Below are 57671 nucleotides of genomic sequence, written 5' to 3' on the forward strand. Positions count from 1 at the left end.
ATGACCACAGGACCATTCAAGGTTTTCAACTGCTCTACCAACCATGACTGCTGTTCCTTTCCAATATAGGATGCATACCCTCCCGTATGTATGGATGACCCTTTTTCGTTGCCATCCAAAATAATGAAATGGATGCCTTTTATTTCTTTCACATAGTACCGTCCCGGCATGCCCCAATAAGATAGGCATTGGTCCGTGGTATATCCCGCATCGGTATCGTGGTTACCAATTACATGTAAGGACTGTTCATGGGCCTCATTAAAGAGCTGTATCACTTCTTTGTTCTTTTCGCCGGGATAGGCAAAATCTCCCAATTGCATAATGGCATCGGGCTGTTGTATCCTTACTTCTTCAACAAAAGCTTGCATCCTTTGCAATCCATCGTGCATAATATCTTGATGCAAGTCGGTAATCAAACCAATTCTTATAGGGCCTGATGCATCTTTAAAAGCGGACCATGCCATGTTGGGCAAGGAAAAAGCCATGCAGGATATGGTTGTGCCCTTTATAAATTTTCTACGATCCATATATTTAAATTGTTCGTTTTTTTCATCTGGGTATCTCAACCTCCTACTCCAATTTTCACCAAAAAAAGCTTTCTTAATTTACTAACACTAGTGGGCACCAAACTTCCATTGGACTAATTTGATTGTGCCTTTGAAAATTGTTTATAAGGACACCCATCCGTAAAAGTGCCCGGCTCCGCTCTTACCATTTACTTCTTCTCATCAACTCTCGGGCCAATGGGTTTCAAGGCCCTGAGTCCTAATCCAGTCTTGGAATTCACCAAGTAGATTTCTCTGTTCGCGAACTGCTCGGGGAGGTACATTTTTCCGTTGGGCAAAGGCCATCAACATTCCAACGGCCTCTCCTATACTCCACTCCACGGGATGCAATCGAAAGCAACCATTGGTAATGTGGGTGGTACCGATATTTTTATTGGCCGGAAGCAAATTGTTCATTCGTTGGGGAAGCAATGCGCCCAGAGGAATCTGGAATGGCAATGATCCAAAGTCCACATAATTGATTCCCTGATTGCTGGGGTGCAAATCAATATGATAGTATCCGGTCCCTACGGCATCATAAAAATCTGCGGAGGTTTTTCCTGCTTCATCCCCTGCCACCATACGGCGGTTCTCAGCACCAACATGCTCCTCCAATACGGTAAACTCAGCTTTGATTCTTCTGGCTTCCCGGATGTAGGGATATTTGGCCATGCCGTCTTCGGTTCCCATTACATCCCCTCGAAGTCGCAAACCGGGCCATCCTTGTCCTCCGTCAGGTCGTGGAGCTTCTGTCTGCAACCAGTAAAACAAAGAAAGGTTCAGTTGTCTCGCTCCATCCACGTGTTTTTGAAATTCTTCCTCACTTACATCAATTAGATTACCCATAAAGTAGTCGTTTTGCGGCCAGTTGACAACCGTGATATCCCCATCATACGTACCAGATACAAAATTGGCTTTGCTAATGAGTCTGCGATACAACCAAAGGTTGAGCATTTCCCCGGTTTTCTTTCCTTCGGGATGGAACCCCAAATTTTTGGGTTTCAACGTTCTGGGATCGGAATAATTCAACTCCAGTAATTTTCCAGCCCAAGGCGTATCCATTTGAGGCTCATAGTTGCTCCAAAAATCATAATCCTTTGGCCGATCGATAATATTGTTGACTCCGGGTTGGTAATCCATCGCAAAGCACAAGGTAAATGCTTGATTGTTTTTGGGATTGGCCACTTCTGGAGCGTGCAATTCCCCAGTCTGACCTTTGGATTCCGTTCCGGTAACATACTCGGTACCCGTGAGCGGAAGCAGGTCTCCACATTCGGTGGCATCTATAAAATAAGGGGCATGAAGAACCAAAGCATCTCCATTTTTCAGATTCTTAGCCTGAATGGACTTTACCTCATCCCCAGAGACATCGGCCGCTTCTATTTTATGTTCAGTCAGAAGTGTGAGTTTACCTGTACTGATAAAAGGTAATAGCATTTCTGTTAAAACCTCTACAGTTACCCTGGGTTCATGACAAATTCGTGAGACTGAACCATCCCCCGGATTCAAATGGGGACGATTTCTTGCATCGGCCGTAAGTGGATAATTCCGTTTATAATAATCCCTAATTCGATTTCGGTATTCGCGATAAGAGGCAGGAGCTCCGTGGGTTTCTATCCAATTATGTTCGTCCGGGGGTACTCCTTGTTGGGATACTTGACCGCCTATCCAATCGGTCTCCTCGGTTAGAATAACTTTGAGCCCGTTTCTACAAGCTGCCAAAGCGGCTGCAAAGCCTCCCAATCCACCCCCGGCAATAACCACATCGGCCTTTAATTCCTTCGTAGTTGTTGTAAAAGCATAACCTTTCTTGGGTGATTTTGCATGGGAAACCATAGGTCCTGCCAGTAATATGCCGCTAGTTCCGGCAGAAACCGAGGACAAAAAATTCCGTCTCTTCATATTTCGTTTTAAGTGGGATTATATGTCCTACGAAATATACTTAAAAAATACCCTTTTGGGAAATTTGTGGTATCCCGGTTTAGGTTAAATCAATTGGATGGCGGGAGTACGGTTATGCTTGAAAAGACCCGATATTAAGACACAAAAAAGCCTGAGACTTTTATCTCAGGCTTATCAAACTCAAACTTGTAGTTAGTAGTGACCGCGGGAGGATTCGAACCCCCAACCCTCAGAGCCGAAATCTGATATTCTATCCAGTTGAACTACGCGGCCTTGGTTATTATGAACTTAATTTTGCTTTTACAATGTTTGAAATGGTCTTCCCGTCTGCCTGACCGGCCAATTCCTTGGAAACAATACCCATTACCTTGCCCATATCCTGCATTCCCGAAGCACCAATGGAATCTATGGTCTGTACCACCACTTTTTCTATTTCCTCTTCCGAAAGTTGTTCCGGCAAGAACTTTTCAATAATGGCGGCTTGTGCCAACTCGGGTTCAGCCAAATCTTCCCGACCTTTTTCCTTAAAAATGGCTGCACTGTCCTTACGTTGCTTTACCAACTTTTGGACCAACTTCACTTCTTCCTCTTCGGAAAGCTCGGAACCAGCTCCTTTATCTGTTTTTGCCAACAAAATTGCCGATTTAATGGCTCGCAATGATTCCAGGGCAACAGTGTCCTTGGCCTTCATTGCAGCCTTCATTTCTGTCATCACCTTTTCTTGCAAATCCATTTGAACTTATTTTGGGCTGCGAAGATAAAAAATAAACCCGAAAGTCTATTAACTTCCGGGTTCATGATTTCCATTAAAAATGGATTTCAATTTTAAACACTACTAATCAACATTATCGTGCAAAAATGAGTTGTTGGAACGCAATTGTAAATCATCGTTGCTATCCTCACCCAATGTAGTCCTAGATACTTTTTGTTCCTTTGGAACATCGTTCAGGTCTACCCCTTGTCTTTTATAAGCGGGCTGTTTCTCTATTTCATCTATACTGTTCCGGTTGTTTTGGAACTTATAGTTGAAATTCTTCAATTTTCTCCTACGCTCGTCCGCACGGTCTTTTAAAAGGTCACTGATAGAACTGTTAAAAGGATCTATATTACCAGAGTTGTCTTCCTCGGCCTTGGCCTCTACTTTAATGGTTTTCTTTTCAAAAACCAGTTCGTTTTCCATAAGCTTGGGCTCATGCGTTTCAGCTTTGGATTTGGCTCCGGTCAACTTGGTTTCCAATTCCATGTATTCTTCCAAATTGTACCTTGTCTCTCCTTGGTTTTTGTATTCCAGAACAGGTTTTACCTCTACATATTCATTTACGTCCATATCCTTTACATCATCACCCAAATCAAACGTAATGGTATGTTCTTTTTCGTCTTCTTCTTGAACGGGATTGTTCAGTGGCATGTCGAAACTTAGGGCAAACTGGTCTTCGCTTTCTTTTTCCTTGACTTTTGGCGACACCACTTCTGGATCTATAACCTCTATTTCGTTAATAATATTTTTTGCTTCAATGATGATAAAATCATCGTCTACATTTTCTGGGACCACTTCGTCATAGAACACATTGAAGTTTCTGATATAGCTTGTTGTTGGGATAAGGTCCATTTCCTGAGTTTTGGGCTTTACCTCCTCTTCTTCTTCAACTTCCAAAGTATGTTTCACCAATGTAGGTTCTGGTTCAATTGGTGCTTTTAGAATCTTCACCTCCTGTACCGATGTAGCCTCAGGCGTTAACTCCTGTTCTGCAATCTGTTCATCCTCCAAGGTATAGAATACTTTCTTGGACTCGGTGTTGACAATATCATCCTGTTGGTCCACATTAAATCCCGTGGCAATGACGGTAACGGCAATGGAATCACCTAAATTCTCATCTTCACCAACACCCATAATGATATTGGCTCCATGACCGGCTTCAATTTGGATATGATCATTGATTTCCCCAATTTCATCAATGGTGATTTCCTGTGAGCCGGAAACAATGAGCAACAATACATTCTTGGCCCCGGTAATCTTGTTATCGTTCAACAAGGGTGAATCCAAGGCTTTCATAATGGCCTCGCTTGCCCTACCAGACCCGGCGGCCATGGCCGACCCCATAATGGCGGTCCCACTGTTGGAAAGCACTGTCTTGGCATCCCTAAGGTCAATGTTTTGTGTATAATGGTGTGTTATAACCTCTGCAATACCCCTTGCCGCAGTGGCCAACACTTCATCCGCTTTGGAAAAACCGGCTTTAAACCCAAGATTGCCGTATACCTCACGAAGTTTGTTATTGTTGATCACAATCAACGAATCCACATTGGCCCGTAACTTTTCTATCCCCAATTGAGCTTGTTTGTTACGCATGGCTCCTTCAAACTGAAAGGGAATGGTAACAATGCCCACGGTAAGTATATCCATTTCCTTGGCCAATTTGGCAATGACGGGAGCAGCTCCAGTACCGGTTCCTCCGCCCATTCCCGCGGTGATAAAGGCCATTTTTGTGGTATGCTCCAACATACCCTTGATATCTTCCATACTCTCTAAGGCAGCCTGTTCCCCAACTTCAGGGTTGGCTCCAGCCCCAAGTCCTTCTGTAAGGGACACACCCAATTGAATTTTATTGGGCACGGAACTGTTCTGCAACGCTTGGGAATCGGTATTGCAGATTACAAAATCCACTCCGTTGATACCGGCCTGGAACATGTGGTTGATGGCATTGCTGCCTCCTCCACCAACTCCAATTACCTTGATTACGTTGCTCTTGTTCTTGGGCAAATCAAAAGCGATGTTGTCAAATTCAGTGTTCTTACTCATGACAGTTGTGTTTCTTTATGGGGTTATTATTCTGCGTTGTCCAAAAAGTCCTTTAATTTCTCGGACCATTTATCAAAAATGGATTTTCGTTCCTTGTGCGATGACACATTTCCGGTGCCCACCATTTGTTCTTGTCCAACCAAAACCTTCTCCTCTTCGTGGGCCTCTCCCATCTCAACCTCAACTGGTCTTGTCTTGGATTCCAGTGCTTTCATCAACAATCCTACCGCTGTGGCATATAGTGGACTTGCCACTTCCTCATCGGAATCTCCGGCCAAATGCTCATTGGGATATCCGATTCGGGTATCCATTCCAGTTATGTATTCCACCAATTGCTTCAAGTGCTTTAATTGGCTTCCACCACCAGTTAGCACAATACCGGCAATTAGTTTTTTCTTTTGTTCTTCGTGTCCGTAGTTTTTTATCTCCACGTACACTTGTTCTATAATCTCAACCACCCTTGCATGGATAATTTTGGAAAGGTTTTTCAGGGTGATTTCCTTTGGTTCGCGACCGCGAAGTCCTGGAATGGAAACAATTTCGTTGTCCTTGTTCTCTCCGGGCCATGCCGAACCAAACTTTATCTTTAACAGCTCGGCCTGTTTTTCTATTATGGAACAGCCTTCCTTAATGTCTTCAGTGATAACGTTCCCACCAAAAGGAATCACAGAGGTATGACGGATAATCCCATCCTTAAAAATGGCTAAATCAGTGGTTCCACCACCTATATCCAATAGTGCGACACCAGCTTCCTTTTCTTCTTGGCTCAGAACAGCTTCTGCAGAAGCCAAAGGCTCCAACGTAATATTGCCCAATTCCAATCCTGAGCTTTTAATACATCTTCCAATGTTTTTGATGGAGGACACCTGACCTACGACCACATGGAAATTAGCCTCCAAACGGCCACCATACATTCCTCGGGGTTCTTTAATTTCAGATTGCCCGTCCACTTTATACTCTTGGGGCAGTACATGAATAATTTCTTCCCCAGGAAGCATAACCAATTTGTAAACTTGGTTGCAAAGCTTGTCCAAATCATCATTATTGATGACCTCTTCGGAATTTGGTCGTGTAATGTAATCGCTATGTTGAAGGCTACGGATATGTTGCCCGGCAATTCCTGCCACAACCGAACCGATTTTAACTCCTGAATTGACTTCTGCTTGCTCCACGGCTTGTTGAATTGAGGAAATGGTCTGCGTGATGTTGTTTACCACACCCCGGTGCACTCCCAAGCTTTTGGATTTTCCCATACCCAAAACCTCAATTTTCCCATACTCATTTTCCCTTCCAATGATTGCTACGATCTTGGTAGTTCCAATGTCCAAACCAACTGAATAATTACCCTGTGCCATATCTTAAATTTTGGTACAAACCACTTGATTGCTGAATTCTAAACTCACTATTGCATAATTTTCCAAGGAATTGTCCTTGGTCGCCTTGGCATAAAAAGCCATGAAATTTTTAAACTTCTCGTTCAGATTGTCCACTCCCCCAAGGTTCACCACAAAGTTTTCCATACGAAACCTTAATTGGTATTTTCCTTCGGACTCAATATGTATTCCGATGACATTTTTCCGGAGAAAATCGTCTTCGTTGATATAGTTCAATATCACATAGGCATCCTCTAGGGTCTTTCCCGTAATCTCACCAGTGATTATGGGCACCCTTGCTGAATGATGCTTTGAGAGCGGCATGCGTTTCCCCAAATCATCCAAATAAAATTTGGAGATTCCCTCCACTCTACCAATCGGTTTACGCTGAACAATCTTAGAGATAAGCTCTCCGTTCACAGTAAGATAGACTTGGGCGTTTTTCACCATATCGTCAGATAGAATTACCTCCTCTATGGTATTCAAAACTAATTGTTCTTTAGGCCTATTTTTTACAGGACCGTAATTTTGTATTAACAATTTATTAACTGCGTCTTCCGTAAGGTATAAGTTATTGTCGCCCAAAAACTTAATGGAAATATCGCTGACCGTTCTTTTTTTGCTGCGCGCATCGGCGAAACCATAAAGGGCCACTACCGATACGGACAGGAATGCCAATTTTATGTAATTCCAATTAACTCGCATAGGCCAATTCTTTTTTGATCTTGGGCACTTCCAATCCTATATCTCCGGCTCCAATGGTAACCAAGACCCCTGTTTTACATTTTTTTATTTCATGAATCAAATTTGATTTTGAAATCAATTTTTTATTCGGATTCGCAATCTTTTCCAACAGCCAATTAGAAGTTACCCCGGGAAGAGGTTCTTCACGAGCAGGGTAGATATCCAACAACAAAATCTCATCAAATTGGGAAAGACTCGCCGCAAAATCATCCACAAAGTCCTTGGTCCTTGAGAAAAGATGGGGCTGAAATATGGCCGTTACCTTTTCTTCTGGGTGCATTTCCCGTATCGCTTGGTGAACAGCATCGATTTCTGTTGGATGGTGCGCATAATCATCTATAAAAACAAAGTCTTTTTCTTTTATCTGATAGGAAAATCTTCGTTGCACTCCCTTAAAACTTTCCAATGCCTTGGCCAACTGTTGTGGCGAACAACCTGTCTGTGCCGCCATGGCAAAAGCAGCCAAAGCATTAAGCAGATTGTGCCTTCCCGGTTTATTGAATGTTACGTTCTCAATAACTTCAGAAGGCGTCAACAAGCTGAATAAATAACTACCTTGTTCTGTCCTGATATTCTCTATACAATAATCCGACCCATCTTCAATTCCGTAGGTAGTTCCTTCCATAGGAAGTCCTTGACGGACAAAGAGCCTTCCACCCGTTTTAATTTGACCTGCGAATGTCCTAAAAGAATCTTCCAGCTGTTCCTTGGTCCCATAAATATCCAAATGATCGGCATCCATGGAAGTTATACAGGCCACATTGGGGAACAATTGTAAAAAGGAACGGTCAAATTCATCGGCTTCCACCACAGAATATTCGGTTCCGTCCAACACAAAATTGCTGTCAAAGTCTTCAGAAACACCTCCCAAAAATGCCGTAAAGGGCAAGCCACATTCCCGTAGTAAATGAGCTAAAATGCAGGATGTGGTGGTCTTTCCGTGTGTACCTGCAACCGCTAGGCAAAAAGTATCCTTGGTAATGATTCCCAATACTTCGGAGCGCTTTTTAATCTCAAAGCCATTGTTTTTGTAAAACTGCAGCTCCGAATGACTTTTGGGCACCGCAGGGGTATACACCACAAGAGTCCCTTTTTGCTTGAAGTTTTCAGGGATAACCTCTACGTTGTCCTCAAAATGCACAGGAATACCTTTTTCCACCAATCCGTCGGTAATAGGGGTGGATGTACGATCGTATCCGGCCACATCCTTTCCAATAAAGTGGAAATATCGGGCCAAGGCGGACATACCTATACCTCCGATTCCGATAAAATAGACGCTATGGATATCCTTTACATTCATTTTTCAAATTTGTCAGTTCGAGCGCAGTAGAGAACAGCAATTACCTCTCGACTCCGCTCGAGGTGACATACTTTATTTATTTGTTCTTTCAATTGCAATCTCACTTCTTCAACAACTTTTCAATTTCATCAACAATATTTTCCGTAGCCTTTGGCATGGCCAATTTTTTAATATTGATCCCCAGTTTTAGCTGCATTTCTTCTGAATCCAACAGACCCGAGAATGCGTTTTCAAATGTGCTATCCAGTTCATCCTCTTTGAGCATGATGGCCGCATCTTTTGCCGCCAACGCCTTTGCATTTTGGGTCTGATGGTCCTCAGCCACATTGGGCGATGGAATAAAGACCACCGGTTTTCCTACCAAGCATAGCTCTGATACTGAACCGGCACCCGCCCGGGAAATGATAACATCTCCCATGGTGTAGGCCAAATCCATCCGATTGACAAAAGCCAACACTTTAACTCTATCGGAATCGTACTTTTTATACTCCTCATAGTACAACTTCCCGCATTGCCAGAGTACCTGCAACCCTCTTTTTTCAAAGAAACCGAGTTCCTTTTCAATCAATTGATTGATGCGACGCGCACCTAAACTGCCCCCCAGCACCAAAACCGTTTTTTTCTGGGCGTCCAATCCAAAGAAAGTACCAGCTTCATCTTTGGTTGATTTTAAATCCACCAAATCCATTCGGATGGGGTTCCCGGTCTTCACAATCTTTTCCTTTGGAAAAAACCGCTCCATGCCATCGTAGGCAACGCATATTTTTTTGGCCTTCCCTGCCAATAGTTTGTTGGTGATCCCCGCGAAGGAATTCTGTTCTTGCAACACACAGGGAACACCTGAGCTTTCAGCCATTCTTAACAATGGTCCGCTCGCAAACCCCCCAGTACCTATGGCCACATGGGGTTTAAATTGCTTCACTATTTTGCGTGCTGTCAACAAACTACTTATCAGTTTAAAGGGAAACATGAGATTCTTCAATGTCAGTTTCCTCTGTATTCCACTTATCCACAAGCCTTTAATTTCGTATCCGGCCTGCGGCACTTTTTCCATTTCCATTTTATCCTTGGCACCCACGAACAAAAATTCCGCATTGGGATGCCTTTTTTTTAGCTCATTGGCTATGGCTATGGCCGGATAAATGTGGCCGCCCGTTCCTCCTCCAGAAAGTATAAACCTATATCTGTCCACTCAATACTTCTAAAGGGTTGGTCTCATCTATATCATAGGATTGCTCCTCTAAGTTCTCTTTCTTGTTGCTTGCACTCAACACTATGCCAATCGCCATACAGGTCATCCAAATGGACGTACCCCCCATACTAATCAGGGGCAAGGGCTGACCCGTTACCGGAAACAACTGTACCACTACGGCCATATTGATAAAGGCCTGAAAAACAATGGGCAATCCAACGCCTATCACCAGCAATTTTGAAAACACCGTCTTGGCCGAATGGGCCACCACCACTATCCTAAACAATAGCAACAAATAGAAAAACAACAAAGCTCCACCTCCCAACAGTCCATATTCTTCAATAATGATGGCAAAAATGAAATCCGAAGTACTCTGAGACAGCATGTTCTTCATAACACTTTTACCTGCGCCTTTGCCCACAACTCCACCTTCTGCAATGGCAATCTGTGCCAAGGTCAACTGATGCAAATCATCTTTATCCGCCTTTTCAGGATGCATAAAAGTCTCAATCCTGGATTTCCATGTGCCTGCCCGTTGCGGCAAGGCTTCGGGAGCCTTGAACAGCACAAAAAGGAACATTCCCGCCAGTACGATTCCAGTGCCCACCATGGCAAACAAATATTTTAGGGGATATCCGCCTAAAAAACACAGCACCAACACCAAAAAACAGATGATGGCCGCGGTTGAAAAGTTTTCGGGCAGTATCAACAATACCACCAAGGCTGTGGGCAACCACAAGGGTAGAATACTTTCCTTAAAAGTTATTTTGGTGTCCTTAATCTTAGTTAAGTATCTCGCAATCCAAATCATAAGCACCACCGACGCCAAGGTCGATGTCTGGAAATTGACCCCAACGAACGGTATCTTAATCCAGCGATTTGCGGTAACTCCTCCAATTTCAGTCTCCACTGTAAGCGTGTAGCCCAACAGAATCAATACAATAGGCATGGCGATAATGGAAAGTCCTTTGAAATAGTGTGTTGGCACGCGATGCACTCCATAAATAATACCAAATCCCAAAAACAACAACACGGCATGCTTTACCAAGTGACCAAAGGTGGTTCCATCGCCATTTACATATACCAAATTGGTACTGGCACTATAAACCGGCAAAAATGAGAAAAGGGCCAACAGGGCCACTACACCCCAAATGGCTTTATCTCCTTTCAAATTTTTGAACACGGTTTTCACGGTTTACAGGTTTTTTACGGTTTCCTTGAATTGATTTCCTCGATCTTCATAATTTTCAAACAAATCGAAACTGGCACAGGCCGGAGACAACAACACGGCATCTCCACGCTCAGCAATCTTATAGGCCACCTTTACGGCCTCTTCCATGGAGTAGGTCTCCACCATAAGATCAATGACATTGCCAAAAGCCGACTTCAGCTTGGAGTTGTCCATTCCCAAACAGACAATGGCCTTCACCTTTTCCCGGACCAAAGGCATCAATTCGGAATAATCGTTGCCCTTGTCCACTCCACCTACGATCCAAACAATGGGCCGCTTTATGCCATCAAGGGCATAGTAGGTGGCATTCACATTGGTGGCCTTGGAGTCGTTGATGTATTCCACATGATTGATCTTCAACACCTTCTCCAACCGGTGGGGCACCCCTTGGAACGACTGGATACTCTGACGTATAGTCTCCTTCCTCACTTTTACCAATAGGGCAGCCATGCTGGCGGCCATGGTGTTCTTTACATTGTGTTGCCCTTCCAAGGCCAAAATATCTGTACTCATCTCCAAGGTTTTATGTTCTAATTTTATGTGTATCGTTTTATCTTCCAACCAAGCTCCTTCCTCTACTTTCCTTTTTAAGGAAAATGGAACCAATTTGGATCGAACGGAGTTCTTTTTAAGCCAATCTCCAATCACTTCATCATCTGCATCATAAATCAGATAATCTTTTTCATCCTGATTCATGGCGATGCGGAATTTGGAGGCGATATAATTTTCAAATTGATAATCATATCGGTCCAAATGGTCGGGGGTTATATTGGTGATTACGGCAATATGGGGTTTAAAGTCCACGATTCCATCCAGTTGAAAACTGCTGATCTCCAACACATACTGACCATAATCCTTTTCGGCCACCATTTTAGCATAGCTATCCCCAATGTTTCCAGCCATGCCTACGTTCAACCCTCCTTCTTTCAAGAGATGGTAGGTCATCATGGTGGTAGTGGTCTTTCCATTGCTTCCCGTGATTCCAATTAAGGTCGCATCCGTATATTTTGAAGCGAATTCAATCTCCGAAATCACCGGAATCCCTTTTGCCACCAATTGTTTCACCAAGGGCACCTTGTCCGGAATCCCAGGGCTTTTCATGACCATATCGGCATTCAGGATTTTGGCTTCGGTATGCTGGCCCGACTCCCATTCAATCTCAAAATGTTCAAGAACTTTTTTATAGGTTTCCTTTATTTCGCCTTTATCCGAAACAAAGACTTCAAATCCTTTTTGTTTTCCCAAAATGGCGGTTCCCACACCACTTTCTCCTCCACCCAATATCACCAAACGACCCATTTATCGAATCTTTAAGGTGACAATGGTCACGATGGCGAGCAAAATCCCTATAATCCAAAACCGGGTGACTATTTTGCTCTCGTGATACATTTTTTTCTGATAGTGATGGTGCAAGGGCGCCATCAGGAATATGCGTTTTCCCTCACCATATTTCCGCTTCGTATGCTTAAAATATCCTACCTGCAACATGACCGATAGGGATTCGGCAAAGAAGATTCCGCACAAAATGGGAATCAACAGTTCTTTTCGCACTATGATGGCAATTACGGCAATGACCCCACCAATGGTGAGGCTTCCCGTATCTCCCATAAACACTTGTGCCGGATAGGCGTTGTACCATAAAAACCCGACCAAGGCCCCTACGAATGCCGCGATGAACACGACCAACTCCCCTGCCCTAGGCAAATAGAAAATATCCAAGTAGTTGGAGAATTGCACATTGCCTGAAACCCAGGCAAAAATCCCGAGGGTTAGTACAATGATGGCCGAAGACCCTGCCGCCAACCCATCTATTCCATCAGTTAGGTTGGCTCCATTGGACACTGCCGTAACGATAAGAATCACAACCGGAATAAATATGATCCAGGCATATTGCTCCATACCTTCACCCGCCCATGTAATCAAATCTGCATAATCCAATTCATTGTCTTTGAAAAAGGGGACATTGGTACGGACCGCCTTGGTTTCTTCACCAAACACCTTTTCCACTCTAAAATTCTCATTGATTTGGGTAGTGTCTTTTTCTTTAATGGTCACTCCTGGATGAAAATAAAGGACCGTACCTACAATCAATCCCAACACCACTTGGCCTATGACCTTAAATCTTCCCTTAAGTCCTTTCTTGTCTTTTTTGAATATTTTGATGTAATCATCCACAAAGCCAATAATGCCCATCCAAACGGTGGTAACAATCAATAGGATGATATAGATGTTCTTGATATCGGCAAACAGCAACACAGGAAGCAGGGTTGAAATTATGATGATAACCCCTCCCATGGTTGGTGTTCCGGCCTTTTGCTTCTGGCCTTCCAATCCTAAATCACGGACGGTCTCCCCAATTTGTTGTTTTTGAAGAAACAGAATAATGCGTTTTCCATAGACCATTGCTATCAAAAGAGAGAGCAAGACCGACATGGCCGCACGAAAAGTGTAGAACTGAAAAAGTCCTGCTCCTGGCAGTTGGTATTGTTTCTCTAAGTATTCAAACAAATAATATAGCATGGACTACAAACTAATTTTGGCTATCCAAAGCCTCTTTAACTTCTTTAAAATCATCAAAATCTACCCTGACACCATTGGTCTCCTGATAGGTTTCGTGTCCTTTTCCGGCCACAAGGATTATATCGTTGGCCACCGCAAGCTTGCAAGCCGTTCTTATGGCCTGTCTCCGGTTTTCAATGGACAGTATTTTTTTGGTGTTCTGGGCCTCAACCCCAGATTCCATATCGGCAATGATGGCCTCTGGGGATTCCGTTCTCGGATTGTCCGAGGTAAAAATGGCCTGATTGCTCATTTCGGATGCGATATGACCCATAACCGGACGCTTAGACTTATCACGGTCACCACCACACCCCACTACGGTGATGACGTTTTCATTTCCAGTCCTCAATGCATTGATCGTAATCAACACATTTTTTAGTGCGTCCGGAGTATGGGCATAATCAACAATTGCCGTTATTTTATTTTTTGATATGTAGTATTGAAACCTTCCATCCACATTTTCCAACTCGCTCATCAAGCGCAAGGTTTCTATTCTTTCCAAGCCCAAAATATCCGCAGTGGCATAAATGGCCAACAGATTGTAGGCATTGAAATCCCCTATTAATTTGGACCACAGTTCATTGTCTTCCAGTTTCAACAACTGCCCATTGAACTGTTTTTCCAAAATCTGGGCCCTATAATCTGCATAGGATTTTAAGGCGTAGGTATATTTTTTGGCCTTGGTATTCTGTAACATGACCAACCCATTCTTATCATCAATATTCACCAATGCGAAGGCACTCTTTGGAAGGCCATCGAACAATTTTTTCTTGGTATCCCGATATTCAGCAAAGGTTTTATGGTAATCCAAATGATCATGTGAAAGATTGGTGAAAATGGCACCTGCAAAATGGAGTCCTTCAGCTCTTTTTTGATGGATACCATGAGAGCTGACTTCCATAAAACAGAACTCCACACCAATACTATTCATCTGGGATAGATACTTATTAATGGTAATCACATCTGGCGTAGTGTGGCTTGTAGCATGCTCGGTATCGTCCACCATAACTTTGATAGTGGAAATAAGCCCTACCTTGAATCCCGCTTTTTTGAACAAATTATACAGCAAAGTACTTACCGTGGTCTTTCCATTGGTACCCGTTACCCCTACCAACTTTAGGTTTTTGGAAGGGTTATCAAAAAAATTGGCAGCCATGATGGCCAATGCACTATTGCAATCAGACACCTTACTATAAGTGACCCCATTGATCAATAACTCTGGAAGCTCCTCACACACGATGGCTTTTGCTCCTGAATCAACTGCTTTCTGGATATACTCATGGCCATCTGTAATGGTTCCCCTAACCGCCACAAAGACATCATCCATTTCTACCTTCCTAGAGTCAAAATGGATTTGGTTCACCAATACGTTGGTGTCGCCACTTACCGCTGAAAGGCTTACTCCATATAATATGTCCTTCAACAACTTCATGAAAGTTCGAGTACTATTTTTTTAACTTGCTTGATATCTGTGCCTTGCTCAATGGATTGCCCTTTCACCTTTCCATTGCCATGTACCTCCACTTCCAGTCCCAAATTTTCCAATAAGGAAACTGCGTCCATCCCACTCATTCCCTTCACATTGGGTATGGTGCTGTATTTTTTTTGTGCTTGGGCGTAATACTGTTGGTATTTTTCATCCAGTATTTTATGATCTGGGATATTCTCATCCACCTCATCTACCAATGGAGAAATTGCATGTATTTTTTGTGCCATCGACTTAAACACTGGTCCTGACACATCTGCACCATAATACCCAACACTCTTATCGGGCTCGTGAATGATCACAATACAGGAATATTTTGGATTTTCTGCCGGAAAATATCCTGCAAACGTTGAGATATAGGCCAGTTTATCTGGGTCTTTGGCTTCATAGTTTTTCTGACAGGTTCCCGTCTTTCCGGCCATGGAAAAGTTTTTGGAGTACAGTTTATGCCCTGTTCCATAATCTTTCTCGACCACATCCTTCATGAGTTGTTGCATTTTCACCACGGTCTCTTCGGAACAGATGGATGGATTCAACACTTGTCTATCAAACCTCTTGATTACCTTACTTCCTTCCCTTACTTCCTTGATCAGTCTTGGTTTTACCATTTCGCCGTCATTTGCAATGGCATTATAAAAGGCCAAGGTCTGTAAAGGAGTTAAGGACACTTCATATCCGTAGGACATCCATCCCAAAGAAATTCCAGACCACCCTTTATCCCCAGGGTATCTAATTACTGGCGCACCTTCTCCTTTGATGGGAACTCCCAATTTTTTATGAAGTCCCATATTCATCAGGCGGTTCACGAACTTTTCGGGCTGCTCTTTGTAATTTTCATTGATGATTTTGGCAAATGCGGTGTTTGATGAAACTGCAAAGGCTTTGGCGGTAGATATCTTACCATAACCTCCCCATTTGGAATCCCTTACCACCCCATCATAAATACGATACCTTCCTTTTTCCGTATCGATTACCGTACTGGTATCTATGACCTTGTCCTCCAAAGCTGCCACCAAGGACATCAATTTAAAAGTAGAGCCCGGTTCATGGGACTCTCCAATGGCATAATTTAGTTTTTCGTAATATTTTCCTTCGGAAGTGCGACCAAGGTTTGAAATGGCCTTAACTTCTCCCGTTTTGGTTTCCATAACCACCACACAACCGTGGTCTGCTTTATATTTTTCCAACTGGGCCAAAAGTTCATGGTGGGCAATATCCTGAATGTTGATATCAATCGTAGAAACTACATCCAATCCATCTTGAGGCTCCACTATATTGTCCAAACCAACGGGTTTCCATTGACCCTTGGCAATTTTTTGCTTCAAACGCTTGCCTTCTTTTCCTCTCAAATACGGCTCTCCAAAAGCACCATCCAGTCCCACACGGGTATAGTATCCATTTTCATCCACCCTTTCATAGCCAATACTTCTGGCCGCCATTTTGCCCAAAGGATACTCCCGAACAACTCGATGTGTCTCCACAAATCCACCTTTGTATGGCCCCAATTTGAACAAAGGGAATTGCTTTATGCGTACATAATCCAGATAATCTACATTGCGGGCCACCAATTTATAACGGTTGCCGTTGGCCCTTGCCTTCCTGAACAATTGCCTATAGTAGGAAGATGGCCTATCGAATAATTTTCCCAATGAGTCGGAGAGTGCAGCCACATTGTTCTGAAAATTTTCTTCAGAAACTGTTTTGGCATCAAACCGAATCTCATATTTAGGCACAGATGCCGCCAACAGACTCCCATCTTCTGAATATAGATTTCCTCGGTTGGGTTCTATGGTGAACATTTTTTCAGTCTTGCTCAAAGCAAGTTCTTTATACTCCTCCCCTTTCACCATTTGGATATCTACCAACTTCACCACCACGGCAATGGCCAATACACAAAGTCCCCCGGCAACGAGGTACAATCTGTTCATGATATTTTTTTCAGTAATGGCCACTGGTCTTATTCTGTTGATTTAACTTTAATCTTTCTCGGTGGGTTCTCGGAGGGCACAAGCCCTTTTTCCGCCACGGTTTTTCTTAAAGTGGACTCCAATTTTAATTGTTGTACGTGGGAGCGGCCTTCCACAAATTCACTCCGAAGTTTTCGCACTTCTTCGTTCAAAGCAGCTATTTCCAGTACCTTTTTATCAGCATTATGGCTACTTGAAATCATCAAGGCAGCCAGAAAAGATGCAAACAGTAAAAACAACCAGTTCTTGGGAGCATCACCGCTTACCAAGAACTTTCCTTTTAATATGTCCAACAAACCTTTTCTCATCGTGTCCCCTATATTCTTTCCGCTATGCGGAGTTTTGCACTTCTCGCCCTATTGTTCCTTGCTATTTCTTCTGCTGATGGCACAATGAGTCCTCCCACTTTTTTTAAGGGAACCTCTATATTCCCATAAAAATCCTTTTCAGGTTCTCCTTCAAACTTTCCCGCTCTGATGAAGCGTTTCACCAATCTATCTTCCAAGGAGTGATAACTGATCATACTCAACCTTCCTCCTTTTTCCAACATATCGGGCACTTGCAACAAAAACTCCTTGAGCACCTCTATTTCTTGATTGACTTCAATCCGGATGGCCTGATAAATTTGGGCCAGGATTTTATTTTCTTTCATCTTGGGCAGAAACCGACTCAAGACACCTTTTAATTCATCCGTGGTCTTTATCGGGGCAACAGACCGGGATACCTCAATAGTTTTTGCAATGGCCTTTGCATTTCGCAATTCGCCATATTGAAACAGTACCGATGCTAAATCTTCAGGAGAATAGGTATTGACCACCTCGTATGCCGACAACTCGCTGTTCCGGTTCATCCGCATATCCAAATCTGCATTGAAACGAATGGAGAAACCGCGTTCAGCCTCATCAAACTGATGGGAGGAAACCCCGAAGTCTGCCAAGATTCCATCAACTTTCCGAATGCCATAGAACTTTAAAAACTGCTTGAGGTACCGAAAGTTCTGATTGATCAATTGAAACCTTTCATCATCAATGGCATTCTGCAGGGCATCCTCATCTTGATCAAATGCAAACAACTTCCCTTCCTCTCCCAGTCTTTTCAATATTTCCTTGGAGTGTCCGCCACCACCAAAGGTGACATCCACATACACCCCATCATGCTTTATGTTCAATCCGTCCACCGACTCGTGCAACAGCACTGGATTATGGTACGGACTACTCATCGTCTGCAAAGATCTCTTCCGCTAGATCGGCATAATCCTTCTCACCCTCGGCCAAGACTTTTTCGTACTTGTCCTTATCCCAAATCTCTATCTTATCGAAAACCGCATTGAGCACAACTTCTTTTTCAATTCCGGCGTAGTCCACCAAGTTTTTGGGTATCTGCAACCTTCCCGAATCCCCATCAATTGCCACTTCTTTCATACCCGCCACGAAGTTCCTCACGAAGGCATCGTACTTACGGTTGATCTTGCTCTTCTTCATAACTTTCTGCATCAAAACATCAAATTCCTGCTTGGGATACAATTCCAAACATTGCTGAAAAACAGATCGCTTGATGACAAACCCATCCTTCAAAACAGGCAATAGCTGATTCTTCAAGGAAATAGGCAGTAAAACCCTTCCTTTTGAATCTGCTTTACAATCATGTTGTCCGATGATATGGGTCACTAGAAATCAATTGGTTACTTAATACAACTCAAATATATTGATTTTATTTCCACATTTCTCCACTTAAAGACACTTTTGTTAATAAATTCCCCACTTTTTGATTAAAAGCCCACAATTTGCACCCAAATGCACTCCCAATAAAAATGCACCTTAGGTCTTCAGCTAGTGCTTGAATTAAAAAAACATGATTTAGAGATAACATAACCTGGATTTTGTGTTATATGAAATGCCTATATTTGCCCCTCGACCAACTGACTATTGATGGAAGAGCATATAATCAAGGATGGCAAATACCGATACATAGAAATGGGTGAAGGCACCCCTATGATCATCCTACATGGTCTCATGGGGGGGTTGAGCAACTTCCAAGGTGTATCCGACTATTTTCCGTCAAAGGGCTATCAGGTATTGATTCCCGAACTTCCCATTTATGAAATGCCCCTGCTTAAAACCACGGTAAAGAACTTTGCCAAGTTTTTGGAGGAGTTCATCGAGTTCAAAAAGCTTAAGGATGTAATTTTATTGGGAAATTCCCTTGGGGGACATATTGGTTTATTGCACACCAAAATGTACCCTGAAATGGTCAAGGCGCTGGTCATCACAGGCAGCTCCGGTCTCTATGAGAGTGCCATGGGCGATGGTTACCCGAAACGTGGCGATTACGAGTTTATAAAAAAGAAGGCCCAAGATGTCTTCTATGACCCCGAAGTGGCCACCAAGGAAATTGTGGACGAAGTGTTCGCCACGGTGAACGACCGCATGAAATTGGTAAAGACCCTTGCCATTGCCAAAAGCGCCATTCGACATAACATGTCCAAGGACCTTCCCCATATGGACACACCCACCTGTATTATCTGGGGTGAAAACGATACGGTAACCCCTCCCAACGTAGCCAAGGAATTCCATGAGCTACTACCCGACTCCGACCTGTTTTGGATTGAAAAATGTGGGCATGCCCCCATGATGGAACATCCAGAGGACTTTAACCGCATTCTTGAGGCTTGGTTGAAAAAGCGTAACTTCTAAGCATGAAAATTACTTCTGCGGAATTTATCATGAGCAACTCCAGTGTGGCCAAGTGCCCCAATGAACCGTTGCCCGAATATGCCTTTATTGGACGGTCCAATGTTGGAAAATCGTCCTTGATCAACATGTTGGTAGACCGCAAAGGCTTGGCCAAAACTTCAGGGAAACCCGGAAAGACACAACTCATCAACCACTTTAAGATCAACAACAATTGGTTTTTGGTGGATTTGCCCGGATATGGCTATGCAAGGGTCTCCAAAAAGGACAAAAAGACCTTTCAAAAGTATATTACCGAATATTTTCAGAAAAGAAAACAGCTGGTCTGTGGTTTTGTTTTGGTGGACATTCGACACGACCCCCAACCCATTGACCTTGAGTTTATGGAATGGCTGGGAACCAATCAGATTCCTTTTGCCATAATTTTCACCAAAGCGGACAAGCTTAAACCCAATGTGATAGAGAAACAGGCCAACACTTATCTCCAAAAGTTACTGGACAGCGCATGGGAAGAAGTCCCTCCACATTTTACCACCTCATCTTCAAACCGGATGGGACGTGAGGAACTGTTGGGATTCATTGATCAAATCAATCAGGATTTTTTCAGTAACAATTCATAGCCGTTTCCATCCATTCTCCTTATGCAAGTTCTGTAAGTCAACTTTGCCTTTTACGACTTATTTTGGATAACTGAGTATTTAATAAATCAAGAAGGTTAACACCATGAAAACCGTATTGCACAAAGCAGCCACAAGAGGCCACGCCGACCACGGTTGGCTCAACAGTCACCATACATTTAGCTTTGCAGGCTACCAAAATCCAGAGCGGATGCATTTTGGAGTACTCCGTGTTTTGAACGATGATCAGGTTGCGGCCGGAAAGGGCTTCGGCACCCACCCCCATGACAACATGGAGATCATTTCCATTCCCTTGGAAGGCGATTTGGAGCACAAGGACAGTATGGGGAACACCACTACCATCAAAGAGGGCGATGTACAGATAATGAGTGCCGGAACCGGGATTTTTCATAGCGAATACAATAAAAATGATGACAGGGACGTGAAGTTTCTCCAAATCTGGGTATTTCCCAACAAACGAAATGTGGAGCCCCGATACGACCAAATTTCCATTCGGGATATCGCCAAGGAGAATGCTTTCTATCAAGTGCTTTCACCCAACCCTAAAGACGATGGCGTTTGGGCACACCAAGACGCTTGGTTCCATTTGGGGAGATTTGAACCCAATTCCTCGGATACCTATACTTTAAAAAAGGAGGGGAATGGTGTTTACGTCTTTGTTTTGGAAGGTGAAGTTGAAATCAACGGACAGCGGTTGGAGAAACGCGATGGCTTTGGTCTATGGGAAACCAATTCTTTTGACCTTACCGCCCTAACAGATAGCAGGGTACTATTGATGGAAGTCCCCATGGCTCTTGAAGCCATAGGATAATTTACAAGACCACTTAACCACGCCCCTTTAAAGGGGCGTTTTTTATGCGTTGCTCCACCAAGGCGACCAACTCACGGGCCGTTTGAAGCTGGTTCAGTTCATCCGTGGCAATAAACACTTCCAAATCCATTTGGCTTTCCAACAAGACAATGGGAAATGTGAACTTGGCCCCAAACTTACTGGCATATTGCTTTTTGAACTCGTTTTTATGTAAAAACTCTAATTGCCCACCTCTCTCCTTTCGGAATTTTTTCCAGACCCTGTTCTCTGAAACCAAGCCATAGGTGATGTCGCAGAGGTTGCACTCATAGGTAGACGGACTAAACACCTTGTGCATGCTGTCCAAAATGGCATTTCGGGTGCCTGAATCGGCATTGTAGACCAACAAAAGTCTTGGCATTTCGCTTTTCATAGTTTAGATTCCAATGCACCTGAAAAATTGCAGGTCTTCACATTTGTCGGTATTTTGTGTTTCTTTATACAACAAACCAAGTTATGAAAAACACCGCCACCTCTATCACCCCCAATAGCTTTATCAAAACCTTATCCTTTTTGCACATGGGTATCATGGCCGGCCCAGTAGTTTTGGGCATCTTCTTTTACACCCAGGTGCAAAATCCCCATTTGGATTTTTCAGATTCGGGAGATGTGTTTTTGGCTATCATTCCCCTCATAGCCATCACCGGTATTTTTCTGGGAGGTTTTATTTTCAAGAAAATGATCGGCAGCATTCCAAAAGACCTTGGTCTACGCCAAAAACTGGCTCGGTTTCAAACTGCCAGTATCATCAAATATGCTTTTCTGGAAGGTCCTGCCTTGTTCAGCATCGTGATTTTCCAAAATACCCAAAACCTTGCCCACTTGATTATTGCCGCCTTTTTGATTTTCTATCTTTTTCTACAAAAACCTACAAAAGATAAGGTGGAACGTCATCTTGACCTTTTGGGAGAAGAAAAAGCAAAATTTAACCGATACGATCAACCTCTGAGTGAATAATTCCTATTTCAACTCCATTTTCTCGGCGAAATAATCACAAAAATCCTTCATAGTCGCCGTCATTTTTTCATCTTGGGTAGCTTTCATAAAAGTATCCGCCATGGTCATCAAGGTTTGATGGAAAAACAGCTTCATTTCATCCACCGGCATATCCTTGGTCCAAAGATCAATCTTTAAGGACTCTTTGTTCTTACTGTCCCAAACGGACAGCATCATGGCTTTGGCCTCCTCATTTTCTATACCGCCATCCTGTGCCGACCATCTGAGCTCTTCGGGAACCCTGTTCTCATCCAATCCTACCGTTAATTTTATTTCCGAAGTATGTTCTACTGCCATTTATTTTCTGGGTTTGTAATTTGATTTTTTCAATAGTTCGTCGGCCGGCATATCCAAAAGTTGTTGGAGACCAACAGAATTGTTTTCCATAAAGGCCCTCACAATCTGCCATCCCATGTAGCGACCCAATCGCCCTGGGGATTCATTGTCCAGTTCTAGACCAAATTTGGAAAAGGGTGCCGGGTCCAAAAACTTTCTATCCAATTGGGAGTCGGTACTATAGAGCAGTTCGCGCTCTACAAAATACCGCCACATCTGTTCTTCATTTGCCGTGGCCCAATCCATTTGGTCTTGGGTATATCCAATTTTTTGTGCATCCGTATTGGCTGGAAGCAATCTATCCTTTAGATATAGTTCCTTGCCATAATACACCATTCTCGAAAGAAAGCTTCTATTTCTGGGATAGTTGAGCACTTTCTTGGCAAAGGCACTGGCTACATCCGAGGCCAAGTACTGTTTATCCAATCCTGCCGAAATGTAGCGTTGGATGCCTTCATAAAAATGATGGTCCTGTCCCAAATAATTGTCCAATCCTACCAACAAAAGGGTATCTGTGAGGATAATACGGTCATTGTAGCGTACATCTGAAGTAAGGGTCACTACTTTAGGCACCACAACATTGGGAAAATAATATTTAATGTGTTTAAAAAGGGATTCCAAGCTCTCGGCTTCCTGCTCAAAACTTCCAAATGCCTTATCCACTTCCCCTGAAAGTTCAACTTGAAGGGTATCGGTCAACTTGGCCACCCATATGCTGTCCGAAAACTGCGCTGGGAACAAATATGGATATTTGGATTTTAACTTTGGGATATCCAGGGGCTTTGCTTCTGCAAACTCACGATCAAACCGAAACACTTCAAGATCAATGGGAATATTGGCAATTTCCTCCTCACGCTTATCGGTTTCCTTGCATCCCAACGTTAATAAAAGAGAACCACACAAAATGTAAAAAAGAAAGTATTTAGGCAAGCACTTCATTTTTAAGGTAGCAGGGTTTAAATTTACAGGGCACAAAGGTAATTTATTGAATCTAATTAGTACGATATGCAAACAGAAAAGGTAATAGACCATATAGTAAATTGGCTCAGGGAATATGCCACTAATGCCAAATGCAAGGGTTTTGTAATTGGTGTTTCTGGTGGAATAGACTCAGCTGTGACCTCTACCCTATGCGCCAAAACCGGGCTTGACCTTTTGTGTTTGGAGATGCCTATTCACCAAGGTGAAAATCAGGTGACCCGTGCAGATCGGCATATTGACTGGCTCATGGAAAATTTTTCCAATGTATCTCGTCAACCTGTAAACCTGACCCCTGTCTTTGACAGTCTGGTAGCTGCCTTCCCAAAGGTTGAAAACGAAGAGGAAAGGTTTATGTCCCTTGCCAACACGCGTGCACGCCTACGCATGACCACCTTATACTACTTTGCTGCTTTAGAAGGATACCTTGTGGCCGGAACAGGTAACAAAGTTGAGGATTTTGGTGTTGGCTTCTATACCAAATACGGTGATGGTGGGGTTGACCTGAGCCCAATTGCCGACCTCTTAAAAACAGAGGTCTATGAGTTGGGGCGGGTACTTGGAGTAAACCAAGATATTATGGATGCCGCTCCCACGGATGGCCTATGGGGAGATAGCCGTACCGACGAAGATCAAATTGGGGCCTCTTATCCAGAATTGGAGTGGGCCATGAAAATGGATGACCAAGGAAAAATTGCAGCTGATTTCTCTGGTAGGGAAAAAGAAGTTTTCTCCATTTATGAAAGATTCAATACGGCCAACAAGCACAAGATGATTCCCATACCTATTTGTGAGATTCCAGAACAATTAAAGTGACCTTTTGACCAAGAAAACCCAATTTAAGACGAAAAAAACCATAGAAATTCTATGGTTTTAAGAAAAAAATTACAGTTTTACGTCATCAAATTGTTATCTTGCCTGCCATACCGTGTAGGTAAATAAGTCACTAACTAACCAAATAATTGGACTAAACTCAAACCGAATGATAAAAGTATTGATTGCCGACAATCACCCGATTGTTAGGCTTGGCATCAAACAAGTGCTTGAATCCAGCCAAGATATTGAAATCATTGCCGATGTTTCTACAACATCTGAATTATTTGAGGCCCTCGCCAAGGTTACCCCAGATGTGGTGATGTTGGAAATGGACATTCCTGAAATTAACGGAATTGCCACCTTGAGGAAAATGAAGTTGGAGTTCCCTGACATTAAGACACTCATGTACAGTGGACAATCAGAAGATGTATATGCCCTTAGCACCATACGTGCCGGAGCATTTGGCTACCTGTCAAAAACAGCCGATTTGGATTACATCATCTCTGCAGTGAAAAAAGTAAGCGAAGGCAACATGTTCATCACCAATGAATTGGCCCAACGCCTTGCTTTTGATGAAGGCACACAAAAACCACGTAGGTTCTTTAGAAAGCTATCCTCCAGAGAGGTGGAAGTATTAAAGCTTTTGGCCAGTGGAAAACGTAACAAAGAGGTAGCCGAAGGGCTCAATCTAAATGAAAAAACAGTAAGCACCTACAAGGCCCGTTTAATGAAAAAGTTAAATGTGGACAACTTGGTGGATCTACTGCAACAAGCTAAAGCTTTAGAACTTTATTAAATAACCAACCCAAACAAACTAAAGCTGGTAAATCCTGGGCATTTGTCCAGGATTTTCTGTTTAGGACAACACCCTATTCAATTTGGCGTTCAACAACTTGTTCAATTGCAGGTAGTTCATGATTTCCTCTAAAACCTCACTATTGTCCCCATTGTTGCCCTCAGTATGCTCCTGCAGTTTTTGAATCCGGTTTTTGATTAGGTTGCATCGCAAGGTCAAAATGGTTTCACCTACGAGCTGTGCCACTCCGGTTTGTTTTTCTTTCGGATAGATGTCCTTTCGTTCCCAATCGTGCAAGGTGTACTGTTCCTCTTCCATTAAAATGGAGGATACTTCGGAAATGATATCTTGGTCCAATTCAGACAAAAAGGTATTCACTGCAAAATCCTCATTCTCATTCAAACTTTCAATGAGTTTGTAGTAAATGGCTCTAAACTGTTCGTTGGTAAGTTCAATTTCATCTTCCTGAAGGTCCAAATAGACTTTTTCATACACTTTGGCCTCTATAATTTCAGGCTCTAGAACCAGCTCTCCTTCTTCGTTCTCTTTCAACACCAAGTCCTCAAACTCTTGCTTCTGGTTTCCGTAGAGCAGTAGCATCTCAATAATCTTGCGCTCCAGTTCATATTGAACATCGACCTTTTCGACCACAGGGTCATTTTTAACCACTTCAAAGGCTTTCTGTTCCTGTTTGTATGCTTTATTTACCTCCGTCGCCAATTTCTTATCAATCTGGGCCAAGGTATTGTAGAGCACAGCTTCGGAAATCGCCATTATTTTGGCACACTCCTGAATATAGATTTCTTTTTTGATACGGTCTGGTATCTTACTGATACTGTTTACAATATCCCGAACTGTATCGGCCCGTTTTATAGGATCGTTGGCCGCTTCTTTTGTTAAAATGGAAGCCTTAAACTGGATAAAATCCTTGCCATTCTCCTCCAAATAGAGCACCAAATCCTCATAGGTATTGTTCTTTGCAAAACTATCAGGGTCTTCACCATCAGGAAAGGTGCAGACCTTAACATTCATGCCCTGTTCCAAAATAAGGTCTATGCCTCGCAGAGATGCGCGCAAACCTGCCGCATCGCCATCAAAAAGTACGGTAATGTTCTTGGTAAGCCTATTGATCAATCGAATCTGTTCCGGCGTAAGGGCAGTTCCACTGGAGGACACCACATTTTCAACACCCCGCTGGTACATCTGGATGACATCGGTATAGCCTTCAACCAAAAAACAATTGTCTTCCTTGGCTATGGCCTGCTTGGCAAAGTATATCCCGTAAAGTACCTTGCTCTTGTGATAAATCTCGCTTTCTGGCGAATTGAGGTACTTGGCCGCCTTTTTATCGCTGGTAAGAATACGACCGCCAAATCCCAATACCCGGCCACTCATGGAGTGTATGGGAAACATCACCCTTCCCTTGAATCTATCGAACTTCTTGGTTTCTCCGCCAGTCTGCTCCTTAACAATGGTGAGTCCAGTTTTTTCCAGAAATTCCAATTGATAACCTTCTTCCATGGCCGACTTTGTAAAAGCCTCCCACTCATCCAAACTATATCCCAGTCCAAACTTCCTTATGGTCTCATCGGTAAAACCGCGCTCCTTAAAATAGCTGAGCCCTATGGCTTTTCCTGGTTCACTTTCCCAAAGGGTTTTGGTAAAATATTTTTGTGCGTATTCCGAGACCAGATACATGCTCTCCCGTTCATTGGCCTGTTCTTTTTGTTCATCGGTCTGCTCGGTCTCCTCTATTTCAATATTATATTTTTTGGCCAAGTACTTAATGGCTTCAGGGTAGGTAAAATGTTCGTGCTCCATGAGAAAGGCCACCACATTGCCCCCTTTGCCACTACTGAAATCTTTCCAAATTTGCTTTACGGGACTGACCATAAAACTTGGGGTGCGTTCATCCGTAAAGGGGCTCAATCCCTTAAAATTGGACCCTGATTTCTTCAACTGTACAAAATCCCCAATCACTTCCTCTACCCGGGAAGTTTCATATACCTGATCTATGGTGGTTTTTGAAATCAATGGAATTACTCTTTGCAGCCTTTAAAGGTAGCTAAAAAACAATTTTTCGATGAATTGCGCCCAAAGATTTCGTATCTTATAAGTATCAGGTAACCTCTGTGTTCCCAATGAACCCTAAAACACTACTTTCATATTTATAAACCGTCATGAAACATTACCATTTTGACACTCTCTCCGAGGCTGTGAATACCTTGAGTCAAGAAGGGTACAAAGAAGATTTTGAGGCTGAAGACGATTGTATCAGGGCACTATATTCCAAAAAAGAATACCAGCCCAACGAGCTTATCATCTTGGCTTCGTATCGTTTTGAAGGCATGACCAACCCTAGTGACCAAGCCACGGTTTTTGCCATTAAGGCCAACGATGGTGTGCTGGGCACCATGGTTATGTCCAACAGTGCAGAACACAATCAAAATGTGGATTTGATCCAAAAAATTCCTTCCAATAGACAATAAGCCCTATCCAAAAAACTGACCAAGAGCAGAGGGCTGGTACAATAACCATCCGGTTAAACTAAACCTACTTTTATGGGCTTCCAGTACGGCGTGGGGCACCTTGGCGCTTTTAAACATGACACATCTGCCCGCAATGGGCTCCACTAAAAACGATTCATTGTCGTTTTCAAAAATTTCCAGTTCACCCCCATCTCCTTTTTGCCAACCTTCATTGAGATAGATCACCACGGAGATCATCCGGTTATTCCGATTTTCAAATTGATCTAAATGCTTATCGTAATGTCCCCCGGATGGATAGTGGGCCAAATGGAATTCGTATCCGGAAAGACTTAAAAAACAATAGCGGTTGAACATGTGAATCACCTCATCGACCAGGTTCCAAAGTTCTTGGATATTGGCATCTCTTTTTCTATCCAACCAATAGGTAAAATCGCCCCGAACATTATTGTCAACATGCTTGTCCATATCCGTGCCAATGCCGGCCTCCTTAAAAACAGGAAGCTTATCAAGAAAAAAAGACCGGATTTCGGCATAGAGATCATCCCGAAGAAAATGATCAATAATCACATAATCCTTATCAGAGATATCATCCATCCAGGACAACCAATTCTCTATACTATGATAGGCTTTCAACTTTTTTCAAAATGTGTGCGAATGTAGAAAATATTTAAAAGCGTAGTTTTATTTTATTTGGTAAGGTATTTGATTTTCTTTTCAGGTCATCCCCAGAAAACAGTTTATCATGAAAAATACGATTCCAATTCTCATATTCATACTAATCAACCAAGATCTACAGGCCCAAAAGGTGTTCCAAACCAACGCTGAATACAAGGCAGACATAACAGTGGTCGAAGTTGACCAAGAATATAAAGCCGATCTTTTGGTTTATAAAGTAGATCGGGACTACAAAGCAAGTGGTAATGAAGGGCGTTGGTTTTTTACGGATAGGGAGTACCAGGCCGACTTTGCCATTTTCTTTGTGGAAAGGGAATATCAGGCAGATATAAAGGTGTTCATTGTTGATTCGGGTTATAAGGCAGGTTGGCGTGAAGAATCGTTAAAAAATGAAATTGAACGACTGATTAACGAGTAATGCAAACGTGGTATCTTTGCGGTGTAAAATGTATTGTATGATTCTTTTCTTCGGAACAAAACCTGGAAAAAAAGAGACCAAAATATTAAGGAATGTTACCTGTACACATTGTCAGCAAACAGGAACTCTTACAGCTGTTCAGCAATCCAATAAAGCCCATATATTTTGGATTTCCGTTTTTACCATAAACAATACCAGTTATGTAGAGTGCTCGCACTGCAAACGGATCTATTACAAAGAAGAGTTTACCCCAGAGATGGAACAAGCATTGATTTCTTCAAGATAGAGGCTCTTGGAAAATCGTGTAAAGCTTATTTTTATCATTCTCGACTGCGCTCGAACTGACAACTGAATGAATTTGAGTTTGAGCTTGAACTTGTCCTCTGATACGAACACTACTTTTTACGATCTACCACGTAGTTCACCATCAGAGTAAGGGATGCTTTGTAGTCTGAATCAGGGTAATTGTCCAACAAAGCAAGGGCTTGGTCCTTAAACTCCAACATTTTTTCCACGGCATATTCCAGACCGCCCATTTCCTTCACGTAGGCGATGACTTCTTTTACCCTTTTCTTATCCTTGTTGTGTTTTTTGATGGAATTGATCAGCCAACTTTTTTTCTCCTTATTACTTTGATTAAGCGCATAGATTAAAGGAAGGGTCATTTTTTGTTCCTTGATATCGATACCTGTGGGTTTTCCAATTTTTTCCGCACCGTAATCAAAGAGATCATCTTTTATCTGGAACGCCATTCCACATAACTCCCCAAACTTTCGGAAAGTTTCCACCTCTTCGGAATCGGGGCGGACGGAACAGGCTCCCATACTGCAGCAAGCCGCGATCAAGGTGGCCGTCTTTTGCCGTATGATATCGTAATAAACCTCTTCTGTAATATCCAAAAGTCGAGCTTTCTCAATTTGTAAAAGCTCTCCTTCACTCATATCCCGAACCGCATTGGAAATAATATGCAACAAATCGTAATCCTTGTTTTCCAAGGCCACCAAAAGTCCTTTAGAAAACAGGAAATCGCCTACCAAAACGGCAATTTTGTTCTTCCATAAGGCATTGATGGAGAAAAACCCACGCCTTTTATTGCTATCGTCCACCACATCATCATGGACCAAACTGGCCGTATGGATCAACTCAATGATGGATGCACCACAATAGGTCCTTTCATTGACTTCGCCATTGAGCAATTTAGCGGTAAGAAACACGAACATGGGCCGCATCTGCTTGCCCTTTCGGTTAACAATGTAATAGGTAATCCTATTGAACAAAGCTACTTTGGACGACATGGATTTCAGAAACTTCTCCTCAAAAAGTTCCATTTCGTCTTCAATAGGCTCCCTAATCTGAGAAACGATTTTCAACGCGTTGGGTTTGGCTAATTTATTTTAAAACCCTAAAAGTAGCGAAAATGCGAGAGTTGGTCATAGGATGATGTAAGTTTTAGGACAGATGAACCAAATGCTCGATGATTGGTTGCGTATGGTTAATGGTTTTTAGTTCATCGTTATTGGGTGGTCGCTTCTTCAACTTTGAACATTGAGCTTGAGTATTGAACTTGGGTTTGGGTAAAAGGTGAAGGGTGAAGGGTGAAGGGTGAAGGGTGAAGGGTGAAGGGTGAAAAAATATAGTTTACTGAAAATTGGCCATTGTTAATTGATTATTGCTTATTGGCCAACTGCCCACAAGCGGCATCAATATCCTTTCCTCTGGACCGGCGTACAGTAACGGTAATTCCATTTTTCTCCAAGGTACGCTGGTACATATCCACTGCGGCACTTGAAGCTTGTTGAAATTCGCCATCATCAATGGGGTTGTATTCAATCAGGTTGACTTTAGACGGGGCGAACCTGCAAAACTTGACCAAGGCATCGGCAGCTTCTTGGGTATCGTTAATTCCCTCCCAGACCACATACTCATAGGTAATCCTACTTTTGGTCTTACCGTACCAATATTCCAAAGCCTCTCTTAAATCGGCCAAAGAAAATGTGGCATTGAAGGGCATTATGGAAGTTCGAACCTCATCAATGGCGGAATGCAGGGAAACCGCCAAGCCAAACTTCACCTCCTCATCAGCCATTTTCTTAATCATCTTGGGAACCCCCGATGTGGAAACCGTAATTCTTTTTGGGGACATGCCCAATCCTTCAGGTGAAGTAATCATGTCTATGGCCTTCAACACATTGTTGTAGTTCATAAGTGGTTCTCCCATTCCCATAAAGACAATATTGCTCAGGGGTCGATCAAAATACAATCGACTTTCATTATCTATAGCCACCACTTGGTCGTAAATCTCATCCGGATTGAGGTTGCGCATGCGCTTCATCCGTGCCGTAGCACAGAACCTACAGTCCAAACTACATCCTACCTGACTGGATACACAGGCTGTGGTTCGGGTTTCCGTAGGAATAAGTACTGATTCCACAATCAAGCCATCATGGAGGCGCACCGCATTTTTTATGGTTCCGTCCGAGCTTCGTTGCATTTGGTCTACCCTGATGTGATTGATCACAAAGTGCTCTTCCAGCATTTGCCGGGTTTCTTTGGAAACATTGGTCATGGCCTCAAAGGTGTGCGCCGATTTCTGCCAGAGCCACTCATACACCTGATTGCCCCGGAAAGCTTTATCGCCACGTTCCACGAAAAAATTCCGCAGTTGTTCCTTGGTCAAGGCCCGTATGTCTTTCTTCTTTGTTTCCACAGTTTAAAGATAATCAAGAAAAAAATCCCGCTGGTTGTTGAACCAAACGGGATTCTTATCTATTTTAAGTTTTATCCTAAAGGATAAGCATGGCATCTCCGTAAGAGTAAAAACGGTACCCTTCCAAAATGGCCTGCTTGTATGCTTTCTTTATCAGGTCATGACCTGCAAACGCAGATACCATCATCAACAAGGTCGACTTTGGCAAATGGAAGTTGGTGATCATGCAATTGGCTATACTAAAATCGTAAGGGGGGAAAATGAACTTGTTGGTCCATCCCTCAAAAGTATTGAGCGTGTGCTCAGATGAAACCGCACTCTCCAAGGCCCGCATTACCGTAGTCCCCACGGCACAGACTTTTCTCTTGTCGTCCTTGGCCGAATTTACCACTTCGGTAGCTTTTTCATCGATGACCAACTCCTCGCTGTCCATTTTGTGCTTGGACAAATCCTCCACCTCAACCGGGTTGAAGGTTCCCAGACCAACGTGAAGGGTCACTTCGGCAAAATCGATTCCCTTGATTTCCAAACGTTTCAACAAGTGCTTGGAAAAGTGCAATCCGGCTGTAGGGGCCGCAACGGCTCCTTCATATTTGGCATAGATGGTCTGGTATCTTTCCTCATCCTCTGGCTCAACATTTCTTTTGATGTATTTGGGAAGTGGTGTTTCTCCCAATTCACGGAGTTTTCTCCTGAAATCGGTATAGGAACCATCATACAAAAAGCGCAACGTTCTCCCTCTGGAAGTTGTATTGTCGATGACCTCTGCCACCAAACTTTCATCCTCGCCAAAATAAAGTTTGTTCCCAATTCGGATTTTCCTGGCCGGGTCTACCAGAACATCCCACAACCTTTGTTCTTGATTAAGCTCTCTGAGCAAAAAAACTTCAATACGGGCACCGGTCTTCTCTTTGTTTCCATAAAGTCGTGCAGGAAAGACCTTGGTATTGTTCAGGACCATTACATCACCTTCATCAAAATAATCGATCAGGTCCTTAAACATTTTGTGTTCAATTTTTCCAGTGTCCCTATGAACTACCATCAGTTTGGATTCATCCCTGTTTTCAGCAGGATATTCGGCCAATAATTCCTTGGGTAGTTCAAAGTTGAAGTTTGATAATTTCATTTAAGCTTTTTTTCGATTTTTTTAAGAGCGGCAAATATACAACCTCACCATAGGGGATGTCAAGTAATTTGGTGATTAAATGCCCATTACAGTTCGGCAACCTCAAAACCTAGGGTGCCTAGGTCGTTCCAAAAATCTGGATAGGATTTGGAAACCACCTCGGCATCATTGACCTTAAAGGAAGTTTTAACCGCCAAGGGACCAAAGGCCATGGCCATTCTGTGATCGTTGTACGTATCTACCGCCACACCCGATTTCAGACTTGATGTAGGTTGCAATGTTAGGCTCTCGGCATCAATATCCACTTTTGCACCAAACTTGGACAGTTCGGTTTGCATGGCAGCCAAACGGTCGGTCTCTTTTATGGGGAGGGTATGCAATCCCGTAAGATGGCAACCCATTCCCAACCCCAAACAAGTAACAGATATGGTTTGGGCTGTATCGGGCGCATTGGACAGATCGTATTCTACATGTTGAGGGATTTCATCCGAGGTTTTTGTCAAGGTAATGGTATGGTCACCAAAGGTAGTCTCCACCCCAAAATCTTTATAGATTTTAGCCATAACACTATCACCTTGGAGTGAGTTCTTTTTGTAGGACGACAATTGGATTTTCGTCCCCACTTCACAAAGCGCCACAATGCTGTAAAAATAACTGGCCGAACTCCAGTCCGATTCCACCACAAGAGTGGTATCCTGAACCATATCTTTTGGTTCTACCTTAATCGTGTTTCCTTCAAAGGACGTGGTGACACCTATCTGTTCCAAAAGAGACAAGGTCATTTTGATGTAGGGCACGGAAGTGATCTTTCCCACAAGATTCAATTCCAATCCATTTTTTAGGCTGGGTGCAATCAAAAGCAGGGATGAAATGTACTGACTACTGATGTTGGCCGGCAAGGAAACCTTGTCCTTTTCCAATTTTTTCCCAGATATTTTTATGGGAGGATATCCTTCTTCCTTCACATATTCAATACTCGCCCCCAGACTTCTCAGAGCTTCTACCAAAACTTTTATGGGACGTTCCTGCATACGCTGGGAACCTGTCAATATGACTTCTTTGCCTTCTTGCGAAGCAAAATAGCCCGTTAAAAACCGCATTGCGGTGCCTGCATGGTGGATATCCACTTCCCCACTAACCTTCTTCAACCCTTTTTGCATGACTTCACCGTCATCAGAATTGGAAAGGTTTTCAATCCTTACATTGGGAAAAAGGGCCTGAAGCAACAAAGATCGGTTGGTCTCGCTTTTAGAACCTGTAATCTGAATGGTTTTTTGAAGTTTTCTGTCTTGTGGGGTGCTAAGTTGAAGTCTCAAAACTGCTTTGGTTTGAATGAATCTCCAAAGCTAGAAAAAACGTACCTAATGGCCGTTTAGCCACGCAACTTTATTTAAGCTTTTTGTTGTTTTGATGACGATCGTGATCCCGCTTGGTCTTTAACTCCAGTTTTTTATCAAAAGCTTCTTGAAGATCTATTCCAGTTTGGTTGGCCAAGCAAAGTACTACAAAAAGCACGTCGGCCAATTCTTCTCCAAGATCCTTGGCCTTGTCAGATTCTTTTTCGCTCTGTTCCCCATAGCGTCGGGCAATAATCCGGGCCACCTCCCCTACTTCTTCCGTAAGTTGGGCCATATTGGTGAGCTCATTAAAATAACGAACCCCATGGTTCTTGATCCATTCGTCTACGGCTAGTTGGGCGTTCTGTATATTCACAATGATGTTGTTTAGGTTACCAAATATTCTTGCACAAATTTAATACGCTCTGGACTAATCTTGTAATTTTTCCAGCACCAAGTAGCTTTGGTTCTAAATATTTACGTGTTCTAATCAAATTCTTGACAAAACCACCTTCTCCGACTCTTTTTCAACCACTTGCCGATAAAATTCCTTCAGTCCCAAATAATAACTTGGAGGAAAAATAGCTGTATTCATTCTCATTTCCACACGAACATTAATAAAGTTTTGATTAGTGGAAATGTTGTATTTAAATTGCCCCAAATTATCTGGGAGTACCATGGCAAAGGGCTCTGGCAAGTGCTCTACTTTATATCCTTCTGGAATATTTATGGTAATCAAGTATTTATCTTCCCAAGGAAATCCATAATCTATCGGATATTCCCTTTTTTCTGATTTGAACGGATTCTCACCCATGGCAAGGTGAAACATGGGAGAGAGATATAATTTCCCTGAAATGGATTCAAATGCGTCTTCTTTGTAAAAGTTAAAATTCTGCACTATCGGTTTATCCAAATTTAGATTGTTCTGCATATTGTACTCAGAAATTTCAATATCCCCCATTTCTTTTTCCAAATTCCCAAGAAACGATTCCTCTGTTCCTTTGTTATATCGGTTTCTAAAAACAAGTGCGTTGTGATTGGTATACTGTTGCCTACACTTGGCCTCCATAGATCCGTCTTCATTAAGTTCAACCGTCATAGTTATGGCATCCATAGAGCTTTTCTTGGGCATCAGGTCAATTTCTTCAGAATTCCCATTTTCAGAAATCATTCTTCCATACCAATTCAATGTCCTGGTAGGCAATATATCCATGGTACTAAAGGCATTGGTCGCATCAAACAAATGATATTCCCCATTTATTTTGCTGACAGCTATCACGTAGTTATACCCCTGCAGGGTTGGGAAAAGTGGAATACCATTGTCCCGCGTGCTCACCAAGACAGGATATGCAGGAACATTGGCATGGTTGAGCATTGATACCAACATTAGGTTTATGTCGGCACAGTTTCCTGTTCCTTCTTTGTACGCCTTTTTGGTGCCCTCGTCCGAAGTGTATCCCACAAAGGAGTTCCATTTGACCTTCTCCTTAACAAATGCCAATATCCTTTTGGCCTTTTCATGTGGGTCACTTGCTCCCTGCAAGACCATATTTAGTTCTTCTTCAAAATAATTGCTTTTTTTCATTTCGTCTCCAAAAGAACTGTACTCGTAAACTGTCTTTGCCACATCATCCCATGTTTTGGAATAAACATCATAGGTGGATCCGGGGATTTCCAAGGATTTTATCTCAAAAGTAACTCCAGACCTGAAATTGATTATGTTGGATACAAAGCTTTCATTCTTTAAAGCGGGTATATCCTGTAGGTTATAAGAAACCTTTGTCACCTCCATACCCAAGCTTGCATCCCTATTTTGATCTACTTTTGGCGCCAGAAGAAGAAACCCTTTTTGTCTTTGGTTGAACTTAAAATATTCTGGAATTCTCATTTCGGCTTCCAACCTTTTAATGGGAACAAAATGCTGAAATACAAATTCATCTATACTTTGCACAAAAGGCGAAGTTATCTTATATTGATACTCCACAACGGAACCTGCTTTCACGTTGGGCATGGTAAATTTTACTTGGTTCCTGTTTTTGGATTGTTTCGACTTGAAGATGCTCCCTTTATCTAGTTTTGTCTCAATTACTTTATCTCCCTCCAGTGTATAGGTATAGCCTTTTATTGAAGTTGCCTTTTCATCGCTGGCACCGCTCTCATAAAGATTAATTGCCTTTGTGGCATAATCAAATCCGTCAGCATTATAGATTTTTATCCGTTCATGCACCTCCGTCACAAGTTCGAGTCCTATTGCACTATTGTAGGTATAGTAAGATTGCCGCTTTTTTAACAGATAAGCAGCGGGAGCTGAAGTATCTTTGGCATAGGTGGTTTCCAAAAGTTCTTCTTTGGATACTTTTCCAAATTTTAAGTCTTGTCCTTGCATATGGACAGAAACCAAGGCAATCAGTATCGTAAGTATTCGAATCATAAGTCTCTACGTTTTAAAACAATTTTTTGGTTATCTAACTTGGCAACGTTCCTTCTAAAGGATCTATACTTGTTGTAGTCCTCTTTTGGGTAATGTCCTTTTTTTATGAGTAGTTTCCTTTTATACAACAACTCCGTATCACTCTTTTTATGAACCTCTAATTCGTATGTTCCAAATCTGGTTTCTTCGGTATGCTTCTCTGGCAAAAAAGTGAAAGAAAAATTTTGGGGTAACTGAATGATAAATTCATCCTCATCCAAATACCCTCTCTGTATAACAAATGATTGCTTTCTGTTTCGATATCTGGGCGGCACAAAAGAATTGTTGTCCAACGGATTTAAAGTGAGTAAATAATCCTCCCCATTTTTAGAAACAAAATCATGTGCTTTTAGCTGAATTTCTTCAGTAAAAACTACATCTTCTCTATTATTTGCAAAGCTGTAACCTGTTACGCTTAATCCATTGATGTTCCCCCAAAACTTTTTGTAATATTCAATGACATCTTCCTTTTTGTCTCGCTCCAATCCAAAATGATCATCATAGCGCACTCCCATGGTCTCAATTGTAACCTTGGCTTCAAGGGAAAGATCTTCAAGAATTTTATAAGTGGAACGAATTTTCTTAAGGTTTTGCTCATTTAAATAGGACGTGGTAGTTACAATTTCACCACCGTCGGGTTTTACTACCAAAACCTTTCTATCGTCTGTAAAATCGCCTATAAACCCAAAGGGGTGTACCTGGGATGTACAATCTATCCAAAAATATTCTCCTTTGTAAGGGATGGCCACAATAGCATGGTTGCCTTGCGATAGATCGGCAAAACCCTCTTTAAAGTCAACCTTGGTACCTCCAGCCTCAACCACAACATAGTACGATTCTACCCCAACTGCTTTCAGCAAAGCCATTGTATAATTTGAAAGTCCCTTACAATCCCCATATTTCACCCTATCCACCTCAATGGCGCTTATAGGTTGAAAGCCCCCTATTCCAATCTGCACACTAATATATCTGGTATTGTCCTGCATGTACTGGTAGACAATCTTTGCCTTCTCAATATCATCATCCACCCCTTGTACAAGTTCTTTTACTTTTTGTATGGTAGCGTCCTCCAAGTTTGTACGACCTGCTAAAAGCTCTTTTTGTATCCAGAGCCCCAAATCTTTCCAGTTGCCCACCTTGGCATTGAACCCTTTGTAGTGAAAGTTGGGCAATCGAACCGACAATTTAGGACAGATTGCATTAAACGATGGGCTTAGGCTTTCAGCAACCATGGCTGGGATATTTGTCCCAGTATAGCTTATTGTTCCTTGGTTCTCATTCTTTTCAAAAACAATATCGGAAAGATTTTCCTCCTCAATAATGGGTTTTAAATCATTGGAAAGGTAACTGATAGCATAGCTACTTTGCTCTACGCTGATACCATATCCCGATAAAAAATACCATGGAGGCAAAATGCCGGTATCAGAGGTTTCAATCTCATAACTAAATTCCAATGTATATGGGTATTGAACGGGCACATATCTGTAATATAGTAATCTATCGTCCAAATAGAGGGAAAAGCCATCTACTGCGGCTATATCGCTAAAATCTCTGCGCTTGATCCGTTGAATTTCATTCCCCGAGGCATCATAGACCACGGCCTCAATTTTCTTGATTTTCTTCTCCTTATCATAAAATGCTCTTGTTCGAGCAAAGGCGTCACCAGATTTGTTCAGTACCGTAACCACCTGTTTTGCCGAATAGGTCATCTTATCCATAGCATCAATGCGGATATCCATCTCGTCAAGTCGACCCACTGCATTGGCATTCTCCATAAGCTCTTCAGGAATAGTATGATAGCTGTAATTCTGGGAAAATGAAAAATGGACGCTAAGGATCAGGAGACATACTGGAAATATTCGCATTGTAAGATTGGTCGGTTATTTAATAACAGCAATATGACCAATTTCTTACAAAAACAAAAAACTAAATCGACAAAAAACCGCTATTCCCTGTTTTTGGTATCGATAATTATAGTCACAGGACCATCGTTCAAGAGTTCTACTTTCATGTCGGCACCGAAGATACCCGTACCCACTTCCTTACCAAGTTCTTTCTCCATTTTTTCAACAAACTCTTCATAGATTGGAATGGCCACATCGGGTTTTGAAGCTTTAATGTAGGATGGCCTATTTCCTTTTTTGGTCAGGGCGTGCAAGGTAAATTGACTGACCACGATGACATCTCCCCCAACATCCAATACAGACAGGTTCATCACATCGTCCTCATCATTAAAAATACGAAGGTTGGCCACTTTTTTTGACAACCATTCAACATCCTCTTTTCCATCCTCATCTTCAATCCCCAATAGTATCAGAAGGCCTTGGCCAATACTGGATATCTTTTCCCCTTCCACGGTAACACTTGCTTTGGATACTCGCTGTATAACTGCTCTCATTATCTTTCTCTATATGTATCTTCCTCCCCAGTAATCATTTGCACATAGCTCCTATATCTGCTCCAAGCAATTTCATTGTTTTCCAACGCTTCTTTTATAGCGCATTTGGGTTCGTCCATATGAAGGCAATTATTGAACTTGCACTCTGATTTCAACTCAAAGAATTCAGGAAAATAATCCCCTATTTCATCCGGTTCCATATCCACTATACCAAATCCTTTGATTCCTGGAGTATCTATGATCCTAGCACCAAATGACAAATCGTACATTTCAGCAAAAGTGGTGGTATGCTGCCCTTGTAAGTGTTGCTCCGAAATTTCTGCCGTCTTCAAGTGAAGTCCGGGTTCCAAGGCATTTACCAATGTTGACTTTCCTACGCCGGAATGACCCGCGAACATACTCGTCCTATCTATCATCAAATTCTTTACTTGGTCCACGTTCTTCCCTTCCTTGGCAGCAATCTCCAGACATGTATATCCAATCTGCCTATATAGATTCACCAAATAACTTACCTCCACAGTCTCATCATCATCATACACATCCATCTTATTGAACAATAGCACTACGGGGATGTCATATGCTTCAGCAGTGACCAGAAATCGATCTATAAAACTGGTGAAAGTAGTAGGATTGTTCAGCGTGACCAACAAAAAAACTTGGTCAAGATTTGTTGCTATGATGTGGGTCTGCTTGGAAAGTTTTACCGATTTCCGAATGATATAGTTCTTTCTTTCGCCTATCTCAGAAATAACCCCCACTGCTTCATCCCCAATGTTTTCCAAAGAAAATGTAACCTGGTCACCTACGGCAATAGGATTGGTACTTTTTATGCCTTGAGTACGGAACTTACCCTTTATTCTACATTCGTGAAAAAGACCATCCTCCGCCTTCACGGTGTACCAACTTCCAGTGGATTTATAGACAGTTCCTTTCACTATTTGTTCATATTTCTCTGCAAAGAAACAATAATCCTTGTTCTTGTACGTATATCTTTGTTTACAGTTTTAACAATCAATAACGTAACCATTATGAAAAAAATCTTTTTTACCGCTGCGATTGCCCTTGCTTCGTTATTCTCCATGAATGCCCAAGAATACAAGGTAATCACCAGTGTAGAATCCATCGTACCCAATGGTTTGGGTAGATCTAGAATCATCAATGCCCTTGAGGATAAGGATTATAGGGAATACACCAGTGTACAAACGGAAGAGGACAACACTAGGAACAAATCGGATAGAAGTGATATCCGTGTAAAGAATTTTGAGGAGACCAAATTATTGAACTTCTACAACCTAGGTGGTATCCGTTTCCAGAACATTGCCGCCAATGATGCCATGATCACTTCCATGATCAATGATATGATTGCCAATGGATGGGAGCTTGCTTTTGTAGTAAGTGGTGTGGAAAGTGAAGGAGGAAAAGGCGATGGCCAAGGTATCTTCATTACCCGATACATCTTTAGGAAATAATTCCCAAGAACTATTCCTTTAAAGAAAAGGCCCAACAAATGTTGGGCCTTTTTCATATTCATTTGTACACTTTTCACCTTAAGAATTGATAATCTTCTCTTGGTGATTAATGGATTCTTGGTGAATGGCCTTGAACATTCTCAACACAAACTCCTCGCTCAATCCACGTTGCTCGCCTTCCAAGATCATATTGCCCAAAATGGCATTCCAACGGTTGCTTTGCAATACAGCAACGTTTTTCTGCTTTTTTAATTCGCCAATACCATCGGATACCTTCATACGCTTACCCAAAAGGTCAATCAATTGATTATCCAATATATCTATTTGCGCTCTCAGGTTGCTCAAATTATTGTTGTACTCTGCCTCCTCATCGGTTTCTTTTCTGATGCGCAAGTCTTTCATGATTTGTATCAATGTTTTGGGTGTTACCTGCTGAGCTGCATCACTCCATGCATTGTCTGGATCACAATGGGTCTCAATGATCAACCCATCAAAATTCAAATCCAAAGCGGTTTGCGATACATCAAAAATCATATCCCGCTTACCTGTAATATGGCTAGGGTCGTTAATGATGGGCAAATCTGGAAACTTGGTCTGTAGTTCTATTGCCAACTGCCATTCCGGAATGTTTCGGTACTTGGTTTTTTCGTAGGTTGAAAATCCACGGTGGATTACCCCCAACTTTTTAATATCCGCAGAGTATAAACGCTCTACAGCTCCCAACCAAAGTGAAAGATCAGGGTTTACAGGATTTTTCACCAATACAATCTTATCGGTTCCTTTGAGGGCATCTGCAATCTCCTGTACAATGAACGGACTCACGGTAGATCGTGCTCCTATCCAAAGCAGGTCAATGTCATGTTCCAAGGCCAAGTCCACATGGGCTTTGTTGGCCACTTCGGTAGCCGTTTTTAAACCCGTTTCCTCCTTTACTTTTTGCAACCACTTGAGGCCAATGGCACCTACGCCCTCAAAATTTCCGGGCCGGGTTCTTGGTTTCCAAATACCGGAACGAAAGTAGTTTACATCCGTATCCTTAAGCTCATGTGCTATCTTAAGCACCTGCTCTTCGGTTTCGGCACTGCAGGGTCCTGCAATGACCAAGGGATGCGACAGGTTCATGTCATCCAACCATTTCCTCATTTGCTTACTGTTTTCCATACTATGTTCTGTTTTTTGTGAGTGGAATTCCTTTTAATATTTGTTTTATCTTATTCGTATCGCTCATCTCTGTATACACCTTATCATAATCTTGGTCCAACAGAAGTTGTTTAAAATTTTCAAGGTTTTGGATGTACTCCTCCAAAGTTTCGACCACATTGTCCCTATTCTGCTCAAAAATGGGGGTCCACATGTCCGGGGAACTTTTGGCCAAACGCACCGTGCTCTCAAAACCACTTCCCGCCATGTCAAAAATATCGCGTTCGTTCTTTTCTTTCTCAATTACCGTTTTTCCCAACATAAATGAGCTGATATGTGACAAATGCGATACATAGGCAATATGCTTGTCATGGGCCTCTGGATTCATGTACCGAATGCGCATTTGCATCTTTTGAAAAATGTCCAATGCCTTTTCCTGAAGCTTGAAGGCCGTTTTTTCAACCTCACATATAATATTGGTCTTTCCTTCGTACAAACCATTTATAGCTGCGGAAGGTCCAGAAAATTCCGTTCCCGCAATGGGGTGGCATGCCATATAATTTCTCCGCTTGGGGTGTTCCGCCACCGATTCGCAAATCAAGCGTTTGGTGGATCCCGCATCCATAACAACCGTTTCATCCCCCACAACATCCAAAATCTTGGGCAATTCATGTACCAAAGCGTTCACAGGAATGCTCACATAGACCACATCGGCCAAGGCCAAAACCCCATAATCCCCTTTTTCATCTATAAGGTTCAGTTCCAAGGCCTCATCCAAATGGGAATCGCTTTTATCAATCCCAATAATATGGGCCTCTGGAAACAATTGCTTTACATCTTTGGCAAAAGAACCTCCGATCAACCCTATTCCTATGACGACTACGTTCATTTCTTAAAATCTTTCTATGGCTTCTTTGATTTTTTCCTCTTTCACACAAAGCGAAAAACGGATATATCCCTCTCCATTGCTCCCAAATATGGTACCTGGAGCAATAAAGATGTTTTTGTCATACAACACTTCATCCACAAATGCTTCCGAAGATGGAGCGCCTTCCGGTAGTTTGCACCACACGAACATACCCACTGCGTCTTCGCTATATTTACAACCCAATTTATCCGCTAGTTGGAACATGAGCTTTCGTCTCTTGGTATATACCTTGTCCAATTCCGCGAACCATTCCGGACCACTCTGCAATGCCGCTATGGCCCCTTTTTGAATACCGTAGAACATACCGGAGTCCATATTGCTCTTTACTTTGAGCACCGCATTGATGTTCTCCGGACTTCCCAACACCATTCCTACTCGCCACCCGGCCATATTGAATGTTTTGCTCAAACTGTTCAGTTCCAAAGTGCAATCCAAGGCCCCTTCTATGGATAAAATACTGGTGGGGTTGCTGGACAACACAAAACTGTAAGGATTGTCATTGACCAATAAAATATCTTTCGCCTTGGCAAAATCAACCAAGGATGTCAATTGTTCCAAAGTGGCCGTTGCCCCTGTGGGCATGTGTGGATAACTTACCCACATCAGCTTTACTTTGGACAAATCTTCCTTGGAAAGTGCCTCTAGGTCTGGAAACCAACCATTCTCTTCGGAAAGATTGTAGGTTCTTGGAACGGCTTCCACCAATCGGGTCACCGAACCATAGGTAGGGTATCCCGGATTGGGCAAGAGCACCTCATCGCCCACATTCAAGAATGCCATACTAATATGCATGATCCCTTCCTTGGAGCCCATCAAAGGCAAAACCCCATTGGCTGAATCTATACGTACCCCAAATTTTTGCTGATAGAACGCTGCAATGGCAGCCCTCAGTTCTGGCAAGCCTTGATAACTTTGGTATTGGTGCGCACCAGCGTCTGTTATGGAATCCCTTAAAGTGGTCAACACCTCTGGTGATGGAGCCAAATCAGGACTTCCAATACCCATGTTTATAATAGGCTTGCCCTGGGCCATAAGTTCCCGTACCTCTCTTAATTTTCTTGAGAAGTAGTATTCCTGAACACTATTCAGTCTATTTGCGGTGATCATATCAACAATGCATTTTTATATTCGCCCAAGACCCTAAAATCTTCGGACATGATATCCAACAACGACTTTGCCTTGGCAAAGTGCCCATACTTCTCAAAAGTGACATCCACAAAAAAAGCGTACTTCCATGGGGTCTCAATGACCGGAAGGGATTGGATCTTGGTGAGGTTGAGGTTACAATCACTCATAACGTTCAACACCGTGGCCAAACTTCCTCTTTTATGGTCGGTAATGAACCGTAGCGAAGCCTTATTGATTTCCTCTTTGGGCAAGACTTTGTTTTTCTTTTTCAAGATGATAAAACGGGTAGCGTTATTTTTAATCGTCTGGATTTCAGATGCAATAATGTCCAAACCGTAAAGTTCAGCGGCCATCTTGGGTGCTATTGCAGCAATATGGGTCAATTGGTTTTCCTTGATCCGTTTTGCGGTTTCCGCCGTATCCACACTTTCCACCAGTTTTATTTGGGGGTACTCCTTAAAAAACTCCTTGCACTGCAATAAAGCCATCGGATGCGAGTGTACTTCATTGATATCTTCCATGGAACCACCTTTGAGTACCATAAGATTATGGTGTATGCTCAGATAGTGTTCTCCAATAATGTGCATATTGTTGTGGTACACCAAATTATAATTTGGTATGATGGACCCTGCTATGGAATTTTCTATGGCCATAACCCCTTTGTCCGCTGTACCATCTTGTAAATGGTCAATTATTGCATCAAAGGATAAACATTCCAATAATTCAATGTCGTCTCCAAAAAAATCCTTGGCTACCTGATGGTGGTTGGACCCCTTAATTCCCTGAATGGCTACTTTTAAACCCATGGCAAAAAAAAAGCCCCGATTTTATCGGGACTTTATCATGTTAATATACTTTAAGCGTATCTACAATAGTCCCGTTCCTCCTTGAAAAAAGAAGTAAAAATAAAAACGGTTCCAGAAATACGTCGTTGTCATTCGTGATAAATATGCAGCTAATATAGGCATTCAAACCAAAACGAACAGCAAAGCTTCATTTTTTTTCGATTTTTGCCGAAAAACCATTTTTTGTTGCATTTCGATTTAAAAAAAGCTTCATTTTTTGACAAATTCTATTTTTTCCCGTTTGGGCGGATTGTACAAAACTGGCTTCAAAAAAAGCCTACTACATCTTATGGAAACGTCTAAAGATGTATTTTTGAGACTTAAATAACGTAAGCATGTCCATCACTGTTCAGAACGTTTCCAAAAGCTTTGGCCCGCAAAAAGCCTTGAACAATGTTTCCTTCTCCATTCAAAAAGGAGAGATTGTAGGGTTCTTGGGACCAAACGGTGCGGGAAAATCCACAATGATGCGCATCTTGACCACTTATTATAAACCAGACAGCGGAAATGCAGAAGTAAACGGTTTCGATATACTGAAATCGGAAACCGATGTACAGAAAAGCATAGGATACCTTCCCGAGCACAATCCACTCTATCTGGAAATGTATGTAAAGGAGTACCTATCCTTTAATGCCGATGTATACCACGTATCCAAGAATAAGGTACAGGAAGTTATTGAACAAACAGGATTGGGCCCTGAAGCCCACAAAAAAATTGGTCAGCTTTCCAAAGGATACCGTCAACGTGTGGGACTGGCAGCTGCATTGCTCCATAACCCTGAGGTATTGATTTTGGACGAACCTACTACTGGCCTTGATCCCAATCAATTGATAGAGATTCGAAAACTGATTCGGGAAATTGGAAAAGAAAAGACCATTCTCCTGTCTACCCATATCATGAAAGAGGTAGAAGCGGTTTGTGATCGGGTCATCATTATCAACAAAGGTAAACTTGTTGCGGATAAGAAGTTGGAGGAGCTGCGCACATCAGAGGAGCAAATTATCGAAGTTGAGTTTGATTTTCGGGTAGAGGAACAATTGCTTATGCAGCTGCCGAATGTTTCCAATGTCATGAATGTAGGAGGTTTTGTTTATGAAATCAGTTTTAACACCTCAACCGATATGCGTCCTGCGGTATTTGATTTTGCCCACGACAATCAATTAAAAACCTTGCAACTTAGCCGAAAGAACAAAAATCTGGAAAGTCTGTTCACCGAACTTACCCGCTAATCTTTGGATTGATTGAGTACACCGTCCCTTTTTCGCTGTTCAAAAATGGTGATGAACATACGAACACTGATGTTTCTGGCCCGCTGCTTGGCCTTCTCCGCATTTGGACCAATAAAATACGTATCCAAAGTAGCTATCCAATGGCGTAGCCATATTCCAAAATGATAATCGGTTATGGAATACCCCTTTTCCTTATCCAACTCAGCATGCACCAACAAGGGGTTCCCTTTATATTTTTGGACAAAGAATAAATTGGTTTCCCAAAAATCGGTCAGTTTTTCCATGTGTTCGGGCCAGTCCGTAATGGTAGTATTAAAAAAATGTCCTATCTCGGCATCGGCGCGAACTTTCTCATAGAAACGGTGTACCAATTTTGAAACATCCTCCCTGTTTTCAATATCTTGTTTTCGCATAGGTGATCTAAGCTTTTTCTTGGAATTCATCACAATCCAAGCGGATATCGGAATGCCTTAACTTTCTTTCCAGTAAGCGACAATAGTGACCGGTGCCATCTTTTGTATAAAATTTACAGGCAAAACAAGTTCGTTGCACCGTTAGGATTCCCTGCTGGTTCAACTGATAAATAAGGTTGCCCAAGGTCTTGAACAGCGTTTCCTTTTCACCGTTGGATACGCTCTCCAATTGCGATGCCAAGGGGTTGGCAAAATCTTCGGTTTGCGCTACCATTTGCTTTCCCTTGTCCGACAAGAAAATGGAGTAACTCCTACTATCTTCAGAAGAGTGGTCCTTTGTGATAAGACCTTTTCTTTCCAAAACTTTAATGGCATCGCTAATAGTTGGCTTTGTTACATTGAATTCCTTGGCCAAAAAACTAACATTGTTGTAGCCTGTTTTGTGATAGGCCACAAAAATCAGGATTTGAATTTGAATGGGGCTAAGCCCCAAACTTTTGGCTTTTTCCCATAACAATACTTTAAAAGCTTGGGAAATGCGCTCTAGGCCTGCCACAATTTTGCTGGAAACATCTTGCTGCTGCTGTTTTGTATCAAAAATACTTTTCTTCATAAAAAACAATGCCTGCCAAAGGCTTTTCGACAGGCAAAGTTAGCAATCCTAATTAAATTAGGTGCAATTTTCCATTTCAATAATATAATATCCTTTTTCTTGGATTTTCAAGGCCACTTCATCTGGCACAGCTTGTATATGGCAAAACCTACATTCTTCAGTGGATAATTGTCCTGTCCCGAAAGGTTTGGTTTCTAAATACTCCCTACCATAGGAAAAAATGGTAATGGTATCCTGCAACGTACTGGGCACTAAAATATCAAAGTGCATGGTATTCCCATCCATACGATGTACATAGGTATCCCAAACAGAAACTTTCATGGTATTCATCTAACAGAATAAGGTAGTGACAAGTCCCCACTGGCAACACTAAAAACTTGATACACCCCCAGCATGGGCTTGTTATCAATGCTCGTGTTCACCTTCATGAAAGCGGCTACACCATCATACTTAAAATCCGTTCTATTGTTCATACGATATTTGGGTACTACAACCTTAATGGTTTGCCGTTTAGTGATCACAGGATATCCTGGTGAATCCATATACATAGGCATTCCGGGATTGGTTGGAGGCAGTACTACAGTTTCATCCGCTTTTTTGAACTGTTTTACCGACAACCCTCCCGGTACACGTTTGTCCTCAGTCAAAATTACCCAATGGGGATGCCAAACAATACCATCATTGGTATAATTGGCATCATTGTTTTCGTCCCAGAGAGGCGTGTCGTCAAAATCTGGATGCGATGTTAGGGCCAAAGCCACAATCCCATCTGTATTTCCAAAACCAACATCCGTGGATTTCAAACTTGTGGGAAAAACATAACCTAAAACGGGTGCACCATCCAACTGTCCGTTTGGCACGGGCACCGTATTACCTGCTTGACCTTTGACCATTACTTCCCATACTAGGACACCCAAATCTGGGTCATGGGAAATTTGTACGGACTGGATAGCAAAATCATCGGTATCATAATTGCTTTCTTGAGCAATGGAATCATGGATAAAACCACAAACTGCAATACCAAGTATAATCGTTCGAAACATTTTCATTTTTATAAATTTAGGATTCCTAACTATTAAATTCAGACTAAGACTTTACATCTTCCATAGAAGCTCCAAAGTTGATATGTAATACATGCCCGTTGGGCGTCACCAAAGCAGGAACCGATTTAACACCAAAATCCTCAGCCACTGGAATTTGGTCTTTTTCTTCACCTAAATGAACGATATGCAGGTTTTCAATTCCCACTAAATCAAGGATTTCACTTTCAGCTCCTACACATACAGGGCAGCCTGCATGATAAAAAATTGCTTTACTCATTTTATTTATTTTAAGTTGTAGCACTATTGCTATACAAATATAGTTAGGATTCCTTATAATAAAAATTATAACTCTATTTTTTTGCTTTTCATCCGACCAATAATATATGGCCACACAGGTAAACCACCCCCTTTGAAACTAGCTTCCACAACAAAATATGGTACTTTTACGGTTGGAAACAAAAGCAACCTCATGAAGAAGAATCGTTCCCAACTGGAACTTACGAAAGAAGAAATGACCTCCTATGGCTATCAGATTATTGATGCCATAGTGGAGCACCATGATACCCAAAAGGAAAAATTACCCGTAGCCTTGGGATCAAGGGAAGAAATGGACTCCCTCTTTTTAGAAGAAGCACCCGAAATGGGCACCGAACCTACCGAAGTACTTGATTTTGTATTGGAAAAGGTCATGACGAAGAGCACACTCATGTCGCACCCCAAATCATATTCCTTTGTTCCCGGTCCCAGCAACTATATCAGCGCCATGGCCGATGCCCTTGCCACGGGATACAACATTTTCTCTGGGGGATGGGCAGCTTCCCCGGCCGCAGCGGAGTTGGAAATCGTTACCATTCAATGGTTGCTGAAGATTTTTGGCTTTCCGAAGAAAAAAGGAGGCGGTATTTTCACCAGTGGGGGCTCCATGGCCAATCTAACTGCCCTGACCACTGCCCGAAGAATCAAATGTGGGGATGATTTTTCCAAAGCGATCATTTATCTCTCGGACCAAGCCCATTCCTCCAATATCAAGGCCATTCGCGTATTGGGGTTCAAAAAAGAACAGATCCGCATCATCCCCACAGATAGTGAGTTTAAATTTTCGGTAAACAAACTCAAGAACTGTATTGCCAAAGACCGATTGGAAGGTCTTATGCCCTTCTGCCTAATCGCCACTTCGGGGACTACCAATACGGGTACGGTAGACCCCCTTTCCGAGTTGGCGGCCATCTGTAAAAAGGAAGATATCTGGTTTCATATCGATGGCGCTTACGGCGCAGCGGCTATCTTATCAAAAACAGGAAAATCTTTGATGAAGGGCATCGAAAAAGCAGATTCGCTTACTGTAGATCCCCACAAATGGTTTTATCAACCCTATGAAATGGGCTGTTTATTGGTCCGCAACCACAAATATCTGAGCCACACCTTTACCGAAAAGCCTGAATACTTGAGGGACATTGAGGGGAACACGTCTGAAATCAACTTTTACGATCACGGTATCCAGTTGACCCGAAGGTTTAGGGCACTCAAGTTTTACATGTCTCTAAAGACCTTTGGTCTCAAAGAATTCCGGAATGCCATCACCTATAACATTGAGCTTGCCGAGGCCACAGAGGGTATTTTACGCAAGAGCAAACGTTGGGAAGTAGTTTTTCCGGCTACTTTGGCCGTCATCAATTTTAGGTACAATCCCATTTCCAAAAGGTATACCGACAAGGAACTGGATGGCATCAACCAGTACATTTCTGAAAAAGTGGTGTCCTCCAGAAAGGCTTTACTGGTCACCACCATCCTCCACGGACAGGTGGTATTGCGGATGTGTTTGATCAACCCCAGAACCACCTTGGATGATGTAAAGGAAACCCTGGAACTCTGTGGAGGCTTTGCTACAGAAATAGAGGAAAAATTGGCAAAAGGATAGAGTTTTAGTTGATCCTATCCAGATTCTCATCCACATCCTTGTTTTTAAATGTATTGGATGCAGTTCCTCCAAAGCTATATTTTAGGGCCACTGCCATTTCGCGCCCGTCTGCGTAATAGGTTCCATGGGCCTCCACTCCGTTGATGGAATAGCTTTCCCCATAGTTCATGGCTTTGGTTATATCGTTGAACCGCAGGGCACATTGCAGTTTTTCAAATAAAGTGGTGGTCACAGAGGCATTCAGCACTACCATCCCATTTCTTTCAATGATACCCTCTTTTCGTTGGGTCAAAGCATACCCTCCTACAGAAACGATGGTATCTTTCATTACTCTCAACTGTTGATCGGTGTAGACGTATAGATAGGGTTTGGCCTTGGCGAACATCGCAGATGAATCCTTGATTTTGTTGTAGGTCATGCTCACTGAATTGGTCGAAGACCAAATTTTATGGAAAAATGGCACTGTCAATCCAAGATAATACCCCGATTCCTCATCCAGGTTATTCTCGGCCAGCAAGGCAGCCGAATCATTTTCTTTGTACCCTATCATAAAATATCTGGGGTTCTTATTCGTGTAGATACCCCCGAAGACGGACGTCTTCCCTATCTGAAGATTTGTGGAAATTTCATTGGTAATCGTAGGTATCAAATCCACATTGTTCCCTGCTTCCAAAAAGGGGTTTATGAACACCCTCACGGAACTGGTTCGGGAAAAATTGGGCCGATTGATGTTTCTGGAGTAGTTTAACGAAAGAGTTTTGGTACTGTCTATGGTAAAATTCAAGCCCACTTTGGGAAAAACCCGGGTATTTTCACGTTCAACCAAAGGTTGCAGGTCCTTTTCAAGCTGGCCCTCAACTTGATTATACTCCACCCTGGCTCCCAGATTGAACTTGAACTTCTCCCCAAAACTTGATGCCGCATTTGCATAAATGGCATAAAGACTTTCTTTATAATCGTAGTTGGTAACGTTCTCATTGGCTGATTCAGGTTGATCAATCTGACTGAACGCATCAGCTTTGGCCTCGTTCCAGCTTGTCCCGAAATCCAATTGCAAATTTTCGGAAATCACCTGTTCAAAATCCAAACGGGCCGCCAAGGATTCAATTTTATAATCCTGGTTTCTGGTTTGGTCCAGTACCAAGCCTTCATCATTGTAGTCGTTTGCAATATCCGTTAGCAGCTTTTGATCAAAAGAGGAATATTGGATTCCCGTAAAAAGGTTCAAGTTTTCAGTAAGCCTTTTGTTGAAATTGAAGTTGGCACTAAAATAATCCCTCCGGTTATCATTCTCCGTTTCAGACGTGATTTCATTAGTCTCACCCCCACTTTGAAGAACCGTGTTGGTTTCAAAACCCGCATCATCGGTTTGACGGCGAAAAATGGTATTCAAAGAAATATAGTCGTTGGTGTTGATGGGATAATAGAATCCCAGTCCACTATTGATTTGCATCCTCTTGTTATCCGGGATGAGCACCAAATAATCGGAACGGATATTCTCCGCAGGAATGACAAATGCAAAGGTATTACTCTCCCATTGGCCAATGGTATTGTAATTAAGATTTCCCCGAAGGTTCCATTTTCCGTTGGAATGATTCCCATTGGTGCTGATATAGTTGTTGGTGTTTTGTCTGAAAGAAAGTGTTTCACCCAACGTTACTGTGGTGCCTTTGTCATTATTTTTCCTAAGCTGAATCAAAATCACCGCCCGCCCCTCAGCTTCATACTTTGGCGAAGGATTGTTGATAAGCTCGATACTTTCAATGGAGTCTACCGATAAGGCAGCAAACTCCCCAAAACTAATTCTTTGATTGCCCAGATAGATTAAGGGTGTTCCTTTCATAAGGACCGAAATGGACTCCCTATTTGGTGAAACCTGAACATTGGGGAGTTTCATCAATACCTCCAGAGGGTCTACCATGGCTGAAAAAACAGGATTCTGTACATCAATCTTAAAATTTCCATTGGTGTTGGTAATCGGATTCTTGGATGCCACCACTTCGACATTTTCCAGGTCGGTGGTCTCTTCCTCCAGTTGAATTACCACTTCCAACGAACCATGGAGCGCATATTCATTGGAGAATGTGGTATATCCCAAGGCGGAGATTTCCAATAGGTATTCGCCCTTGGGCACCTCTTTAAAAGCAAAATTTCCCTGTACCAATGTAGTATAGGATACCAACTCCCTAGTTTCGGGAACCAAGAGCAACACATCCCCGATGTCCACCGGGACCTTGTTCCTATCCAAAACCTTTCCCTTTAGAGAAATCTGTTCTTGCCCTTGTAAAAATTGCACCCCAAGAAGCACCCACCAAATTGCATGTTTCAATACCATCTGTTTTTGAGACAAAAAAAGCTTGCAAAAGATTTGATGTAAAGAATTTGGGGTACGGTTTAGGTGCTAGTACCCGTACTATTTTTTAGAAGTTCCTGCCTTCCGGTGACATTGAGCTTGCCATAGATACTGGTAATATGGCTTTTAACGGTGCTCAAGCTTATAAATAGCTCGTTGGCAATTTCTTTATTGCTCTTTCCCTGCACAATAAGACCATGTACCAAAGTCTCCTGCTTGCTCAATTGGGGAGTGGCCCCTTTTTTCCGCTTCGAATACTGGAACCACATGGCCAAACCTAGAAAAAGTACCAGTAAAGCAAGACCCATATTCAGCCCTCTACTCCACTGTAACTCCCGCCCAAGGGCATCCTGATTCAGGTAAGCCAATTTCTCTTCAAGGAAACGGTATTCCAATGGCGCGATATCACTTTCCTTAAAATCCGTAAGCAACGAGGTGTAGTATGCTATATTTTCAGCAATATCCCTGTCCAAAAGATTCTTTTGGTCCAGAACCTTGATGGCGACCAGTTTCACCTTTAAAATATTCAGGGAATCCCGGGCATATCCTGCCAATTGGCTTTCTTTTTCCTTGGTCGATAAGGTGGAAGCCTCCAACTGATCCTCAAAATATTTGAACTTTTTCCATTCTTGGGTGCTTAAGCCATCAGAAAGGCTATCTTTTTCAACCTCAATCTGTTCCAAGGAAAACTTTGACTCATTGGCATAGGAAGAAGAAATCGCCAAAAGCAAAAAAGCTCCGGTGAACAGGCGTATAAATTTCAAGATCCTTCTCATTTGGAATAAATTTCAGCAAAAATCATAAGCTTCGCAAATCCAAAATGGCTGTAATGGCATCATCCAAAGTCTGCTGCACCTTGGGATCGGTACAATTGATCAACACAGAAACTACCACTTTGTCATTAGGATATACGTAAAAGTTAGTATATGCCCCAACGCTGCTTCCCACATGGCCCACAAAGGGTCTACCTTGGGCGTCTTGGCTCACTTGGAAGCCCAAACCATAGTAGGTGGACTCTCCATTGACTTCTTGTGCGGTCAAGAGCATATCATAGGTTTCCTTTTGAAGTAGTTTTTGGTCCAGAATGGCTTGTCCCAATCGAGCTACATCCTCGCTAGTAGATAAATACCCTCCACCGGCCAACTTATAGAAATTATCCACCTCAACGGCCTTTTTAAAACACAAAGCAGTCTTGGTATACCATTGGGCCGAAGTATCAGTGTCGCCTGTTTTTGGAGGGAATGTATGCAGCATCCCCAGCGGATGCAGTACTTTTTGTTCCACATAATCCTCAAAGGGCATACCGCAAGCCCCTTGCATGGCCAAAGAGAGCAATACAAAGTCAAAACTATTGTACAGATACCCCTTTCCCGGCTCAAAGACCAAGGGATCATCCTGAAACACACTAATGCTATCCTTAATTCCAAAAGGCCGGTTCAGGGCATATTCCTTTCCGCGATAGCCACGAATACCCGCCGTATGACTTGCCAATTGGCGCAAGGTGAAATCATACTTTTTCCTTGGAAAATAAGGTACGTAGGTATAGAACGAATCGTCCAAATTCAGAATTCCCTCCTCCACCATCTTGCCCAAAGCCAATCCGGTAATGCATTTGGAAATACTGGCAATACGAAACAAAGTATTCTTGGGGTCTACCAAAGTTTTCTGTTCCATACGGGCATAACCATATCCCTTCTGGAGTATGGGACTGCCGTTTTCAAGAATGGTAACGGCCATACCGGGAATTTTCCCTTCCACAGCCAAGTTGTGAAAGAGTGCATCCGCTCTTTCCCATCCTTGGAGCCCCTCAATGGATTTGACCTTGGGGCCTGAATAGAATAGTTTTTTTAAATACGTGAACACAGACTTCAAAGGTCTAGGTTTGATACTTTCGAAAGTAATGAGAAATTAGGTGGCATCCATGGATTTTCCCATAAGTTGAAGCCAAATATCAATCCTTGAAGATCAATCGACCATTGAAGAGTTCCTCCACCTCAATCTCTGGAGGGTGGTTTACACTGATCACATCACCTGTCCCACTAATTGTCCCACTGATGCGTTGTTGTGGGTTGACAAAAACATCATTTGAGCCTCTATGGTTAAGGCTTACACGTTGAGCTACAAGGTTCTCCGCTTCTATTCTCGAGTCCCCAGCGGCAATGGTTACATTAAAATCAGTGGTAGTCCCTACCAACTTAAAATAGGCAATGCCATTTACCACAATGCTGACCCTTTCGGCATCCAACTGCAGATCAAAGGAACCATCCGTGGTCTCGGTTTCCGGATTATTGAAACTTTCGGTAATCAAGGATAGGTTTGGATATTGCAAGAGTCCATCACTGGAAATCAAGAGTCCCGTACTGCTCCGTATTTCAGTAATATTGGGCGATGTTACATAAACGGTGGTCAAACCATACTTTCGAACATAATTGCAGCTGTTTTCGTTTCGTACAATGAGTCGATTGTCCTTGACCTCTACTGATACATCACTCTGAAGGAACTCCCCCGTTTCAATTTCAACACGTTGTTCCTCACCTTGTTTGAGCACCACATTGAGATTTTCAAAAACCGTAATGGTACTGAATTCGGGCAGATCCACGGTCAAACGGACCGTATCCCCTGCATTTTGAAAACAATCGGGCACATTGTCCCCATTGCAGGAAAGCAACAACAGTAGAAGTAGCGCAACGCAAGACCTCTCGACTGCGCTCGAGGTGACATTCTTGCTTCTTTTATATCTTCTCGCAATTTCCATCATCCCTATAATCTAATCCCGATTCCAAATTCCACTGCTTCTGCCTTTGCCCCGTGCGATTTTAAGGTCACGGCACCAAATAGCTTGTCTCCAAAGTACCGTTTTAACCCTACACGATTGTATACCTGACCTTCAAAATCGAAGGGATAATATACATAGTATCCCAATTGGGCCACTACGCTCATTTTGTTGATAAAGAGTTCATGACCTACAAATACACCCACACGCTTGAAATCGGTATCCGGGGCCACATCCATTTCGGGAAAGGAAGTGGATTGAAACCGAATCAATTCCTTCAAAAAGTTGGAAAAGAACACATCTGTTCCCAGTTGCAGGGCACTTTTGTTGCCCAACCGCTTATCAGCATAGGCGGACAAAATCCAAAAGCCATACTGTCCCGAGTTGATTACATCACTCTCGTTCACACCACCGCGCAGTACAAAATTATATCGGATGGGCTCAACAATCTTCTCTTGAGGTCTTGGTTCTTGAAACTCAAAGGTTTCACCACCATCCAAATCATAGGTGAGTCCAAAATTCAGAGCCATGGTATTGGTAGAGGTATTGGGCGCCTTAAAATTGGCGTTGGAATAATGGATTAGGGAAATCCCTGCTTTGAATCCCAGTCCGGCCAATAGATTTTCTTTGTGATAATTGAACATGACCATGGTGGAACTCAACAAATGGCTTCCGTAGGCATTGTTCCTAAAATTTGCGGCCTTGTCATATGGGTTGGTGTTATAGGCCACCCCTTGCCCTATCCGAAATTGTAGGTTTCTCCTTAAAAAATAGAAATTGTAGTGGGCATACAACCCAAAGTGCTTGCCCAAGGTAGGATTGTTCATGTCCTGATACACAAACGAAAAGCCCGTATCAGGATACCCTAAACTGGCCTCCCAATCCTCATGTCCAAAACGTTTTCGGTTGAATCCCAAAATAATCCCTCCGGGATGGGCCGTAATCAAATGTGAAATATCCGGGTTGTGCAATAAAATGGAACCATAGAACTGACTGGCGTCCAGCACATACTTCTTGGGAGTCTCCCCTTTTTGGGAAAATCCAAAATAACCACAGAAAACAATAACCAAAAAAAGTAGGTGCCTCATGGGCCGCTAAAGTAGGAAATTAAAATACCTCCTTGGCAACTGCCTTGATATTATCCGATTTCCCCATAGAATAATAGTGCAAAACTGGCACTCCCGCTTCCTTGAGTTCCTTGGATTGTTGAATACACCATTCCACACCCACTTGGCGCACGTCTTTGTTGGTCTTGCAGGCATCCACGGCATCCACCAAATCCTGCGGAATGTCCACCCGAAACACTTGGGGCAACAATTGCAAGTGCCTTTTGACGGCAATGGGCTTAATTCCAGGAATAATGGGCACATTGATTCCCATCTCCCGCGCCGCCTCCACAAAGGCAAAGAATTTTTGATTGTCAAAAAACATTTGTGTCACCACATAATCTGCGCCCAAGTCCACTTTTTCCTTCAATCGCCTCAAATCCGATTGCAAGGAAGGGGCTTCCATGTGTTTTTCCGGATACCCGGCCACTCCAATACAGAAACTGGCACAGTCATCGGTTTCTATGACCTCGTGCAAATAGTTTCCACCGTTGATGTCATGAATCTGCTTTACCAACTCTGACGCATATTGATGGCCTCCCCGTGTTGGGGCAAAATACTTTTCCTCCTTCATGGCGTCACCTCGTAGCGCCATCACATTTTCTATTCCCAAATAATGACAGTCCACCAATAGGTATTCGGTCTCCTCTTTGGTAAAACCTCCACAAAGCACATGGGGTACGGTATCCACATCATATTTGTGTTTGATGGATGCACAGATGCCCAAAGTCCCGGGACGCATCCGGGTCAGTTTTTTATCGAGCAGCCCATCGCGGTCAATGTATACGTACTCCTCCCGCGAGGTGGTCACATCAATGAACGGAGGTTTGAACTCCATCAAGGGATCAATGTTATCGTACAGCTCCTGAATGCTCTTCCCTTTTACCGGAGGGATGATCTCAAAACTAAAAAGGGTTTTCCCTTTTGCCTTTTTAATATGGTCGGTTACTTTCATTGAAATTAGTTGTCTGTTTTTTGTTGTTTGTTGATAGCCATTCACAACTTTGAATAATAATTGATAAAGCCATTCAACAACTTTTTACACGTTTTGATTTCGGAAAGAAGAAACTTCAATCCGGATTCATTCAAGTATTTTTGGTCAAAAGCTAGATAAAGTTGCGTTTCCAGTTCGTATAAGGAACCTCTGGCTATATGCAAAAATTGGATTGTATCTGCCGGAGTTCGCCTACCACATCCCTCTGCGATATTTGAAGGAACCGATATGCTGCTCCTTCTCATTTGATTCGCCAATCCATATTTTTCTTCTGCAGGAAAGGATTTGGTCAAATCATATGTTGAATTGACAAGCTTTCGGGACGCTATCCAAACATCTAAATCCGTATACTCCATAATACAATCAACAAATAACCATCAACTATTGATTTTTTAGCCTTCAACTATGTTGGGAGCCAGCCATTTTTGGGCTTTCTCCAATTCAATATTCTTTCGTTTTGCAAAATCCTCCACTTGATCTTGCTCTATTTTTCCCAATCCGAAATATTTTGCCTTCGGATGTGCAAAATAATAACCACTTACACTCGCTGCAGGCCACATGGCCAAACTTTCGGTAAGTTCCACCCCTATTTTCTCCTTGACCCCCAATAATTCCCAAATGGTAAGCTTCTCCAAATGGTCTGGGCAGGCCGGATATCCCGGTGCAGGTCGGATTCCTAAGTACTTTTCCTCAATAAGTTCATCGTTGGACAGGGATTCTGCGGCAGCATAGCCCCAGAATTTGGTTCGCACCTCTCTATGCAGATATTCCGCAAAGGCCTCTGCCAAACGATCGGCAATGGCTTTGATCATAATGGAGTTGTAATCATCATGCTTTTTCTCAAAATCAGCCGCAAGTTCTTGGGTCCCAAAACCGGTGGAGACGCAAAAACAGCCCATA

59 protein-coding genes and 1 tRNA gene (2 of these 60 running past the window's edge) are annotated in these 57671 nt (G+C 42.6%); 12 read left to right on the plus strand and 48 right to left on the minus strand.

Annotated elements, in window-relative coordinates:
• The 17 genes from EZV76_RS10315 to mraZ form a co-directional block, all read right to left on the minus strand.
• Window positions 1–527, minus strand: the 5' portion of a protein-coding gene (locus EZV76_RS10315; RefSeq protein WP_136566467.1) for a metallophosphoesterase family protein. The gene continues 442 nt to the left of window position 1, outside the view; the window shows 527 of its 969 coding nt (coding positions 1–527); it begins with the start codon at window positions 525–527; its stop codon lies off the left edge, out of view.
• Between the two features lie 201 nt (window positions 528–728).
• Window positions 729–2447, minus strand: coding sequence for an FAD-dependent oxidoreductase (locus EZV76_RS10320; RefSeq protein ID WP_136566468.1), 1719 nt, complete (start codon window positions 2445–2447; stop codon window positions 729–731).
• Window positions 2448–2646: 199 nt separating this feature from the next.
• A tRNA-Arg gene (locus tag EZV76_RS10325) sits at window positions 2647–2720 on the minus strand.
• A 7-nt stretch (window positions 2721–2727) separates the two neighbouring features.
• Complete coding sequence (locus EZV76_RS10330; protein ID WP_136566469.1) at window positions 2728–3180, minus strand: GatB/YqeY domain-containing protein; 453 nt, start codon at window positions 3178–3180, stop codon at window positions 2728–2730.
• Between the two features lie 102 nt (window positions 3181–3282).
• Entirely contained in the window at window positions 3283–5247 is a 1965-nt protein-coding gene (gene ftsZ, locus EZV76_RS10335; RefSeq protein ID WP_136566470.1) for a cell division protein FtsZ, read from the minus strand.
• Window positions 5248–5273: 26 nt separating this feature from the next.
• Window positions 5274–6602 (minus strand): cell division protein FtsA, encoded by a 1329-nt coding sequence (ftsA, locus tag EZV76_RS10340; RefSeq protein WP_136566471.1) that lies wholly within the window; start codon window positions 6600–6602, stop codon window positions 5274–5276.
• A 3-nt stretch (window positions 6603–6605) separates the two neighbouring features.
• Window positions 6606–7325 (minus strand): cell division protein FtsQ/DivIB, encoded by a 720-nt coding sequence (locus EZV76_RS10345; protein ID WP_136566472.1) that lies wholly within the window; start codon window positions 7323–7325, stop codon window positions 6606–6608.
• Window positions 7315–8664 carry a UDP-N-acetylmuramate--L-alanine ligase gene (gene murC, locus EZV76_RS10350; protein ID WP_136566473.1) on the minus strand — a complete coding sequence of 450 codons (1350 nt, stop codon included), beginning with the start codon at window positions 8662–8664 and terminating at the stop codon, window positions 7315–7317. Before murC ends, EZV76_RS10345 begins: the two co-directional genes overlap by 11 nt.
• Before the next feature lie 100 nt (window positions 8665–8764).
• On the minus strand, window positions 8765–9856 hold the full coding sequence (murG, locus tag EZV76_RS10355; RefSeq protein WP_136566474.1) for an undecaprenyldiphospho-muramoylpentapeptide beta-N-acetylglucosaminyltransferase: 1092 nt from the start codon (window positions 9854–9856) through the stop codon (window positions 8765–8767).
• Window positions 9843–11048, minus strand: coding sequence for an FtsW/RodA/SpoVE family cell cycle protein (locus tag EZV76_RS10360; RefSeq protein ID WP_136566475.1), 1206 nt, complete (start codon window positions 11046–11048; stop codon window positions 9843–9845). The genes murG and EZV76_RS10360 overlap by 14 nt, the downstream gene beginning before the upstream one ends.
• A gap of 3 nt (window positions 11049–11051) precedes the next feature.
• Window positions 11052–12386 carry a UDP-N-acetylmuramoyl-L-alanine--D-glutamate ligase gene (gene murD / locus EZV76_RS10365; RefSeq protein WP_136566476.1) on the minus strand — a complete coding sequence of 445 codons (1335 nt, stop codon included), beginning with the start codon at window positions 12384–12386 and terminating at the stop codon, window positions 11052–11054.
• The gene (gene mraY, locus EZV76_RS10370; RefSeq protein WP_136566477.1) at window positions 12387–13607 is read right to left on the minus strand and encodes a phospho-N-acetylmuramoyl-pentapeptide-transferase; all 1221 of its coding nucleotides are present in this window, start codon (window positions 13605–13607) and stop codon (window positions 12387–12389) included. It lies immediately after the preceding gene.
• A gap of 10 nt (window positions 13608–13617) precedes the next feature.
• A complete protein-coding gene (locus EZV76_RS10375) occupies window positions 13618–15078 on the minus strand; it encodes a UDP-N-acetylmuramoyl-L-alanyl-D-glutamate--2,6-diaminopimelate ligase (RefSeq protein ID WP_136566478.1) in 1461 nt (486 codons plus the stop codon).
• Entirely contained in the window at window positions 15075–17084 is a 2010-nt protein-coding gene (locus tag EZV76_RS10380) for a PASTA domain-containing penicillin-binding protein (RefSeq protein ID WP_136566479.1), read from the minus strand. The genes EZV76_RS10375 and EZV76_RS10380 overlap by 4 nt, the downstream gene beginning before the upstream one ends.
• A 5-nt stretch (window positions 17085–17089) precedes the next feature.
• Window positions 17090–17407 (minus strand): FtsL-like putative cell division protein, encoded by a 318-nt coding sequence (locus EZV76_RS10385; RefSeq protein WP_136566480.1) that lies wholly within the window; start codon window positions 17405–17407, stop codon window positions 17090–17092.
• 8 nt (window positions 17408–17415) lie between these two features.
• Window positions 17416–18318: a 16S rRNA (cytosine(1402)-N(4))-methyltransferase RsmH gene (gene rsmH / locus EZV76_RS10390; protein WP_136566481.1), complete on the minus strand. Its 903-nt coding sequence runs from the start codon at window positions 18316–18318 to the stop codon at window positions 17416–17418.
• The gene (mraZ, locus tag EZV76_RS10395; protein WP_136566482.1) at window positions 18311–18766 is read right to left on the minus strand and encodes a division/cell wall cluster transcriptional repressor MraZ; all 456 of its coding nucleotides are present in this window, start codon (window positions 18764–18766) and stop codon (window positions 18311–18313) included. The genes rsmH and mraZ overlap by 8 nt, the downstream gene beginning before the upstream one ends.
• A gap of 261 nt (window positions 18767–19027) precedes the next feature.
• Here mraZ and EZV76_RS10400 point away from each other — a divergent pair, with 261 nt between their 5' ends.
• The 3 genes from EZV76_RS10400 (at window position 19028) to EZV76_RS10410 (ending at window position 21238) form a co-directional block, all read left to right on the plus strand.
• Window positions 19028–19792 carry an alpha/beta fold hydrolase gene (locus EZV76_RS10400; RefSeq protein WP_136566483.1) on the plus strand — a complete coding sequence of 255 codons (765 nt, stop codon included), beginning with the start codon at window positions 19028–19030 and terminating at the stop codon, window positions 19790–19792.
• Window positions 19793–19794: 2 nt separating this feature from the next.
• Window positions 19795–20409 (plus strand): ribosome biogenesis GTP-binding protein YihA/YsxC, encoded by a 615-nt coding sequence (gene yihA / locus EZV76_RS10405; RefSeq protein WP_136566484.1) that lies wholly within the window; start codon window positions 19795–19797, stop codon window positions 20407–20409.
• A gap of 103 nt (window positions 20410–20512) precedes the next feature.
• On the plus strand, window positions 20513–21238 hold the full coding sequence (locus EZV76_RS10410) for a pirin family protein (protein WP_136566485.1): 726 nt from the start codon (window positions 20513–20515) through the stop codon (window positions 21236–21238).
• A 13-nt stretch (window positions 21239–21251) separates the two neighbouring features.
• Here the strand turns inward: EZV76_RS10410 and EZV76_RS10415 are convergent, their stop codons facing one another.
• Window positions 21252–21638, minus strand: coding sequence for a GTPase (locus EZV76_RS10415; protein ID WP_136566610.1), 387 nt, complete (start codon window positions 21636–21638; stop codon window positions 21252–21254).
• Window positions 21639–21733: 95 nt separating this feature from the next.
• Between EZV76_RS10415 and EZV76_RS10420 the strand changes: the two genes are divergently transcribed.
• Entirely contained in the window at window positions 21734–22234 is a 501-nt protein-coding gene (locus EZV76_RS10420; protein WP_136566486.1) for a hypothetical protein, read from the plus strand.
• A gap of 3 nt (window positions 22235–22237) precedes the next feature.
• On the opposite strand, the gene gldC is transcribed toward EZV76_RS10420, so the two are convergent.
• Together gldC and gldB are read right to left on the minus strand one after the other, a co-directional pair.
• On the minus strand, window positions 22238–22570 hold the full coding sequence (gldC, locus tag EZV76_RS10425) for a gliding motility protein GldC (protein WP_136566487.1): 333 nt from the start codon (window positions 22568–22570) through the stop codon (window positions 22238–22240).
• A complete protein-coding gene (gene gldB / locus EZV76_RS10430) occupies window positions 22571–23548 on the minus strand; it encodes a gliding motility lipoprotein GldB (protein ID WP_136566488.1) in 978 nt (325 codons plus the stop codon).
• 66 nt (window positions 23549–23614) lie between these two features.
• On the opposite strand from gldB, the gene nadE reads away from it, so the two are divergent.
• The gene (gene nadE / locus EZV76_RS10435) at window positions 23615–24403 is read left to right on the plus strand and encodes an NAD(+) synthase (protein ID WP_136566489.1); all 789 of its coding nucleotides are present in this window, start codon (window positions 23615–23617) and stop codon (window positions 24401–24403) included.
• Window positions 24404–24569: 166 nt separating this feature from the next.
• Window positions 24570–25199, plus strand: coding sequence for a response regulator (locus EZV76_RS10440; protein WP_136566490.1), 630 nt, complete (start codon window positions 24570–24572; stop codon window positions 25197–25199).
• 60 nt (window positions 25200–25259) lie between these two features.
• Here EZV76_RS10440 and dnaG read toward each other — a convergent pair whose 3' ends face one another.
• Window positions 25260–27233 (minus strand): DNA primase, encoded by a 1974-nt coding sequence (dnaG, locus tag EZV76_RS10445; protein WP_136566491.1) that lies wholly within the window; start codon window positions 27231–27233, stop codon window positions 25260–25262.
• 146 nt (window positions 27234–27379) lie between these two features.
• Here dnaG and EZV76_RS10450 point away from each other — a divergent pair, with 146 nt between their 5' ends.
• The gene (locus EZV76_RS10450; protein ID WP_136566492.1) at window positions 27380–27688 is read left to right on the plus strand and encodes a phosphoribosylpyrophosphate synthetase; all 309 of its coding nucleotides are present in this window, start codon (window positions 27380–27382) and stop codon (window positions 27686–27688) included.
• A 3-nt stretch (window positions 27689–27691) separates the two neighbouring features.
• On the opposite strand, the gene EZV76_RS10455 is transcribed toward EZV76_RS10450, so the two are convergent.
• Window positions 27692–28321, minus strand: a complete 630-nt coding sequence (locus EZV76_RS10455) for a 2OG-Fe(II) oxygenase (RefSeq protein WP_236640905.1) — start codon at window positions 28319–28321, stop codon at window positions 27692–27694.
• Window positions 28322–28430: 109 nt separating this feature from the next.
• On the opposite strand from EZV76_RS10455, the gene EZV76_RS10460 reads away from it, so the two are divergent.
• Both EZV76_RS10460 and EZV76_RS10465 read left to right on the plus strand, forming a co-directional pair.
• On the plus strand, window positions 28431–28781 hold the full coding sequence (locus tag EZV76_RS10460) for a 7(1) septoil knot domain-containing protein (RefSeq protein ID WP_136566493.1): 351 nt from the start codon (window positions 28431–28433) through the stop codon (window positions 28779–28781).
• Between the two features lie 37 nt (window positions 28782–28818).
• The gene (locus EZV76_RS10465; RefSeq protein ID WP_136566494.1) at window positions 28819–29067 is read left to right on the plus strand and encodes a zinc-ribbon domain-containing protein; all 249 of its coding nucleotides are present in this window, start codon (window positions 28819–28821) and stop codon (window positions 29065–29067) included.
• Between the two features lie 109 nt (window positions 29068–29176).
• On the opposite strand, the gene EZV76_RS10470 is transcribed toward EZV76_RS10465, so the two are convergent.
• From EZV76_RS10470 to rsgA, 9 genes are all read right to left on the minus strand, one after another.
• Complete coding sequence (locus EZV76_RS10470; protein WP_136566495.1) at window positions 29177–30151, minus strand: polyprenyl synthetase family protein; 975 nt, start codon at window positions 30149–30151, stop codon at window positions 29177–29179.
• 296 nt (window positions 30152–30447) lie between these two features.
• Window positions 30448–31488: a dual-specificity RNA methyltransferase RlmN gene (rlmN, locus tag EZV76_RS10475; RefSeq protein WP_136566496.1), complete on the minus strand. Its 1041-nt coding sequence runs from the start codon at window positions 31486–31488 to the stop codon at window positions 30448–30450.
• Between the two features lie 76 nt (window positions 31489–31564).
• A complete protein-coding gene (queA, locus tag EZV76_RS10480) occupies window positions 31565–32614 on the minus strand; it encodes a tRNA preQ1(34) S-adenosylmethionine ribosyltransferase-isomerase QueA (RefSeq protein WP_136566497.1) in 1050 nt (349 codons plus the stop codon).
• Between the two features lie 86 nt (window positions 32615–32700).
• Window positions 32701–33930 carry a 3-phosphoshikimate 1-carboxyvinyltransferase gene (locus tag EZV76_RS10485; RefSeq protein WP_136566498.1) on the minus strand — a complete coding sequence of 410 codons (1230 nt, stop codon included), beginning with the start codon at window positions 33928–33930 and terminating at the stop codon, window positions 32701–32703.
• A 70-nt stretch (window positions 33931–34000) separates the two neighbouring features.
• Complete coding sequence (locus EZV76_RS10490; RefSeq protein ID WP_136566499.1) at window positions 34001–34327, minus strand: nucleotide pyrophosphohydrolase; 327 nt, start codon at window positions 34325–34327, stop codon at window positions 34001–34003.
• 114 nt (window positions 34328–34441) lie between these two features.
• Window positions 34442–36382 (minus strand): transglutaminase family protein, encoded by a 1941-nt coding sequence (locus EZV76_RS10495; RefSeq protein ID WP_136566500.1) that lies wholly within the window; start codon window positions 36380–36382, stop codon window positions 34442–34444.
• The gene (locus EZV76_RS10500) at window positions 36379–38286 is read right to left on the minus strand and encodes a DUF3858 domain-containing protein (protein ID WP_136566501.1); all 1908 of its coding nucleotides are present in this window, start codon (window positions 38284–38286) and stop codon (window positions 36379–36381) included. Before EZV76_RS10500 ends, EZV76_RS10495 begins: the two co-directional genes overlap by 4 nt.
• 80 nt (window positions 38287–38366) lie before the next feature.
• Entirely contained in the window at window positions 38367–38819 is a 453-nt protein-coding gene (dtd, locus tag EZV76_RS10505) for a D-aminoacyl-tRNA deacylase (RefSeq protein WP_136566502.1), read from the minus strand.
• On the minus strand, window positions 38819–39754 hold the full coding sequence (rsgA, locus tag EZV76_RS10510; RefSeq protein WP_136566503.1) for a ribosome small subunit-dependent GTPase A: 936 nt from the start codon (window positions 39752–39754) through the stop codon (window positions 38819–38821). Before rsgA ends, dtd begins: the two co-directional genes overlap by 1 nt.
• 93 nt (window positions 39755–39847) lie before the next feature.
• Here rsgA and EZV76_RS10515 point away from each other — a divergent pair, with 93 nt between their 5' ends.
• Window positions 39848–40288, plus strand: a complete 441-nt coding sequence (locus EZV76_RS10515; RefSeq protein ID WP_136566504.1) for a hypothetical protein — start codon at window positions 39848–39850, stop codon at window positions 40286–40288.
• Window positions 40289–40366: 78 nt separating this feature from the next.
• Here the strand turns inward: EZV76_RS10515 and EZV76_RS10520 are convergent, their stop codons facing one another.
• The 4 genes from EZV76_RS10520 to EZV76_RS10535 are packed head-to-tail and all read right to left on the minus strand — an operon-like array spanning window position 40367 to window position 44290.
• Entirely contained in the window at window positions 40367–41449 is a 1083-nt protein-coding gene (locus EZV76_RS10520; RefSeq protein WP_136566505.1) for a bifunctional 3-deoxy-7-phosphoheptulonate synthase/chorismate mutase type II, read from the minus strand.
• Window position 41450: 1 nt separating this feature from the next.
• The gene (locus EZV76_RS10525; RefSeq protein ID WP_136566506.1) at window positions 41451–42317 is read right to left on the minus strand and encodes a prephenate dehydrogenase; all 867 of its coding nucleotides are present in this window, start codon (window positions 42315–42317) and stop codon (window positions 41451–41453) included.
• A 3-nt stretch (window positions 42318–42320) separates the two neighbouring features.
• Window positions 42321–43463 (minus strand): pyridoxal phosphate-dependent aminotransferase, encoded by a 1143-nt coding sequence (locus EZV76_RS10530; RefSeq protein ID WP_136566507.1) that lies wholly within the window; start codon window positions 43461–43463, stop codon window positions 42321–42323.
• The gene (locus EZV76_RS10535) at window positions 43460–44290 is read right to left on the minus strand and encodes a prephenate dehydratase (RefSeq protein WP_136566508.1); all 831 of its coding nucleotides are present in this window, start codon (window positions 44288–44290) and stop codon (window positions 43460–43462) included. The genes EZV76_RS10530 and EZV76_RS10535 overlap by 4 nt, the downstream gene beginning before the upstream one ends.
• A gap of 374 nt (window positions 44291–44664) precedes the next feature.
• On the opposite strand from EZV76_RS10535, the gene gldA reads away from it, so the two are divergent.
• Window positions 44665–45558, plus strand: coding sequence for a gliding motility-associated ABC transporter ATP-binding subunit GldA (gene gldA / locus EZV76_RS10540; protein WP_136566509.1), 894 nt, complete (start codon window positions 44665–44667; stop codon window positions 45556–45558).
• On the opposite strand, the gene EZV76_RS10545 is transcribed toward gldA, so the two are convergent.
• Genes EZV76_RS10545 through EZV76_RS10565 form a run of 5 tightly spaced genes read right to left on the minus strand, consistent with a single transcriptional unit; the run spans window position 45555 to window position 47904 of the window.
• Complete coding sequence (locus EZV76_RS10545; RefSeq protein ID WP_136566510.1) at window positions 45555–45971, minus strand: group III truncated hemoglobin; 417 nt, start codon at window positions 45969–45971, stop codon at window positions 45555–45557. The two genes, gldA and EZV76_RS10545, sit on opposite strands and share 4 nt — an antisense overlap.
• Before the next feature lie 7 nt (window positions 45972–45978).
• On the minus strand, window positions 45979–46584 hold the full coding sequence (locus tag EZV76_RS10550; protein WP_136566511.1) for a MarR family winged helix-turn-helix transcriptional regulator: 606 nt from the start codon (window positions 46582–46584) through the stop codon (window positions 45979–45981).
• A 57-nt stretch (window positions 46585–46641) separates the two neighbouring features.
• Window positions 46642–46914 carry a DUF2024 family protein gene (locus EZV76_RS10555; protein WP_313790959.1) on the minus strand — a complete coding sequence of 91 codons (273 nt, stop codon included), beginning with the start codon at window positions 46912–46914 and terminating at the stop codon, window positions 46642–46644.
• Window positions 46911–47633 carry a hypothetical protein gene (locus EZV76_RS10560; RefSeq protein WP_313790960.1) on the minus strand — a complete coding sequence of 241 codons (723 nt, stop codon included), beginning with the start codon at window positions 47631–47633 and terminating at the stop codon, window positions 46911–46913. The genes EZV76_RS10555 and EZV76_RS10560 overlap by 4 nt, the downstream gene beginning before the upstream one ends.
• A 37-nt stretch (window positions 47634–47670) precedes the next feature.
• Entirely contained in the window at window positions 47671–47904 is a 234-nt protein-coding gene (locus EZV76_RS10565; RefSeq protein ID WP_136566513.1) for a thioredoxin domain-containing protein, read from the minus strand.
• Window positions 47905–48096: 192 nt separating this feature from the next.
• On the opposite strand from EZV76_RS10565, the gene EZV76_RS10570 reads away from it, so the two are divergent.
• Window positions 48097–49545: a pyridoxal phosphate-dependent decarboxylase family protein gene (locus EZV76_RS10570; RefSeq protein WP_136566613.1), complete on the plus strand. Its 1449-nt coding sequence runs from the start codon at window positions 48097–48099 to the stop codon at window positions 49543–49545.
• A 4-nt stretch (window positions 49546–49549) separates the two neighbouring features.
• Here the strand turns inward: EZV76_RS10570 and EZV76_RS10575 are convergent, their stop codons facing one another.
• The 8 genes from EZV76_RS10575 to metH all read right to left on the minus strand — a co-directional run.
• Complete coding sequence (locus tag EZV76_RS10575) at window positions 49550–51874, minus strand: TonB-dependent receptor domain-containing protein (protein WP_161594406.1); 2325 nt, start codon at window positions 51872–51874, stop codon at window positions 49550–49552.
• A 65-nt stretch (window positions 51875–51939) separates the two neighbouring features.
• The gene (locus EZV76_RS17315; RefSeq protein WP_236640906.1) at window positions 51940–52674 is read right to left on the minus strand and encodes a response regulator transcription factor; all 735 of its coding nucleotides are present in this window, start codon (window positions 52672–52674) and stop codon (window positions 51940–51942) included.
• Between the two features lie 22 nt (window positions 52675–52696).
• A complete protein-coding gene (locus EZV76_RS10585; RefSeq protein WP_236640909.1) occupies window positions 52697–53761 on the minus strand; it encodes a serine hydrolase domain-containing protein in 1065 nt (354 codons plus the stop codon).
• A gap of 88 nt (window positions 53762–53849) precedes the next feature.
• Entirely contained in the window at window positions 53850–54656 is an 807-nt protein-coding gene (locus EZV76_RS10590; protein WP_236640907.1) for a head GIN domain-containing protein, read from the minus strand.
• A gap of 2 nt (window positions 54657–54658) precedes the next feature.
• Window positions 54659–55759 carry an acyloxyacyl hydrolase gene (locus EZV76_RS10595; protein WP_136566516.1) on the minus strand — a complete coding sequence of 367 codons (1101 nt, stop codon included), beginning with the start codon at window positions 55757–55759 and terminating at the stop codon, window positions 54659–54661.
• A 19-nt stretch (window positions 55760–55778) separates the two neighbouring features.
• Window positions 55779–56732 carry a methylenetetrahydrofolate reductase [NAD(P)H] gene (gene metF, locus EZV76_RS10600; RefSeq protein WP_136566517.1) on the minus strand — a complete coding sequence of 318 codons (954 nt, stop codon included), beginning with the start codon at window positions 56730–56732 and terminating at the stop codon, window positions 55779–55781.
• 41 nt (window positions 56733–56773) lie between these two features.
• Complete coding sequence (locus tag EZV76_RS10605; RefSeq protein ID WP_136566518.1) at window positions 56774–57127, minus strand: four helix bundle protein; 354 nt, start codon at window positions 57125–57127, stop codon at window positions 56774–56776.
• A gap of 36 nt (window positions 57128–57163) precedes the next feature.
• Window positions 57164–57671: the 3' end of a methionine synthase gene (gene metH / locus EZV76_RS10610; RefSeq protein ID WP_136566519.1), read on the minus strand. Its footprint extends 2189 nt past the window's final position; only the last 508 of its 2697 coding nucleotides appear in the window; its start codon lies off the right edge, out of view — the gene reads right to left on this strand; its stop codon occupies window positions 57164–57166.

This window comes from Flagellimonas alvinocaridis, from assembly GCF_004916895.1.
In the GTDB taxonomy this organism is placed as follows: Bacteria; Bacteroidota; Bacteroidia; order Flavobacteriales; family Flavobacteriaceae; genus Flagellimonas; species Flagellimonas alvinocaridis.

Coding starts and splice junctions, on each gene's coding strand:
- EZV76_RS10550 (WP_136566511.1), bottom strand. CDS start 46,584: ATGAAGAAAAGTATTTTTGATACAAAACAGCAGCAGCAAGATGTTTCC.
- EZV76_RS10330 (WP_136566469.1), bottom strand. CDS start 3,180: ATGGATTTGCAAGAAAAGGTGATGACAGAAATGAAGGCTGCAATGAAG.
- EZV76_RS10520 (WP_136566505.1), bottom strand. CDS start 41,449: ATGGAAAACAGTAAGCAAATGAGGAAATGGTTGGATGACATGAACCTG.
- EZV76_RS10450 (WP_136566492.1), top strand. CDS start 27,380: ATGAAACATTACCATTTTGACACTCTCTCCGAGGCTGTGAATACCTTG.
- EZV76_RS10570 (WP_136566613.1), top strand. CDS start 48,097: ATGAAGAAGAATCGTTCCCAACTGGAACTTACGAAAGAAGAAATGACC.
- EZV76_RS10495 (WP_136566500.1), bottom strand. CDS start 36,382: ATGATTCGAATACTTACGATACTGATTGCCTTGGTTTCTGTCCATATG.
- EZV76_RS10535 (WP_136566508.1), bottom strand. CDS start 44,290: ATGGGTTTAAAAGTAGCCATTCAGGGAATTAAGGGGTCCAACCACCAT.
- EZV76_RS10530 (WP_136566507.1), bottom strand. CDS start 43,463: ATGATCACCGCAAATAGACTGAATAGTGTTCAGGAATACTACTTCTCA.
- EZV76_RS10525 (WP_136566506.1), bottom strand. CDS start 42,317: ATGAACGTAGTCGTCATAGGAATAGGGTTGATCGGAGGTTCTTTTGCC.
- nadE (WP_136566489.1), top strand. CDS start 23,615: ATGCAAACAGAAAAGGTAATAGACCATATAGTAAATTGGCTCAGGGAA.
- EZV76_RS10545 (WP_136566510.1), bottom strand. CDS start 45,971: ATGCGAAAACAAGATATTGAAAACAGGGAGGATGTTTCAAAATTGGTA.
- EZV76_RS10515 (WP_136566504.1), top strand. CDS start 39,848: ATGAAAAAAATCTTTTTTACCGCTGCGATTGCCCTTGCTTCGTTATTC.
- EZV76_RS10345 (WP_136566472.1), bottom strand. CDS start 7,325: ATGCGAGTTAATTGGAATTACATAAAATTGGCATTCCTGTCCGTATCG.
- murC (WP_136566473.1), bottom strand. CDS start 8,664: ATGAATGTAAAGGATATCCATAGCGTCTATTTTATCGGAATCGGAGGT.
- EZV76_RS10410 (WP_136566485.1), top strand. CDS start 20,513: ATGAAAACCGTATTGCACAAAGCAGCCACAAGAGGCCACGCCGACCAC.
- EZV76_RS10555 (WP_313790959.1), bottom strand. CDS start 46,914: ATGAATACCATGAAAGTTTCTGTTTGGGATACCTATGTACATCGTATG.
- EZV76_RS10560 (WP_313790960.1), bottom strand. CDS start 47,633: ATGAAAATGTTTCGAACGATTATACTTGGTATTGCAGTTTGTGGTTTT.
- EZV76_RS10500 (WP_136566501.1), bottom strand. CDS start 38,286: ATGCGAATATTTCCAGTATGTCTCCTGATCCTTAGCGTCCATTTTTCA.
- EZV76_RS10605 (WP_136566518.1), bottom strand. CDS start 57,127: ATGGAGTATACGGATTTAGATGTTTGGATAGCGTCCCGAAAGCTTGTC.
- yihA (WP_136566484.1), top strand. CDS start 19,795: ATGAAAATTACTTCTGCGGAATTTATCATGAGCAACTCCAGTGTGGCC.
- dtd (WP_136566502.1), bottom strand. CDS start 38,819: ATGAGAGCAGTTATACAGCGAGTATCCAAAGCAAGTGTTACCGTGGAA.
- EZV76_RS10385 (WP_136566480.1), bottom strand. CDS start 17,407: ATGAGAAAAGGTTTGTTGGACATATTAAAAGGAAAGTTCTTGGTAAGC.
- EZV76_RS17315 (WP_236640906.1), bottom strand. CDS start 52,674: ATGAGAAGGATCTTGAAATTTATACGCCTGTTCACCGGAGCTTTTTTG.
- EZV76_RS10590 (WP_236640907.1), bottom strand. CDS start 54,656: ATGATGGAAATTGCGAGAAGATATAAAAGAAGCAAGAATGTCACCTCG.
- EZV76_RS10460 (WP_136566493.1), top strand. CDS start 28,431: ATGAAAAATACGATTCCAATTCTCATATTCATACTAATCAACCAAGAT.
- EZV76_RS10375 (WP_136566478.1), bottom strand. CDS start 15,078: ATGAAGTTGTTGAAGGACATATTATATGGAGTAAGCCTTTCAGCGGTA.
- EZV76_RS10565 (WP_136566513.1), bottom strand. CDS start 47,904: ATGAGTAAAGCAATTTTTTATCATGCAGGCTGCCCTGTATGTGTAGGA.
- gldB (WP_136566488.1), bottom strand. CDS start 23,548: ATGAAGTGCTTGCCTAAATACTTTCTTTTTTACATTTTGTGTGGTTCT.
- murD (WP_136566476.1), bottom strand. CDS start 12,386: ATGGGTCGTTTGGTGATATTGGGTGGAGGAGAAAGTGGTGTGGGAACC.
- metF (WP_136566517.1), bottom strand. CDS start 56,732: ATGAAAGTAACCGACCATATTAAAAAGGCAAAAGGGAAAACCCTTTTT.
- EZV76_RS10465 (WP_136566494.1), top strand. CDS start 28,819: ATGATTCTTTTCTTCGGAACAAAACCTGGAAAAAAAGAGACCAAAATA.
- ftsA (WP_136566471.1), bottom strand. CDS start 6,602: ATGGCACAGGGTAATTATTCAGTTGGTTTGGACATTGGAACTACCAAG.
- mraY (WP_136566477.1), bottom strand. CDS start 13,607: ATGCTATATTATTTGTTTGAATACTTAGAGAAACAATACCAACTGCCA.
- EZV76_RS10440 (WP_136566490.1), top strand. CDS start 24,570: ATGATAAAAGTATTGATTGCCGACAATCACCCGATTGTTAGGCTTGGC.
- EZV76_RS10320 (WP_136566468.1), bottom strand. CDS start 2,447: ATGAAGAGACGGAATTTTTTGTCCTCGGTTTCTGCCGGAACTAGCGGC.
- EZV76_RS10400 (WP_136566483.1), top strand. CDS start 19,028: ATGGAAGAGCATATAATCAAGGATGGCAAATACCGATACATAGAAATG.
- rsmH (WP_136566481.1), bottom strand. CDS start 18,318: ATGAGTAGTCCGTACCATAATCCAGTGCTGTTGCACGAGTCGGTGGAC.
- ftsZ (WP_136566470.1), bottom strand. CDS start 5,247: ATGAGTAAGAACACTGAATTTGACAACATCGCTTTTGATTTGCCCAAG.
- queA (WP_136566497.1), bottom strand. CDS start 32,614: ATGAAATTATCAAACTTCAACTTTGAACTACCCAAGGAATTATTGGCC.
- EZV76_RS10415 (WP_136566610.1), bottom strand. CDS start 21,638: ATGCCAAGACTTTTGTTGGTCTACAATGCCGATTCAGGCACCCGAAAT.
- gldC (WP_136566487.1), bottom strand. CDS start 22,570: ATGGCAGTAGAACATACTTCGGAAATAAAATTAACGGTAGGATTGGAT.
- EZV76_RS10595 (WP_136566516.1), bottom strand. CDS start 55,759: ATGAGGCACCTACTTTTTTTGGTTATTGTTTTCTGTGGTTATTTTGGA.
- EZV76_RS10420 (WP_136566486.1), top strand. CDS start 21,734: ATGAAAAACACCGCCACCTCTATCACCCCCAATAGCTTTATCAAAACC.
- gldA (WP_136566509.1), top strand. CDS start 44,665: ATGTCCATCACTGTTCAGAACGTTTCCAAAAGCTTTGGCCCGCAAAAA.